A 56748-nucleotide genomic window follows, 5' to 3' on the forward strand; every position below is an offset into this window, starting at 1 on the left:
CAGGGGCAGCGGCTCGCTGCTGGTGACCAGCTCCCGCAACGGGTGCCTCGCCAGCACCGCGTCCACCTCCGGCGTCAACGCCGCCGCCAGCCGGGCCGCCGCAGGCCGTTCCGTGTCACGCAGGGCCTCCACGGCCACGCGCAGCACCTCCCGGTCGCCGGACCCGGGCACCTGTTCGGCCGCCCGCTCGTGCAGCCGGGCACCCTCCTCCAGCACCAGCTCGGTGTCCATGCCCGCCGGGACCTTGATCTGTGCGTGGTGCCGCCAGGTGGTGACCGGGTCGCCCCACGCCTCCACGGCGTACGTCCACAGGCCCGTGCCCGTCGGGGTGACGGTCGCCCCCCACCGGTCCGTGCCCGGCGCCAGCTCCCGCATCGGCGTGAACGGCCCCGGACGCCCCTCCGGATCCCTCAGCACCACGTTGGCCGCCACCGCGTCGTGCCCCTCGCGGAACACCGTCGCGGTCACCTCGAACGCCTCGCCCGGCACGGCCTTCGCGGGCCGGCGCCCCTGCCGCACCAGCGGCCGGACGTCCAGCACGGGGATACGTCCCACGGATGTCCCGGCCGCCGGGGACGCGGTGGTGCGCGTGACGGCCGGGGCGGGATCGGTGCGGGGCGGGCGGCCGCGCGCGGGCGCCGCGCCGGGGCGGCCGGACGCCTTGGCGCCGGACGGTGAGGGGGATGACGAGTGGTGCTTGGCGGGCATGACCGCTCCTGTCCGCGTCAACGAGGGTGGGCGGATGACTGTGGGGAGGTGGGTCCTGCGGGATCCCAGTGGGGTGTACCCGCAGGAGCCTTCCCACACCGTTCGGGTGGGCAATCCGGCCCTTTGTTAACTACTCACGCGTATGTCGACACACAAGACCGGCCGGGGCCCCTCGGCGCCCGGAGGGTCCGGAGCGCACCCGTGCTGGGTTCGTTCCCACCGGCCGCGGGCGCTCCGAAGCCTGCGCGGCTCGCCGGCGCACGCGGGCGCCGGGGCGGACGGGGGAACGCGCCGCGAGTGCGTCGCCCGCCCCTCCCGTCGACCAGCGGTTTTCCCGCACGCGCCGCCCGTCACCCGCCCGGGCCGGGCCGACACGCCCGCACCGTGCGCCGACGGTGGCCCGGGACCGGTGGGACGGGTGGGGCGGAAAGGGCGCGTGGGGCCCTGACACCGCAGGTGACGCGGGAGCGAACCGGCGGCGGGCGGAAACGGCCGGTTTCTTGTCCTGCCCGGCGACCGGCCCGGGGACGGGCGGTGCGACAGGGGTCGCGGAGCGGCGGCGCGGCGCGCGGGGTGAAGTACGACAAGGCCGTACATGGGGCCGGAATCGGCCATGTCCACTGTGCGGTGAATCGTTTGGACGGGGCAGGCGAGGTACCCGTGTCCCCCGGCTTCCCCCGCGGACGGTGTCCGCGCCGGTACTGTCGGCTGCGATACCCGGACGCACACCGCGTCTCTCACGAACGCGCCGAGGTGGCTTGTGAAGGCTATCCGTCGATTCACCGTCCGACCCGTGCTCCCAGAACCCCTCCGGCCGCTCAGCGACCTGGCCCGCAATCTGCGCTGGTCCTGGCACGCCGGAACGCGTGACCTGTTCCGCTCCGTCGACCCCGAACGCTGGGCCGCGGCCGGCGGCGACCCCATGCGCCTGCTGGGCAGCGTGCCGACCGAGCGGCTCACCGAACTGGCCGTCGACCGCGACTTCCTCGACCGCCTCGCCGCGGTCGCGGACGACCTGGACACCTACATGACCGGCGACCGCTGGTACCAGCGGCAGAGCGGCCGGCTGCCCGCCGCCGTCGCCTACTTCTCCCCCGAGTTCGGCATCACCGCCGCCCTGCCCCAGTACTCCGGCGGGCTCGGCATCCTGGCCGGCGACCATCTCAAGGCCGCCAGCGACCTCGGCGCCCCGCTGATCGGCGTCGGTCTGCTCTACCGGCACGGCTACTTCCGCCAGTCCCTGTCCCGTGACGGCTGGCAGCAGGAGCACTACCCCGTCCTCGACCCGCACGAGCTGGCCCTGGACCAGCTCAAGGAGGCCGACGGCGCTCCCGCACAGATCACCCTCGCCCTGCCCGGCGAGCGCTCCCTGCGCGCCCGTATCTGGGTCGCCCAGGTGGGCAGGATCCCGCTGCTCCTGCTCGACTCCGACATCGAGGAGAACGACCTCATCGAGCGCGGGGTGACCGACCGGCTCTACGGCGGCGGCAGCGAGCACCGGCTGCTCCAGGAGATGCTCCTCGGCATAGGAGGTGTCCGCGCCGTCCGCACGTACTGCCGCCTCACCGGGCACGCGGCGCCGGAGGTGTTCCACACCAACGAGGGGCACGCCGGGTTCCTCGGCCTGGAGCGGATGGCGGAGCTGCGCGCCGAAGGGCTCGACTTCGACGCGGCCCTGGAGGCGGTCCGCGCCGGGACCGTGTTCACCACGCACACGCCCGTGCCGGCCGGCATCGACCGCTTCGACCGCGAACTGGTCGCCCGGCACTTCGGCCCGCACGCGGAGCTGCCGGACCTGGAGGTCGACCGCATCCTGCGGCTCGGCATGGAGACCTACCCCGGCGGCGAGCCCAACCTGTTCAACATGGCCGTGATGGGCCTGCGCCTCGCCCAGCGGGCCAACGGGGTCTCCCTGCTGCACGGCCAGGTCAGCCGGGAGATGTTCGCCGGACTGTGGCCCGGGTTCGACCCTGAGGAGGTGCCCATCACCTCCGTCACCAACGGAGTGCACGCGCCGACCTGGGTCGCCCCCGAGGTGTACCGGCTCGGCGCCAGGCAGATCGGCACCCAGCGCGCCGAGGAGGCGCTCAGCATCGGCGACTCCGACCGCTGGGACTCCGTCGCCGACATCCCCGACCAGGAGATCTGGGACCTGCGCCGGTCGCTGCGCGAACTGCTGGTGCTGGAGGTACGGGAACGGCTGCGCGCCTCCTGGCGGCAGCGCGGCGCCGGAACCGCCGAACTGGGATGGATCGACGGCGTCCTCGACCCGGACGTCCTCACCATCGGTTTCGCCCGGCGCGTCCCGTCGTACAAGCGGCTCACACTGATGCTGCGCGACCGGGACCGGCTGATGGACCTGCTGCTGCACCCCGAGCGGCCCGTGCAGATCGTGGTCGCCGGCAAGGCGCACCCGGCGGACGACGGCGGCAAGCGGCTCATCCAGGAGCTCGTCCGCTTCGCCGACGACCCGCGGGTCCGCCACCGGATCGTCTTCCTGCCCGACTACGGCATGGCCATGGCGCAGAAGCTGTACCCCGGCTGCGACATCTGGCTCAACAACCCGCTGCGGCCGCTGGAGGCGTGCGGCACCAGCGGGATGAAGTCCGCGCTCAACGGCGGGCTCAACCTGTCGGTGCTGGACGGCTGGTGGGACGAGTGGTTCCAGCCCGACTTCGGCTGGTCCATCCCCACCGCGGACGGCGCCGGGACCGACCCGGACCGGCGCGACGACATAGAGGCCGCGGCGCTGTACGACCTGCTGGAGCAGCGGGTGACCCGCACGTTCTACGAACGCGGGCGCAGCGGGCTGCCGGACCGGTGGATCGAGATGGTCCGGCGGACGCTGAGCCTGCTCGGGCCGAAGGTGCTGGCCGGGCGCATGGTGCGGGAGTACGTGGACCGGCTGTACACGCCGGCCGCGCACGCGCACCGGGCGATGGACGCGGACGCCGCGCGGGAGCTCGCGGAGTGGAAGGCGGCGGTGCGGGGGGCGTGGCACGGGGTGAGCGTCGACCACGTCGAGACGTCCGTGGCCTCCGCCACCGCGGAGCTGGGCAGCACGCTGGCCCTCCGGGTGCGGGTGGGTCTGGGAAGCCTGCGGCCGGAGGACGTGGAGGTGCAGGCCGTCGCGGGGCGGGTGGACGAGGAGGACCGCATCACGGATGCGGCCGCCGTGCCGCTGAAGCCGGTGGGGGCGCCGGCGGCGGGGGGTGAGTGGGTCTACGAGGGCCCGCTGTCCCTCGACCGGACGGGGCCATTCGGCTACACGGTACGGGTGCTTCCCAGCCATCGGCTGTTGGCGTCGGGAGCGGAGCTGGGGTTGGTGGCGGTACCACCGGAGGACGTCGCCGAGGCGGCGGGCCTACTCATGCGGTAGCGCTGCGCCGGCTGGGGTGGCCGGCGCTGGCGGAGGCGCGAAGGGGCGCGGGGAACTGCGCGACGGGCCCGCCGCAGTCCGCGCCCGGCGATGGGCACGGCCCCGCACCCCCGTCGCGGTCAGGCGTCCTCCACGCCCCGGGTCGCCAGGCGGCGGAGCACCTTGCCGGCCCGGCGGGCGTACGCGTGCTGGAGGGAGCGGGTGGCCGCGCCACCGGCCCGTGCGTACCAGCGGGCCGGCCGGCTGAACGCCGAGACGGTCAGCCACACCGTCCCGTCACCGGTGCGGTGCACGACGAACGCCTCCTCCCCGCTCTCCGGGTGACCCGCCAGCGTCCCGTACGCCCACCCTGCCTCGCGGTACTCCTCCTCCGCCCACACCACCCGGCACGGCGCCTTCACCAGCCCCGCCAAGGTGACGGTGACGTCGACGTCGGGCGCGGCCCGGTCCGCCGAGGCGTCGATTCCGACCCCCATCTCCCGGTGCATCTCGAAACCGAACAGCGCGTCCACCGCCTGGCGGAACACCGTCTCTCCCTCGCCGAGCCGGGTGCGTTCCCTCAAGTGGTGAAATCCCGGAGGGCAGAACTCGGGATTCCGGCTCGCGCCGACGTGGTCGTAGGTGAAGTCCGCCGAAGACATGGGACCCAAGCCTAAGCGGTGGCCCCGAACGCACCGGCGGCACCCGGAGCGAGACGCTCCGGGTGCCGCGCGGTACGGGAGAGAACCGGCCTCAGCTGACGTTGACCGCCTTCCAGGCCGCGTTGACCGCCTTGTACTCCGCGCTGTTCGCGCCGTACAGCGCCGACGCCGCGCTCAGGGTGCCCGTACGGGCCGCCTTGTAGTTGGTCGTCGAGGTGAAGTACGTGGTCAGCGCCTTGTACCAGATCTGCAGCGCCTTGGCGCGGCCGATGCCGGTGACCGTGGAGCCGTCGTAGGTGGGCGAGTTGTAGCTCACGCCGTTGATGGTCCTGCTGCCGCTGCCCTCGGCGAGCAGGAAGAAGAAGTGGTTCGCCGGGCCGGAGGAGTAGTGGACGTCGACCGAGCCGAGGCTGGAGGACCAGTAGTCCTTGGACGCGCCGTCCTTGCTCGGCTTGTCCATGTACCGCAGCGGCGTGCCGTCGCCGTTGATGTCGATCTTCTCGCCGATGAGGTAGTCGCCGGCGTCGGCGGAGTTGTTCGCGTAGAACTCCGCCCCCGCGCCGAAGATGTCGCTGGTCGCCTCGTTCAGGCCGCCGGACTCGCCGCTGTAGCGCAGACCCGCGGTGACGGAGGTGACGCCGTGGCTCATCTCGTGGCCGGCGACGTCCAGCGAGGTCAGCGGGTGGGTGTTGCCCGAGCCGTCGCCGTAGGTCATGCAGAAGCAGCTGTCCTGCCAGAAGGCGTTGACGTAGTTGCTGCCGTAGTGGACGCGGGAGTAGGCGGCCTTGCCGTCGTTCCTGATGCCGCTGCGCCCGAAGGTGTTCTTGTAGAAGTCCCAGGTGATCTGGGCGCCGTAGGCGGCGTCCACGGCCGCGGTCTGGTCGCTGGAGGAGCTGGAGGCGCTGCCGGTGCCCCAGGTGTCGTCCGCGTCGGTGAACAGGGTGCCGGTGCCCGAGGTGCCGCGCGCCAGGTTGTAGGTCTTGTGACCGCCGCGCGAGGTGTCGTACAGCTGGTACGTGGAGCCGGACTTGTAGGTGCCGAGGGTGACGGTGCCGGAGTAGAGGCTCCTGCCGGTGCCGGTGTGCACGGCCTGCCACTCGTGCAGCTTCTCGCCGGTGGTGGCGTCGGTGATCACGTGCAGCTCGTTCGGGGTGCCGTCCTCCTGGAGGCCGCCGACGACGGTCTCGTAGGCGAGGACGGGCGTGCCCTCGGCGGCCCAGATCACCTTGCGTGGCGCGGAGTCGGCCTCGGTGCGCTCGGAACCGGCCTTCCCGGCGGCGGCGAGCGCCTGCGTCTCGGCCTTGCCCGCGGCGACCTTCGGCGTCACGGAGGCGACCTCGACGGCGGCCTTCACGGCCTTGGTGACGGTTCTGGCGCCGCCCGCCGGCTCGTGGACGACCAGGTCGCCGCCGAGCACGGGCAGCCCCTCGTAGGTGCGCTCGTAGCGGGTGTGGACCGTGCCGTCGACGTCCTTGACGACGTCCTTGACGATCAGTTTCTCCTTGGCGCCGAGGCCTATCGCGTCGGCGGTCTCGGAGGCCGAGGACTGCTGCTCCTGGATGAGGGAGGTGCGCGCGGCGGCGGGCAGCAGCACGGGGGCGCCGCCCAGGACGGGCTTGCCGGCGGGGGCGGAGTCGGCGGTCGCGGTACCGGTGGCCAGGCCGGTGGTGAGCAGGGCGCCGGCGACGACGGCGGTGGCGGCGGCCAGGGCGGTACGGCGACGACGCGCGTGGAAGGGAGTCACTCGAAGCTCCTCGGGGGGAGTGGGGGGTGCCGGGCGGTTGGGGGGCCGTCCGGGTGGTGCACCGAGCGAGGGAAGAGTGACACCCACGTCGCGTACATGTCATGAGGGTCGGATGATGTTGGCCGAAAGTAGTCGTCCGGCCGTGCGCTGCGCGCGTGTGGAACCGGCGTGACCTCGGCAAAGGCGCAACCCTCGGCGCGTATGGGATCAGCAAAAACAGCGCCGTCCCGGGCGGTGGGAACCACCCGGAACGGCGCCGCGACAGGGTCCGTACGGTGACGGGGTCCGCCTACGGGAAGGTCAGGCTCCAGCCGTTGACGTAGCCGGTGTCGTAGCGGGCCATGTCCTGGACCCGCAGCCGCCAGGTGCCGTTGGCCGTCTCCGACGACGCGTTGACCGTGTACGTCTCGTTGATGTTGTCCGCCGAACCGCCGGTGCGGTTGCGCAGCCGGTACGAGGTGCCGTCCGGGGCCACCAGGTCGACGACGAGGTCACCGCTCCAGGTGTGCACGATGTCCACCGCGACCTGGAGGTTGCTCGGCGCGTTGCCGGTGCGGCCGGTGACGGTGATCGCGGACGTCACCGCGGCGCCCGCGTCCGGGATGGCCACGTCGGTGGTCGACTCGAAGGTGGTGCCGCCGCCCCCGGGACCGCCGGAGCGGGTGCCGACGTTGACGGCCGCCCAGGCGTCCTGCACCGCCTTGTACTCGGCGCTGTCCGTGCCGTACAGCTCACCGGTCGCCGCCAGGGTGCCGGTGCGGGCCGCCGCGTAGTTCGTGGTGGAGGTGAACTTCGTGGTGAGCGCGCGGAACCAGATCTTCTCCGCCTTGGCGCGGCCGATGCCGGTGACCGGCAGGCCGTCGGAGGTGGGGGAGTCGTAGGTGACCCCGTTGATGGTCTTCGTTCCGCTGCCCTCGCTCAGCAGGTAGAAGAAGTGGTTCGCCACGCCCGACGAGTAGTGCACGTCGATCGAGCCGATGCCGGAGTACCAGGAGTCCTTGGACCGGCCGTCCTTGCTGGGCTTGTCCATGTAGCGCAGCGGGGTGCCGTTCCCGTTGATGTCGATCTCCTCGCCGATGAGGTAGTCACCGACGTCGGAGGAGTTGTTCGCGTAGAACTCGACCGTCGCGCCGAAGATGTCGCTGGTCGCCTCGTTCAGGCCGCCGGACTCGCCGCTGTAGATCAGGCCGGCGGTGGCCGAGGTGAGGCCGTGCGACATCTCGTGCGCGGCCACGTCGATCGACGTGAGCGGGTTGGCGTTGCCGGAGCCGTCGCCGTAGGTCATGCAGAAGCAGCTGTCCGACCAGAAGGCGTTGACGTAGTTGTTGCCGTAGTGGACCCGGGAGTACGCGCCGACGCCGTCCCCACGGATGCCGCTGCGGCCGTGCACGTTCTTGTAGTAGTCCCAGGTCAGCGCCGCCCCGTAGTGGGCGTCCGCGCCAGCAGACTCCGCGTTGGAGGGGCTGCCGTTGCCCCAGACGTCGTCGGAGCCGGAGAACAGCGTCCCGGTGCCGGAGGTGCCGCGGTTGAGGTTGTACGTCTTGTGCCCGCCGCGCGCGCCGTCGGTGAGGTTGTACGTCGAGCCCGACTGGGTGGTCGTCAGGTCGACCGTGCCGCTGTAGACGGTGTGGCCGGTGCCGGTCTGCACGGCCTGCCACTCGTACAGCTTCTCGCCCGTGGTGGCGTCGGTGACGACGTGCAGCTCCTGCGGGGTGCCGTCGTGCTGGAGACCCCCGACCACCGTCTCGTAGGCGACGACCGGCTTGCCGTCCGCCGCCCAGATCACCTTGCGCGGGGCCCGGTCGACGTCCGCGCCCTCGGCCTTCTCGGCCTTCGCGGCGGACAGGGCCTGCGCCTCGGCCTTCGCGGCCGGCACCTTCGCGGCGGTGGTGGCGGGCTTCACCGCGGCGCGGGTCGCCTTGACGACCCTGTCCGCCTCGCCGGCCGTGTCGCCCTGGACGACGAGGTCGCCGCCGAGAACGGGAAGCCCGTCGTAGGTGCGCTCGTAGCGGACGTGCACGGTGCCGTCGCGGTCCTTGAGGGCGTCGCGGACGACGAGCTTCTCCTTCGCGCCCAGACCGAGGTCCTTCGCGGTCTCGGCCTTGACGGAGTCCGCCTGGCGCATCAGCGCGGCACGCTCGGCGGGGGTGAGCTTGACCGACTCCGAGCCGGGCGCGGCGGCGCCGGCGGTCCGGGGCGCCGTGTCGGGGGCGGCGGTGGCGGCGCCGGACTGGACGGCCGTGGCGATCAACGCGGCCACGCCGGCCAGGGCGACGGCGGCGACGCGGCGCTGCGCGGTGCGGGGGGTGCGTCTGTGGGACGTCCTGCTTCTCAAGGCTGACTCCTTCTGCGGGGCCGCGGGGGTACGCGGCCTGGGGAGACCGGCCGGCGGGTCAGCCGGCCGGGCAGAACGGAAGTGCTCCGAGCAGTGACCGCCGCACAACGGGCAGCCGAAGCTGTGGGGTTGCTGTGAAGCGGCCGTGGGAAGAGTGGCAGGGGATCGCGGTTTCTGTCAGGAGCGCGTCAGGAAGTTGGCCGATTCCCGTTCGGTCTCCGGGAGAGGGTGTCCGTTAACCGGACAACGGCGGAATGGCGGCGCCACGGGGCCCCGGGGCGGCGGCCACGTGCGGGCCCGGCCCTAAGCCCTTTCGCCGGCCGCGCCGTCCCCGTGCCACGAGCGCCACAGCGCCGCGTACACCCCGTCCGCCGCCACCAGGGCGTCGTGTGTGCCCAGTTCGGAGAGGCGGCCGTCCTCCATCACGGCCACCCGGTCCGCGTCGTGCGCGGTGTGCAGCCGGTGCGCGACGGCGACGACCGTACGGCCCTCCAGCACGGCGGCCAGCGCGCGCTCCGCGTGGCGGGCCGTCGCCGGGTCGAGCAGGGCCGTCGCCTCGTCGAGGACCAGCGTGTGCGGGTCGGCCAGCACCACGCGCGCCAGGGCGAGTTGCTGCGCCTGAGGGCCGTCGGTGGGGTGACCGCCCTCGCCCAGCTCGGTGTCCAGCCCGCGCGGCAGCTCACGTACCCAGCCGTCCGCGCCCACCACGGCCAGCGCCGCCCACAGCTCCTCGTCCCCGGCGTCCGGCGCGGCGATCCGCAGATTGTCCCGGACCGACCCCAGGAAGACATGGTGCTCCTGGGTCACCAGCACCACCTGCCGCCGCAGCCGCTCGGGATCCAGCGCCGCCACCGGCACCCCGCCCACGGTCACGCTCCCGGCGGCCGGCGCGTCCACCCCCGCCAGCAGCCGGCTCAGCGTGGTCTTGCCCGCGCCCGACGGTCCGACCACCGCCAGCCGTTCGCCCGGCGTCAGCGTCAGGTCCACCCCGCGCAGCACCTCACCGCCTCCGTCGTACGCGTAGCGCACGCCGGTCACGTCGATGCGGTCGTCCGCGGGGTCCGGGGCGTCGCTGCGCCCGGCCGCGCGCGGCGCCCGGCCCAGGCCCTCCACCCTGGCGAACGAGGCCCCGCTGGACTGGAGTTGCTCCAGCCGCATCAGCACCTCGTCCAGCGGCCCGCTCAGCTGCAGCAGGTACAGTGAGGTCGCCACGACCGCGCCCAGGCTCACCGCGTCGCGCGCGAGCAGCCATCCGCCGCACAGCAGCACCCCCGCCACCGGCACGATGTACGACAGCTCGACCACCGGGAAGAACACCGAGCGCAGGAACAGCGTGCGCATACGGGCGCGGCGGGACGTCTCCAGCGCCTCCCGGCTCGCCCGGATCCGCCGCTCCTCCATCCGGAACGCCTCCACCGTGCGGGCGCCCGCCGCCGTCGACGCGACCACCTCCGCCACGTCCGAGTTGGCCGAGCCCTCGGCGAGATACGCGTCCCGGGCCCGCCGCAGGTACCAGCGCAGCACCAGCCAGATCGGGGTGAGGCACAACAGCCCCAGCGCGCCCAGCAGCGGGTCCACGAACAGGATCGCGACCATCACGAACAGCGACTGCACCAGGTTGACCAGCAGCGAGGGCCCGGCGTCGCGCAGCGTGGTGCCGACGGCGGTCACGTCCGCCGTGCCCCGCGTCGTCAGATCGCCGGTGCCGGCCCGCTCCACCACGGCGGACGGCAGCGCCAGCGCCCGGTCCACGAACCGCTCCCGCACCCGCGCCAGCGTCCGCTCCCCGAACCGGTGCCCCACGTAACGGGCCCAGCGGGACAGCAGCAGTTGTGCCACCGCGCAGGCCAGGATGACCGGGGCCAGCCGGTCCACCACGGCGGTGCCGCCGCCCGCCCGCACCTCGTCGACGATCCGCCCGAGCAGCCACGGTCCGGCCAGACCGGCGAGGGCGGCCGCGCCGTTCAGCGCGAGCACACCGGCGAAGGCCCGCCCGTCCGCCCGCACCAGTTCCCCGGCAGCCCCCCGCACATCGGCCGGTTCCGCCAGCGGGAGTCGTGTTCCGCTCATCGGGCCGTCTCCTCGGGGGCGTTCTGTCCGGTGTGGAGGGCTACCGGGTCGGTCGCGGTCAGCTTCCGGGAAGCCAGTCGCAGATCGGCCGGTTCCGCCAGCGGGAGTCGTGTTCCGCTCATCGGGCCGTCTCCTCGGGGGCGTTCTGTCCGGTGTGGAGGGCTACCGGGTCGGTTGCCGTCAGCTTCCGGGAAGCCAGTCGCAGATCGGCCGGTTCCGCCACCGGCAGTGGTGTTCCGCTCATCGGGCCATCTCCTCGGACGCGCCCTGTTCCGCGTCCCTGGCCACCAGGCGCCGGTACTCCGGCTCACCGTCGAGCAGTTCACGATGCGTGCCGCTCGCCGTCGCCTTGCCGTCGGCCAGGAACAGGACCCGGTCGGCCCGGTCCAGGACCAGTGGCGAGGTGGTGACCAGCACCGTCGTCCGGCCCTCGCGTGCCGCGCGCAGCCGGTCGGCGACCAGGGCCTCGGTGTGCGCGTCGAGCGCCGAGGTCGGTTCCACCGCCAGCATCACCTCCGGATCGGCGAGCAGCGCACGCGCCAGCCGGACCCGCTGCCGCTGGCCGCCGGACAGGCTGCGGCCCTGCGCGGACACCACCGAGTCGAGACCGTCCGGCAGCCCGCGCACCACGTCGTCGGCGGCCGCCGCGTGCAACGCGCCCAGCACCCGCGCGTCGGACGACGCGCCCCGGCCCGCGACCACCTCGCGCAGCGGGCCCGCGAACAGCGCGGCCTCCGGTTCGGCGACGAGGATCCGCTCCCGCACCCGGGCGAGCGCGACCTCGTCCAGCCGGACCCCGCCCCACGTGACGTCGGACGGCGTGTACCGGCCCAGCCGGTCCACCACGGCCACCGCGTCGGCGGGCCGGGCGCAGACCAGCGCGGTCAGCCGTCCCGGCAGCACCCGCACCCCGGACTCCGGGTCCTCCAGCGTGGACGGCTCGGCCGGCGGTTCGGCGGATGCCGCGTCCGGCGGCGGCTGGATCCGCAGCAGCGCCGCCACCCGGCCGGCCGCGACCACGCCCCGGCTGAGGTAGTAGCCGCACTCGATCAGGAACATCACCGGCCACACCAGGACGGTCACGTATCCGTAAACCGACACCAGTTCACCGATGGTGATGTCCCCCTGCGCGGCCTGCCGGGCGGCGATCCACGTCACCACGGCGAGGAACAGCGTCGGCAGACCGGCGGCCAGCGCCTGCATCCAGCTCGTCACCGCCCCCACCCGGTAGCCCTGCTCGCGCAGCCTCCCCGAGTCGCGGCGGAAGGCGTCCGCGACCAGCCCTTTGCCGCCGAGCCCGCTCAGCACCCGCAGCCCGCCCGCGAGATCCCCGATCCGCGCGGTCAGCACGCCCTGGCGCTCCCGGTACTCCGTCTCCGTGCCCTGCAGCCGCCCGGCGAGCGGTCCCACCACGAGCCCGATCACCGGCACCCCAAGCAGCACCACCGCGGCCAGCAGCGGAGACACCGTCAGCAGCAGCCCCGCCACCGCCGCGTACGCCACGACCGCGCCGATCCCGGGCCCCACGGCGGTGAGGGACTGGGCGATCACCTGCACGTCCCCCACGCCGATGGTGACGACCTCCCCGGCCGCCGCCCGCCGGTCCAGCGCCGCGCCCAGCCGCACGGTGTGCCCGACGACCACCTTCACCGTGCGGAAGTTGGCGTCCATCCGCACCTTCGTCATCGTGCGGTGGCGCATCATGCTCAGCCAGGCGTTGAAGGCGGTCACCAGGACCAGCAGACCGGCCCAGCCGGCCAGCGCCGCCATCTCGCCCGTCCCCAGCCCGTCGTCCACCGCCCGGGACATCAGGTACGGGGTGGACGCCAGCAGCACCATCCACACGCTGCCGTACACCGCACCCGCCAGACAGCGCCCCGGCTGCCGGCGGACCAGCCACCACAGATAGCGGGCCCCGCCACGCCCGTCGGGCGTGCCGGGATCACCGTAGGTGTCGATCACGGGCGTCTTCCTCCCCCTGCGGCCCGGCGGACGGCGTGCCTCTCCGGTCGTCCCACGGGCGCTCCCGGAACGGTGCGAGGGTGGCCCGTACGTGCTCGGCGGCGCCCCAGTCCGGCTCGAACTGGGCGATCACGGCCAGGTGCTGCCGCAACTGGAGGATCGGCATCCGCTCTCGCCATCCGGCGTCCAGCCCGGTGAGCTCCGCGTACCGCTCGAAGAACACCCGCGCCTCGGGCGGCGGCGCGGTCGTCCACAGATGGGCGAGGTCCACCTCGGCCCAGGTGTACGACACGGCCGGGTCGATCAGCGCGGGCCGGCCGTCGGGAGCGGCCATCACGTTCTGCGCCCACAGGTCGCCGTGCGTCAGACAGGCGGGCCGGTCCGGCAGCAGCTCGGGCAGCCGGTCGCACAGCCGCTCCAGCGCGCGGCGGTCGGCGGCGTCCAGCGCCTCACGGACCCGGGGCTCCTCCAGCCAGCGCAGCAGACGGTGCCGGGCGAAGAACTCGAACCCGTCGTCGGTCCAGGTGTTGACCTGGCGTCGGCGGCCCAGCCAGTTGTCCCGGTGCCAGCCGAACCGGTCGTGCGCCGTGACCGTGTGCAGGCGGGCGAAAGCGTGCGCGCACTGCTCCCAGAACGCCTCCGTGTCCGGCCGGGGACGCAGCACCGACAGCACGAGCAGGTCCCGCTCCGCGAGCACCACCTCCGGCGTGACCACACCGCCCGCCTCGCGCAGCACCCCCAGCCCCTCGGCCTCCGCGGCGAAGGCGTCGTCCGCCGGCGGCTCGCCGAACGCCTTCACGAACAGCGGGGTGCCGTCCGCGCGGCGGGCCAGCCCTGCGGTCGCGGCGAGCCCCCCGGACGCCGGCTCGACCTCGCCGACGTCCGTCAGACCCGCCGCGTGCAGCCGCGCGAGCAGCATCGACGTCGCCTCCGTCACAGGTGTGCTCCTCTCGGTCGGTCCCCCGGCGCGCCCCCGGAAGCGGGTCCGCGACGGCGGCGCTCGTCAGGCCAGGCTGTCCCGCCAGGCCCGGTGCAGGTCCGCGAACCGGCCCGTGGAGCCGATGAGTTCGTCCGGGCTGCCGTCCTCCACGATCCGCCCGTGCTCCATCACCAGCACCCGGTCCGCGATCTCCACGGTGGACAGCCGGTGCGCGATCACCACCGCCGTACGGCCCTTCAGCACCGTGGCCATCGCCCGCTGCACCGCCCGCTCGCCGGGAACGTCCAGCGAACTGGTCGCCTCGTCGAGGATCAGCACGGCCGGGTCCGCGAGCAGCGCCCGCGCGAACGCCACCAGCTGCCGCTGGCCCGCCGAGATACGGCCGCCGCGCTTGCGGACGTCCGTGTCGTAGCCGTCGGGCAGCGCCGCGATGAAGTCGTGCGCGCCGATCTCCTTGGCCGCCTGCTCGATCTCCTCGCGGGTGGCCTCAGGACGGCCGATGGAGATGTTCTCGGCGACCGTCCCGGAGAACAGGAACGCCTCCTGGGTCACCATCACCACCTCGCGCCGCAGATCCCGTCCCGTCAGGTCGCGCAGGTCCACCCCGTCGAGCAGCACCCGCCCGTCACTCGGGTCGTAGAACCGGGCGAGCAGCTTCGCCAGCGTGGACTTGCCCGCGCCGGTGGAGCCGACGACCGCCACGGTCTGCCCGGCCGGCAGGATGAGGCCGAAGCGGGGCAGCACCTCGCCGCCGGTCCGGTACGCGAACCGCACGTCGTCGAAGACCACCTCCCGCCCGGGGAGACCGGAGCGCCGCCCCGGCAGCTCGCGGGGCGTCGCCGGCTCGGGCACGGACGGGGTCTGCGCCAGCAGGCCGGCGATCTTCTCCAGCGAGGCCGCCGCCGACTGGTAGGAGTTGAGGAACATGCCCAGCCGGTCGATCGGGTCGTACAGCCGCCGCAGATAGAGCACGGCCGCCGCCAGCACACCGAGCGCCAGCGTCTGACCGGCCACCCGGTAGGCGCCCCACAGCACGATCAGCGCGACCGTGGTGTTGGCGGTCACCCGGGAGCCGACGACGTAGCGGGCCATCTCCAGGAGCGCGTCGCCGTTGGTCCTCTCGTGCCGCCGGTTCAGCACCGCGAAGTCCGCGTCGTTGGCCTTCTCGCGGCGGAAGGCGCGCACCGGGCGGATGCCGTTCATCGTCTCGACGAACTTCACGATCACCGCCGCGATCGCCGTCGACCTCTTCCGGTACACCCGCTGCGCCCGCCGCTGGTAGGACCGCACCAGCAGGTACAGCGGCACGAACGACGCCACCGCCACCGCGCCGAGGCCCAGGTCCAGCCAGAGCAGCAGCACCGAGATGTACACGGCGGACAGGATGGTCATCACCAGTTCCTGCAGGCCCTCCTCCAGCAGCTCCCGCAGCGCCTCGACGTCGGTGGTGGAGCGGGAGATCAGCCGGCCGGAGGTGTAGCGCTCGTGGAAGTCCACGCTCAGCGCCTGCGCGTGCCGGAAGATCCGGCCGCGCAGATCCAGCAGCACGTCCTGGCTGACCCGGGCGGAGGCGGTGATGAACGCGTACTGCAGCGCCCCGGCCGCCGACGCGCACAGCAGATAGCCCGCTCCCACCGCGATCAGCGGCCCGTGGTCGCTGTCGCGGAACGCGGGCACCGCTCGGTCGATCGCGTACGCCACCAGCAGCGGGCCCGCCTGCACGGCCGCCTGCTGGAGCAACAGCAACAGCGCGGTCAGCGCCACCCGGCCGCGCATCGGCGCGAGGAGGGAGCGCAGCAGCGCGCCGGTGGCGCCCGGGGGAGCGGGCAGCACGTCCCGGTCGAAGGGGTCGCCCGATTCCTGCGGTGTCCGGTCGTCGTCCTCGTCGCGGACCGGTGCGGTCGTGGCCGCCGTCATCGCTGCTCCTCCAGTTCCTGCACCGGGTCGCCCGACATGAGGTGGGCGTACTCGGCATTGCCGCGCAGCAGTTCGTGATGGGTGCCGACCGCCGTGATCCGCCCGCCGGACAGCAGCGCCACCCGGTCGGCCAGCAGCACCGTGGACGGGCGGTGCGCCACGATCAGCGCAGTGGTGTCGGCGAGCACCCGGCGCAGCGCGGCCTCGACCGCGGCCTCGGTGTGCACGTCCAGCGCGGACAGCGGGTCGTCCAGCACCAGGAAGCCGGGGCCTCCCACGACGGCGCGGGCGAGCGCGAGCCGCTGCCGCTGGCCGCCGGACAGGCTCAGGCCCTGCTCGCCGACCTGGGTGGCGGTGCCCTGCGGCAGCGCGTGGGCGAAGTCGGCCTGGGCGACGGCCAGGGCGCGGTCCAGGTCCTCCTCGCCGGTGCCGCCGCCCATCAGGACGTTCTCTCCGACGGTCGCGGAGAACAGCGTCGGTTCCTCGAAGGCGACGGCGACGCGGGCGCGCAGCTCCTGACGGGACATGTCCCTGATGTCCCGGCCGTCGAGGGTGATGCGTCCCTCGGTGACCTCGTGCAGCCGGGGCACCAGCGCGGTCAGCGTGGTCTTGCCGCTGCCGGTCGCCCCGACCAGCGCCAGCGACTCGCCGGGCCGGATGTGCAGGTCGACGCGGTCCAGCACGGGCGGCGAGCCCTCGGGCGCGTCCGGGTAGCGGAAGGTGACGTTCTCGAACCGCAGCCCGCCCTCCCGGGGGCCGCCGTCCTGCACCGGGGTCGTCGTGGCGCCCGACTCCGGCACCGCGTCCATCACCTCGAAGTACCGCTCGGTGGCCGTCGCCGCCTCCTGGCTCATCGCCAGCAGGAAGCCGATCGAGTCCACCGGCCAGCGCAGCGCCAGAGCCGTGGACAGGAACGCCACCAGGGTGCCCGCCGACAGCTCGCCGTCCGCCACCTGCACGGCGCCCAGCACCAGCGCCGCCCCGATGGCCAGTTCGGGCAGCGTCACGATGATGCCGAGGATCGTCGCCAGCAGCCGAGCCTTGTGCAGCTCCGTGCCCCGCAGCTTCCCCGACAGCTCGCGGAACGCCCGCGCCTGGCTGCGGTGCCGGCCGAACCCCTTGATGATCCGGATGCCGAGCACGCTCTCCTCGACCACGGTCGTCAGGTCGCCCACCTGGTCCTGCGCCTGCCGCGCCGCCCGCGAGTACTGCTTCTCGAACACCACGCAGGTGATCAGCACGGGCACCGCCGGCACCAGGATGACCAGCCCCAGGGTCCAGTCCTGGACCAGCATGATGCTGACGCCGACCAGGATCGTCACGCCGTTGACCAGCAGGAAGGTCAGCGGGAACGCGAGGAACATGCGCAGCAGCATGAGGTCCGTGGTGGCCCGGGACAGCAACTGACCCGAGGCCCAGCGGTCGTGGAAGGCGATCGGCAGCCGCTGGAGGTGCCGGTACAGGTCGGCCCGCATCTCCGCCTCGACGTGCGACAGGGGCCGCGCCACCAGCCAGCGCCGCAACCCGAACAGCAGCGCCTCCGCCAGCCCGAGCAGCAGCAGGTACAGTGCGCCGAGCCACACCCCCGCCGGGTCCCGGTCGGCGATGGGCCCGTCGACCATCCACTTGAGCACCAGCGGGATGACGAGCCCTATGCAGGACGCCAGGACTGCGATGAACGCGGCGGTGAACAGGCGCGTCCGCACAGGCCGCACGTACGGCCACAGCCGTAGCAGCGTCCGCACGGTGGAGCGGGGTTCCCGGGGAGAAGGTGTAGTGGGCATCAGCAGTGAGAGTACGGTTCGCCACTGACGCTGCCCACCGAATTCCGGCCCGGTCCGCCTCCGCCGTGAGTCCTACGACCGGCGCCGCGGAACCGCCCCACCTCGGTGCATCCCCGTCACGGGCCCGGGAGTCGTACCACCCCATCGGCCGATCGGAGGATGCGCGGCCGAGCGCGACGGCCGATGTCCGCGCGCCGTGTTCACCGCGACACTGACCGTCATGTCCGTCATCGACGTCACCGATCTGCGCAAGGCCTACGGCGGCCGGCCCGCCGTCGACGGGGTGTCCTTCTCCGTCGACGAGGGCGAGATCTTCGGGATCCTCGGCCCCAACGGCGCCGGCAAGACCACCACCGTGGAGTGCGTGGAAGGGCTGCGCGTTCCTGATTCCGGCCGGGTCCGGATCACCGGGCTCGACCCCGTCGCCGACCACGAGGAGGTCACCCGCGTCCTCGGCGCGCAGCTCCAGGAGAGCGAACTCCAGCCGAAGCTGACCGTCCGCGAGGCCCTGGAGCTCTACGCCTCCTTCCACCGCCGACCGGCCGACTGGCGCCCCCTCGCCGAACGCCTCGGCCTCACCGGGAAGCTGACCACCCGGTTCGCGAAGCTGTCCGGCGGCCAGAAGCAGCGCCTGTTCATCGCGCTCGCCCTGATCGGCAACCCGCGGATCGTGGTGCTGGACGAGCTGACCACCGGCCTCGACCCGCGCGCCCGGCGGGACACCTGGGAACTGATCGAGGACGTCCGCGCCGGCGGCGTCACCGTCCTCCTGGTCACCCACTTCATGGAGGAGGCCCAGCGCCTCTGCGACCGGATCGCGGTCATCGACCAGGGTCGCGTCGCCGCCCTCGACACCCCCGCGGGACTGGTCCGCCGCTCGGCCGGGGCCACCGTCATCAGCTTCACCCCGTCCGCCCCGCTCGACGACGCCGCCCTGAACGCGCTGCCCGGGCTCGCCTCGCTCGCCCGCAAGGACGGCCGGATCACGCTGTCCGGCACCGACGACACCGTCGACGCCGTCCTCACCCTCCTCGCCCGCTCCCGCGTCACCGCCCACCAGCTGCGCGTCACCGACGCCACCCTGGACGACGCCTTCCTGGACCTCACGGAGAGCCCCGCATGAGCACCGGACTCGTCAACACGGCAGTGCTGCGCACCGAGTTCCGTCTCTTCAGGCGCGAACCGGGCGGCATCTTCTGGATCATGCTCTTCCCGACCCTGCTGCTGGTGATCCTCGGCTCCATCCCGTCCTTCCGGGAGGCCGACCCCGCCCTCGGCGGACTGCGTCCGGTCGACGCCTACGTGCCCGTCGCCCTTCTCCTCGGCCTGATCATCGGCGGACTCCAGGGCATGCCGCCCACCCTCACCGGCTACCGCGAGACCGGCATCCTGCGCCGGATGTCCACCACACCGGTCCGCCCCTCCGCCCTGCTCTCCGCCCAGATGACGGTGCTCGGCGCCGCCTCGCTGATCTCCGTGCTGCTCACCCTCGCCGTCGGCCGCCTCGCCTTCGACGTCGCCCTGCCGAGGCAGCCGCTCGGGCACCTCCTCGCGCTGCTGCTCGCCCTGGCCGCCTCCCTCGCGTTCGGCGCGCTGCTCAGCGCCCTCGCCCGCACGGCGAAGATCGCCACGGCGATCGGCTCGACCGCCCTGTTCCCGGCGATGTTCACCGCGGGCGTGTGGCTCCCGGTCGACGCCATGCCGGACCTGATGGCCGACATCGTCGGCTGGACGCCGTTCGGCGCGGCCGCGCAGGCGCTCAACGAGGCTTCGGCGGGCCACTGGCCGGGAGCGGCGCACCTCGCGGTGACCGCGGGGTGGGCGGTGCTGCTCACCGCGGGCGCGGTGCGGTGGTTCCGCTGGGAGTGAGGACGGGCGTGGCGGACACTGGTGCGATGACGGAGACGGCCCGCCTCGAGGACCGCTGGGCGGTGTTCCACCGCTGGGGACCCTACGGCCTGCTGCTGATGAGCAGCCTGATGGCATGGGTGATCGCCGACGCCCTCGGCATGGGCGCCGGCGAGCTGCTGGCCTGCGGCGCGCTCGTCGTCACGGCCGTCGCGGCCGAGCTGTGGTGGGGCCGCGGGGCCCGCACCCCGCCCGCGGGACCGTCCCCGGCCGGTGTCCGCCAGTACGCCGTCCGCTGGGCCCTCGGCTTCGCCCTCACCTGGCTCAACCCGCTCTTCGCCTTCTACGCCGTCCTCGGCTACTTCAGCACCGACCTGCTGCCGCGCCGGCTGCGCAGGGCGGGCCTGTTCGCCACCGCCGTGACCGTGGCCGGCTCCCAGGCGGGCGGACTGCCCCCGGACGGCCGGACGGGCTGGGCGGTCTTCGGAGGGCTCCTCGCCGCCAACAGCCTCCTGGTGTTCCTCTTCGGCCACTTCGCCAACCTCGAGGAGGACCGTGCCCGCACCCAGGCGGCGGCCATCGCCGAACTGGAGCGCACCAACACCGCGCTGCAGCAGGCCCTCGACGAGAACGCGGCGCTGCACTCCCAACTGCTCGTGCAGGCGCGGGAGGCTGGGGTCGCCGACGAGCGCCGCAGGCTCGCCGCCGAGATCCACGACACCCTGGCCCAGGGGCTGACCGGCATCATCGCCCAGCTCCAGGTAGCCGCGAACACCCCCGATCCGGACGCCGGCCGCGACCGTCTGGACCGGGCCCTCGCCCTGGCCCGCGAGAGCCTCGGCGAGGCCCGCCGCTCCGTGCACAACCTCTCCCCGGTGGCGCTCGCCGACGGCGGACTGACCGGCGCGCTGGGACGGGCCGTCACCGAGTGGGGCGAACGCACCGAGGTGAAGGCCGAGTTCACGGTCACGGGGACCGCCGAGCCGCTGCACGACGAGATGGCGGCCACCCTGCTGCGCATCGCCCAGGAGGCCCTCGCCAACACCGCGCGCCACGCGGGCGCCTCGCGCGTCGGCGTCACCCTCTCCTACATGGGCGACGAGGTCACCCTCGACATCCGCGACGACGGCCGGGGGTTCGACCCGCTCGCCGTCCCCGCGCACACCTCCTCGGGCGGCTTCGGCCTCGACGGCATGCGGGCCCGCGCCGAACGCGTCGCCGGGTCACTCACGGTCGAGTCCGAACCCGGCGGCGGCACGGCGGTCTCGGCTCGCGTACCGTTGGTCCGCCATGACCCCTGACGCTGCCCCCGACGAGGCCGCCGAGGCCGTGCCCGTGATCACCCTGCTCGTCGTCGACGACCACCCCGTCGTCCGCGACGGCCTGCGCGGCATGTTCGAGTCCGCGCCCGGTTTCCGCGTGCTCGGCGAGGCGGCCGACGGCGCGGCGGCGATCCGGCGGGCGGCGGAACTGGACCCCGACGTGGTCCTCATGGACCTGCGCATGCCCGGCACGGGCGGCGTGGAGGCCATCCGGGAACTGACCCGCCGCGGCGCCCGCGCCCGGGTGCTGGTGCTCACCACGTACGACACCGACTCCGACACGCTGCCCGCGATCGAGGCGGGCGCGACCGGCTATCTGCTCAAGGACGCCCCGCGCGAGGAGCTGTTCACGGCCGTCCGCGCCGCGGCCGAGGGGCGTTCCGTGCTGTCCCCGGCCGTCGCCTCCCGGCTGGTGTCCGCCGTCCGCGCGCCCCGCACCCCGGGCGCGGAACCGCTGTCCGCGCGGGAGCGGGAGGTGCTGGCGCTGGTCGCCAAGGGCACGTCCAACCGGGAGATCGCCCGTGAGCTGTTCATCAGCGAGGCCACGGTGAAGACGCATCTGACCCACATCTTCGCCAAGCTGGGAGCCAAGGACCGGGCGGCGGCCGTGGCGACGGCGTACGACCGGGGCATCCTCGGCTGACGGCCGCCCGTCAGGCCGCCACCCGCAGCAGCAGCACGGTCCGCCCCGGCACCGTGACCGAGGTCCCCGCCGGGTACGTCACGTCCGGCGCTCCGCTCTGCTCCTCCCGCCCGGTGTCGACCACCACCTCGTACCGCTCCGCCCACGGGGACCCCGGCAGCGTGAAGTCCACCGGGTCCCCGCCCGCGTGCAGCACGGCCAGGAAACTGTCGTCGAGCACCGGCGCCCCCTGCTCGTCGCGCCCCGGGATGTCCCGCCCGGAGAGGTACATGCCGAGGGTGGCGGCCGGCGCGTACCAGTCGTCCTCGGTCATCTCCCGGCCGTGCGGGGTGAACCAGGCCAGGTCCCGCAGCCCGTCCGCCGAGTGCGCCCGGCCGGAGAAGAACGAGCGGCGGCGCAGCACCGGGTGCCGGTGGCGCAGCGCGATCAGCCGCGAGGTCAGCTCCAGCAGCGGCCGCCACTCCGGGTCGTCGCGCAGGCTCCAGTCCACCCAGCCGATCTCGTTGTCCTGGCAGTAGGCGTTGTTGTTGCCGCGCTGGGTGCGGCCCATCTCGTCGCCCGCCACCAGCATCGGCACGCCCGTCGACAGCAGGAGCGTGGTCAGCAGGTTCCGCAGCTGCCGCCGCCGCAGGGCGCGCACGTCGGGGTCGTCCGTCCCGCCCTCCGCGCCGCAGTTCCAGGACCGGTTGTCGTTCGTGCCGTCGCGGTTCCCCTCCCCGTTGGCCTCGTTGTGCTTGCGGTCGTACGACACCAGGTCGCGCAGGGTGAAACCGTCGTGCGCGGTGACGAAGTTGACCGAGGCGTACGGCCGCCGCCCGCCCCAGGCGTACAGGTCGCTGGACCCGGACAGCCGGTAGCCCATCTCCCGCACGTCGGGCAGCGCGTGGCGCCAGAAGTCCCGCACGGCGTCCCGGTAGCGGTCGTTCCACTCCGTCCACAGCGGCGGGAAGGCGCCCACCTGGTAGCCGCCGGAGCCGATGTCCCAGGGCTCCGCGATCAGCTTCACCCGGCGCAGCACCGGGTCCTGCGCGATCACCGCGAGGAACGGGGAGAGCATGTCGACGTCGTGCATGGAGCGGGCCAGCGCCGCCGCCAGGTCGAAGCGGAAGCCGTCGACGCCCATCTCCGTCACCCAGTAGCGCAGCGAGTCCGTGATCAGCCGCAGCACGTGCGGCTGCACCACGTGCAGGGTGTTGCCGCAGCCGGTGTAGTCGGCGTACCGGCGGGCGTCGGGCTGGAGGCGGTAGTAGCCACGGTTGTCGATGCCCTTCAGCGACAGCGTGGGGCCCAGCTCGCCCGCCTCGGCGGTGTGGTTGTAGACGACGTCGAGGATCACCTCGATGCCGGCCGCGTGCAGCGCGCGCACCATCCGCTTGAACTCGCCGACCTGCTGCCCCGCCGTCCCGGAGGCCGCGTAGGCGGCGTGCGGCGCGAAGTAGCCGACGGAGTTGTAGCCCCAGTAGTTGCGCAGGCCCCGGCGCAGCAGATGGTCCTCGTGCGCGAACTGGTGCACCGGCAGCAGCTCGACGGCCGTGACGCCCAGCTGCACCAGGTGCTCGATCGCCGCAGGGTGCGCGAGACCCGCGTAGGTGCCGCGCAGCTCCTCCGGGATGTCAGGGTGCCGCTTGGTGAAGCCGCGTACGTGCAGCTCGTAGATGACCGAGTCCGCCCACGGGGTCTTCGGCCGCCGGTCGTCCGCCCAGTCGTCGTCGTCATGGACGACCACGCCCTTCGGCACGTACGGCGCCGAGTCCCGGTCGTCGCGCACGGTGTCCGCGACATGCTGCTCCGGCCAGTCCCGGACGTGCCCGTACACCTCGGGCGGCAGCACGAAGTCCCCGTCCACGGCGCGCGCGTACGGGTCCAGCAGCAGCTTCGCCGGGTTCCAGCGCCCGCCCGTCCACGGGTCCCAGCGGCCGTGCACCCGGTAGCCGTACCGCTGCCCCGGCAGCACCCCCGGCACGAAGCCGTGCCAGATGCCGTGCGTCAACTCGGTCAGCCGGGCCCGGCTCTCCCGCCCGTGCCCGTCGAACAGGCACAGCTCCACGCCCTCCGCCCCGCCCGCCCAGAGCGCGAAGTTCGTCCCCGCCACCCCGTCCGGGCCGGTGCGGAACCGGGCGCCCAGCGGCGTCGGCCGGCCCGGCCGGACGGGCACCGTGGGCACGGGCGGCGCCGGCCGCGCGCCGTTCACGACGACGGCCGGGCGCCCGTCCCCGGTGGCCCGCTCTCCGGCCACCGCCTCCTGCTCGGCTGCGCTGGACACCTGTCAGCCTCCCGCGGCTCGTGGGGGACGACGGCGGACAGGGTGAGCCACGGCCCGTGCGGCCCGGCCGCGGCTCCCCGGTGCGTCGTCCTCCCACAGTTCTGCCCAGAGCGCGCCTCGCACTCACGTTTCCGCGAGGGGCGGCACGGTCGTTTCCGGAGGCGAGGCCCGTCGTTGGGTACCGCGTGAGGCACGTACAAGGGCGCGCACGGCGCGCGAGGGCCGCGCTGGCCGTCGTAGTGACATGGGCAGGACTGCTGACCGCGACCGCCGGGTGCAGCTCGGAGGGTCCCGTTCCGGGGGCGTTCGGGCCGCCGGGCAGCGGAGAGACCATCCAGGTGTCCCCGCACGACGGCAGCAAGGGCGTACGTCCCGGCGACCCGCTGCGGGTGCGGGTGGCCGAGGGCCGGCTGGAGTCGGTGAAGGCCGTCGTGTCGCAGGACGCGCGCGAGTCACCGGTCCAGGGCCGGATCTCCGACGACGGGCGCACCTGGAAGCCCGACGACGAACGGCTGGCGCTCGCCGCGAAGTACACCGTCGACGCGGTCGCCGTGGACGGCTCGGGACGCCGCTCCGCCCGGCACACCACGTTCACCACACACGTCCCGGAGGAACGCTTCATCGGCTACGTCGCCCCCGAGGACCGCTCCACCGTGGGCACCGGGATGATCGTCTCCCTGGAGTTCAACCGGAAGATCACCCGCCGCGCCGCCGTGGAACGCGCGGTCAGGGTCACGGCACGGCCCGCCGTCGAGATCCGCCCCCACTGGTTCGGCTCCACCCGCCTCGACTTCCGCCCCGAGGAGTACTGGAAGCCCGGTACCGAGGTCACCGTCGACCTGAACCTGCGCGACGTCGAGGGCGCGCCCGGCGTCTACGGCCTCCAGCGCCGCACCTTCACCTTCACCGTCGGCCGCAGCCAGGTGTCCGTGGTCGACGCCGCCGCCCACACCATGCGGGTGCGGCGGGACGGGGAACTGCTCGCCACCGTGCCGGTCACGGCGGGCGCGGCGAAGACGCCCACGTACAACGGCAAGATGGTGATCACCGAGATGCTCGAGGTCACCCGCATGAACAGCCGCACGGTCGGCTTCGGCGGCGAGTACGACATCCCCGACGTCCCGCACGCCATCCGGCTGACCAGCTCCGGCACCTTCCTGCACGGCAACTACTGGGCCGCGCCCGAGGTGTTCGGGAGCGGCAACGTCAGCCACGGCTGCGTCGGCCTGCGCGACGTGAAGGGCGGCAGCGCGGACACCCCGGCGGGCTGGTTCTTCGACCGCAGTCTGATCGGCGACGTCGTCGAGGTGGTCAACAGCAAGGACCGCACGGTCGCGCCGGACAACGGACTCGGCGGCTGGAACATGAACTGGAAGGAATGGAAGGCGGGCGGCGCGGTGAACCGCCGCTGACCGTACCCCCTCGGCCGGCCGTTGAACTTGGAACGGAACGGTGACAGAACCGCCGCCTTCCAGGCCCCTGGCCAGTGGTTACCATTCGCCGTGTGCGCGACAGGCGCGCTGGGGGGCCGGGTCCGGCCAGACCCGCCGAGGGGAGAAACAAGTGAACGTGGGGCCGATATCGGGGGCGTCGGTGGGCGCGCGGCGCGGCGGCGGGAAGCTGGCGGCGCTGGCACTCGGGTTGATGCTGGCGGTCACCGCCTGCGGCGGGGGATCGGAGCCGGGGTCCGCCTCGGACGACGGCAAGGGCAAGGGCAAGGACTCCGCCGCGGTACGCAGCACACAGTCCGAGGCGCGGGTGACCATCGCGCCGCGCGACGGCGCCGAGTCGGTGGAGACCAGCGGTGAGCTGAAGGTGACGGCCGCCCGGGGCAAGCTCACCGAGGTGGTCGTCAAGAACGCGAAGGGCAAGGCCGTCGAGGGCGCGATATCCAAGGACGGCGCCACCTGGACGCCGTCCACCCACCTCGCCGCCTCCACCGGTTACACCGTGCGCGCGGTCTCCGAGGACGCCGAGGGCCGCACCACCACGCAGAACTCCCGCTTCACCACCCTGACGCCGAAGGAGACGTTCGTCGGGCACTTCACCCCCGAGGACGGCTCCACCGTCGGCGTCGGCATGCCCTTCTCCCTCAACTTCACCCGGGGCATCACCAACCCCGACGACGTCGAGAAGGCCGTCCGTATCACCACCGAGCCGGCCGTCGAGGTCGAGGGCCACTGGTTCGGCAACGACCGCCTGGACTTCCGGCCGCAGACGTACTGGAAGGCCGGCACCAAGGTCACCGTCGACCTGAACCTCGACGGCGTCGAGGGCCGCGACGGCGTCTACGGCGAGCAGTCCAAGAAGGTCTCCTTCACCATCGGTCGCAGCCAGATCTCCGTGGTCGACGCCAAGAAGCACACCATGAAGGTGATCCGCGACGGCAAGGTGATCAAGAAGATCAAGGTCACCACCGGAGCCCCGGGCTACGAGACCTGGAACGGCAAGATGGTGATCAGTGAGAAGCACAAGGTCACCCGCATGAACGGCGACACCGTCGGCTACACCGGCGAGTACGACATCGAGGACGTCCCGCACGCCATGCGCCTGTCCACCTCCGGCACCTTCATCCACGGCAACTACTGGGGCGGCGACGCCTTCGGCAACAGCAACGAGAGCCACGGCTGTGTCGGTCTCCGGGACGTGAGGGGCGGCTGGGACAAGAAGGCCCCGGCAGCCTGGTTCTTCGACAACTCGATCATCGGGGACGTGGTCGAGGTCAAGAACAGCAACGACGGCGTCATCGCCCCGGACAACGGCCTCAACGGCTGGAACATGTCCTGGGAGAAGTGGAAGGCGTAGGGCCTCCGTTCGTCCTGCCCACGGCCCCGGTGCCCGCACCGGGGCCGTGGGCGTGTCCGGCACCGGAAGGGGGAGTGAGTGACGGCGCCGGACCACGACGGGTCAGTCACCGTGCTGTGCTTGCCCGGGGGGGAAGGGGACAACCCCCGGACCCCCGGCCGGGTGTGAGCCACCGCAGCGGAGCGAGTGCCGTTAGTCACCGTGCTGTGCTTGCCCGGGGACAACCCCCGGACCCCCGGCCGGGTGTGAGCCACCACACCGGAGCGAGTGCCGTTAGTCACCGTTAACCTGCTGGCATGACCGTACATCTCGAAGTCGCCGAGGGCGTCGGCACGCTGCGCCTGGACCGCCCGCCCATGAACGCGCTGGACGTCGCCACGCAGGACCGTCTGAAGGAGCTCGCCGAGGAGGCCACGCGCCGCGAGGACGTGCGCGCCGTGGTGATCTACGGCGGCGAGAAGGTGTTCGCGGCGGGCGCGGACATCAAGGAGATGCAGGCCATGGACCACACCGCGATGGTCCTGCGCGCCCGCGGGCTCCAGGACTCCTTCACCGCCGTGGCCCGTATCCCCAAGCCCGTCGTCGCCGCCGTCACCGGCTACGCGCTCGGCGGGGGCTGCGAGCTCGCCCTGTGCGCCGACTACCGGATCGCCGGGGAGAAGGCCAAGCTCGGCCAGCCGGAGATCCTGCTCGGCCTGATCCCGGGCGCGGGCGGCACCCAGCGGCTGGCCCGGCTCATCGGCCCGTCCAAGGCCAAGGACCTCATCTTCACCGGCCGCCAGGTGAAGGCCGACGAGGCGCTCGCCCTCGGCCTGGTGGACCGCGTGGTCCCCGCCGACGAGGTCTACACCCAGGCGCACGCCTGGGCGGCGAAGCTGGCGCAGGGGCCGGCGCTCGCGCTGCGGGCGGCCAAGGAGTCGGTCGACACCGGCCTGGAGACGGACATCGACACCGGGCTCGCGGTGGAGCGCAACTGGTTCGCCGGACTGTTCGCCACGGAGGACCGCGAGCGGGGCATGCGCAGCTTCGTGGAGGAGGGCCCCGGCAAGGCGAAGTTCCTGTGACGAGCAGTTGAAATCCCCGCAAGGGGCTTGCAGTTGACGCCATGTCTGATCCGGCCCTCTCGGCGGTACGCATTATGGGAGCCTTAACGCACCCTTAAGCCGTTTCCGTCGAGGGGGCCCGTCGATTGCCCGAGCACGAGTCGTTTCCGCAGGTCAAGCAGGTTTTCGGAGGCATCGACATGCCTGTGGCACATGCCGGAGGACCGGCGCTGGACGGGGGCGCACGGGGGGCGTATTCCCTCGGAACGGCCCCGGCCGTCCCGGCGTGCGGCCATGATGGGGCCATGGCGGGGCTGGAGGGCATGGAACAGCCGCGGGGAGACGGACGCGCCATCGCGTCACGCTGGTCGCCGACGGTCGAGGACGAACGTGCCGTGCACGCGCTGGAGGTGCACGGCGACCCCACGGAGGGCGAAGTTTCGCTCCCGTCCCTGCCCGAGTCCGCCGCCGTCGCCCGCAGGCTGGTCCAGATCGTCATCCTGCGCCGCTGGGGCCTGACCCCCAAGCTCACCGAGGACGCCGTGCTGCTCGTCTCGGAACTCGTCGGCAACGCCGTACGCCACACCGGGGCCCGCGCCTTCGGTCTGCGCATGCGGCACCGCAGGGGCTGGATCCGTGTCGAGGTCCGCGACCCGTCGCGCGCCCTGCCCTGTCTGATGCCGGTGCAGGAGATGGACATCAGCGGCCGCGGCCTGTTCCTGGTCGACAAACTCGCCGACCGCTGGGGCGTCGACCTCTTCTCCCACGGCAAGACCACCTGGTTCGAGATGCGCGTCGCGGACCGCTGACGCCCCCCGCCCCGAGGCATCCCGGAGGCACGCACCACCGTGCGGCTTGAGTCTCCACCCGCTGGAAGGCCCAGACTCCCCGACATGACCCACGACGGCACCGGGCTCCTCACCATCGGGGCGCTCGCCCGCGCCACCGGCCTCTCCGTGCGCACCATCCGCTACTGGTCCGACGAGGGCGCCCTGCCGCCCGTCGCGCGGTCCACGGGCGGCTACCGGCTCTACGACACCGGCTCGGTCGCCCGGCTGGAGCTCATCCGCACCTTGCGGGAACTGGGCCTCGGCCTCGACGACGTGCGCCGGGTGCTCACCGGCGAGACCACGGTCGCCCAGGTCGCGGCCGCGCACGTGGCCGCGCTGGACGCTCGGATCCGGTCGCTGAAGGTGACCCGCGCGGTGCTGTCGACCGTGGCCCGCAAGGGCTCGACCGCCGAGGAGACGACCCTGATGAACCGACTGGCCCGACTGTCCGCCGCCGAGCGCGCCCGCATCCTCGACGACTTCATGACCGAGATCTTCCAGGGTCTCCACACCGCGGACCCCGACATCCGGCAACGCCTGCGGTTCGCCGCGGCCGACCTGCCCGACGACCCCACGCCCGAGCAGGTGGACGCCTGGGTGGAACTGGCCGAGCTGATGCAGGACCCGGGGTTCCGGGCCGTCATGCGCAGGATGATCGAGTTCAACGCCGCCGACCGCGGTCCCGACGTGCCGGGCGGCAGTTCCCTGTGGTTCATGAGCCGCCTGATCCGCAGCGCAGGCGACGCCCTGCGCGACGGCGTCGAGCCGGCGACACCCCGCGCCGCGGCCGTGCTGCGCGACCTGATCGGCGACGCCGACCCGGCCGCCGTGCTGAAGCGTCTCGCCGCGGTGGCCGACCCGCGCCTCAACCGCTACCGCGAACTGTCCGCCGTGGTGAACGGATGGGACCGGCCCTCCGCTCACTCGGAGGAGTTCGGGTGGGTGGTCGCCGCACTGGAGGCGCGGACCGCCGGATAATCTTGCCCGCGTCAGTACCAGTACGAAAACGAGGGGCGGATCGGTGGCGGACATCGAGGAAGCACGCAAGCAGTTCGAGCGGATCGACACGAACGGGGACGGGTTCATCACCGCTGCCGAGTTCAAGACCGCGCTGGCCCAGGGCGGCGACTGGAACGTCACCGAGGCGGTCGCCGAGGCCGTCATCAAGTCGCGGGACCTCGACGGTGACAAGCTCCTGTCCTTCGACGAGTTCTGGGTCCACCTGAACAAGTAGGACCGGACGTTCCCCGGCGCCGGAGTTCCGGCGCCGGGGAACCGCGGACGCCGCGCGGGGCCCGTACGGGGCCGTACGGGCGAAAGCGCGAGGAATGGTCCGCCCGCCCGCGGGGTTGATGCCGATCATTGAGGTCTCCCCGGAAACCTCGGCGACATCGACCCCCGGAAAGGGCGAGGCGAGCAGACATGAAGATCGGCATCATCGGCGCGGGCAACATCGGCGGAAACCTCACGCGACGGCTCACGGCCCTCGGCCACGACGTGTCCGTCGCCAACTCCCGTGGCCCGCACACCCTGAAGGAACTCGCCGACGAGACCGGCGCGACGCCGGTGCGGGCCGAGGAGGCCGCGCGCGGCGCCGAGATCGCCGTCGTCACCGTACCGCTCAAGGCCGTGCCGGACCTGCCCTCCGGGCTGTTCGACGGCGCTGCCGACGGCCTGGTCGTCATCGACACCGGCAACTACTACCCGCAGCGCGACGGCAGGATCGCCGGCATCGAGGACGAGGGCCTCACCGAGAGCCGCTGGACGGCGCGCCAGATCGGCCACCCCGTCGTCAAGGCGTTCAACGGCACCTACGCCCAGGACCTGCTGGACCGCCACCGCCCCGCGGGCGACCCCGAGCGTATGGCCCTTCCCGTCGCCGGCGACGACGAGGCCGCCAAGCGCAAGGTCCGCGACCTGATCGAGGAACTGGGCTTCGACACCGTCGACGCGGGCGGCATCGACGACTCCTGGCGCCAGCAGCCCGGCACCCCCGTCTACGGCCTGCGCGGCAGCGTCGACGCCGTGACCCGCGCCCTCGCCGAGGCGTCCCCGGAGCGCCCGGAGGAGTTCCGCGGCTAGAGCCGCGCTTTCAGCCCCCCGCCCATTCCCGCAGCGCCGGCCCGCTGGAGAAGTCTGCCACGTTCTTGTCCAGCGGGTCGTCGGTGTACTGGTGGAAACGCCAGTCCGCCTGGATACGCGGTTTCCCGGCGGCGGCTGCGTAGTCGGCGATCCAGAGGCCGTCGCCCGCGTAGGAAGTGGTGTCGTAGGTCAGCCAGAAATGCCGGTTGCAGTAGAGCACGACCTTGTGATGGGGGCGGAGTTCCTTCACCTTGCGGATGAAGCGGTCCTTCTCGGAATTGCTCGCGTGCGAGCCGCCCCCCGTCGTCTCCCAGTCCACCGCGAGAATGTCCCCCCGTTCCTCGGGCGCCTTGCTGACGAAGTACTCGGCCTGTTCGGTGAGGTTCCCCGGCCAGAGGAAATGGTAGAAGCCGACGACCAGGCCGGCGTCCCGTCCCCTCTTGGTCTGGGCGGCCAGTTTCGGATTCACATACGAACGGCCTTCCGTCGCCTTGATGAAGACGAAGGAAAGGCCGTCCGTGTCGTACGAGGAGGACTGGTAGGAACTGACGTCGATGCCACGCAGCATGCAGGTTCTCCCGTGTGGTGCTGTGGGGGACGGGACTTGATGGTTCCCCGTTTCAACCTGCTTGACGCAAAGCCCTGTTCAGCGAGGCGTTTCCCGGCACCCGGCTCAGCACTCGATGATGTTCACCGCGAGCCCGCCGCGCGCGGTCTCCTTGTACTTCACCGACATGTCCGCCCCGGTCTCCTTCATGGTCTTGATGACCTTGTCCAGGGACACCTTGTGCGAGCCGTCGCCGCGCATCGCCATCCGCGCTGCGGTGACCGCCTTGACCGCGGCCATGCCGTTGCGCTCGATGCAGGGGATCTGGACGAGCCCGCCGACCGGGTCGCAGGTCAGCCCCAGGTTGTGCTCCATGCCGATCTCGGCCGCGTTCTCCACCTGCTCCGGGGAGCCGCCCAGCACCTCCGCGAGCGCGCCCGCCGCCATCGAGCAGGCGGAGCCCACCTCGCCCTGGCAGCCGACCTCGGCTCCGGAGATGGACGCGTTCTCCTTGAAGAGCATGCCGATGGCGCCCGCCGCGAGCAGGAAGCGGACCACGCCCTCCTCGTCGGCGCCCGGCACGAAGTTCATGTAGTAGTGCAGGACCGCCGGGATGATGCCGGCCGCGCCGTTCGTCGGGGCCGTGACGACCCGGCCGCCGGCCGCGTTCTCCTCGTTCACCGCCATCGCGTAGAGGGTGATCCACTCCATCGCGAGCGCCTGCGGGTCACCCTCGGAGCGCAGCTTGCGGGCGGTGGTGGCGGCCCGGCGGCGGACCTTCAGGCCGCCCGGCAGGATGCCCTCGCGGGTCATGCCGCGCTCCACGCAGGCCCGCATCACGCGCCAGATCTCCAGCAGCCCCTCGCGGATCTCCTCCTCGGTCCGCCAGGCGCGCTCGTTCTCCAGCATCAGCGCGGAGATCGACAGCCCGGTCTCCTTCGTGAGGCGGAGCAGCTCGTCACCGGTGCGGAAGGGGTACTTCAGCACGGTGTCGTCCAGCACGATGCGGTCCGCGCCCACGGCGTCCTCGTCGACGACGAAACCGCCGCCCACCGAGTAGTACGTCTTGGCCAGCAGCTCGGCGCCCGAGGAGTCGTACGCCCACAGCGTCATGCCGTTGGCGTGGTAGGGGAGCGCCTTGCGGCGGTGCAGCACCAGGTCGTCGTCGTAGGAGAAGCCGATCTCGTGCTCGCCGAGCAGCCGGATCCGGCCGCCGTCCTTGATCTTCTCCACGCGCTCGTCGGCCGACTCCACGTCCACCGTGCGGGGCGAGTCGCCCTCCAGGCCGAGCAGCACCGCCTTGGGCGTGCCGTGTCCGTGCCCGGTGGCGCCCAGGGAGCCGTACAGCTCCGCCCGCACGGAGGCGACGGAGTCCAGGACGTCCTCGTTGCGCAGCCGCCGGGCGAACATGCGGGCCGCCCGCATCGGGCCGACCGTGTGCGAGCTGGACGGGCCGATGCCGATCGAGAACAGGTCGAAGACCGAGATGGCCACGGGAGGACTCCTCAGGGTTCGGCGGACGGCGCTGTCCACCGGGGGAAGGGCGGTTCACTGGGTCGGGCGGGGTGCTGAATCGTTCATGCGGTGCATGGGGCGGGGCACCGCGCCCACCGACCCAGTGTGCGCGATGCCCCGTACGTCTGTACAAAAAGCGGAACGAATTACCGCAGGCCGGGGTACAGCGGATGCTTCGCGGCCAGCGCCGTGACCCGGCCCCGGAGCGCCTCGGCGTCGTACGACGGCTTCAGCGCCTCGGCGATCACGTCCGCGACCTCGGCGAAGTCCTCGGCCGTGAAGCCGCGGGTGGCGAGGGCGGGCGTGCCGATCCGCAGACCCGAGGTGACCATCGGCGGGCGCGGGTCGTTCGGGATCGCGTTCCGGTTGACGGTGATGCCGACCTCGTGCAGCCGGTCCTCGGCCTGCTGGCCGTCCAGTTCCGAGTTCCGCAGGTCCACCAGGACGAGGTGCACGTCCGTGCCGCCGGACAGCACGTCCACGCCCACGGCCTTCACGTCGCCCTGCACCAGACGCTCGGCCAGGATGCGGGCGCCCTCCAGGGTGCGGCGCTGGCGCTCCTTGAACTCCTCCGAGGCGCAGACCTTGAAGGCGACCGCCTTGGCGGCGACCACGTGCTCCAGCGGACCGCCCTGCTGGCCCGGGAAGACGGCGGAGTTGATCTTCTTGGCCAGCTCGGCCGTGGAGAGGATCACACCGCCGCGCGGACCGCCGAGGGTCTTGTGCGTGGTGGTCGTCACGACGTGGGCGTGCGGGACCGGGTTCGGGTGCAGGCCCGCGGCGACCAGACCGGCGAAGTGCGCCATGTCGACCATCAGGTACGCGCCGACCTCGTCCGCGATCCTGCGGAACGCGGCGAAGTCGAGCTGGCGCGGGTACGCCGACCAGCCGGCGACGATCAGCTTCGGCTTGTTCTCCTTGGCCAGGCGCTCGACCTCGGCCATGTCGACCTGGCCGTCGTCGCCCACGTGGTACGCGACCACGTTGTAGAGCTTGCCGGAGAAGTTGATCTTCATGCCATGGGTCAGGTGCCCGCCGTGCGCGAGGTTCAGACCCATGATCGTGTCGCCCGGCTTGAGCAGCGCGAACATCGCGGCCGCGTTGGCCTGGGCGCCCGAGTGCGGCTGGACGTTGGCGTGCTCGGCGCCGAACAGCTCCTTCACCCGGTCGATGGCGATCTGCTCGATCACGTCGACGTGCTCGCAGCCGCCGTAGTAGCGGCGGCCGGGGTAGCCCTCGGCGTACTTGTTGGTCAGGACAGAGCCCTGGGCCTCCATGACCGCGACCGGGGCGAAGTTCTCCGAGGCGATCATCTCGAGGGTGGACTGCTGCCGGTGCAGCTCGGCGTCGACCGCGGCGGCCACCGCCGGGTCGAGCTCGTGCAGCGGCGTGTTCAGAAGCGACATACGGATCCGGCTCCTCAGCCCGCGACGAACGCGTCGTACTCGGCGGCGGACAGCAGGTCGGCCGGCTCGTCGGTCACCCGCACCTTGAACAGCCAGCCGCCCTCGAAGGGGGCCGAGTTCACGAGCGCCGGGTCGTTCACCACGTCCTCGTTGACCTCGGTGATCTCGCCGGAGACGGGGGAGTACAGGTCACTCACGGACTTGGTGGACTCCAGCTCGCCGCAGGTCTCGCCCGCGGTCACCGTGTCACCGACCTCGGGGAGCTGGACGAAGACCACGTCGCCGAGCGCGTTGGCCGCGTGCTCCGTGATGCCGACCGTCGACACGCCGTCCTCGGCGGCCGACAGCCACTCGTGCTCCTTGCTGTAGCGCAGCTGCTGGGGGTTGCTCATGGCCTGAATTCTCCTGTACGCGGGAAACTGCTGATGACGGGGAGGGCGCGGGACGCGGCCGGACGGGTGGGACACCCGGGCCACGGACGCGCGGGGACGGCCCGGGGGCTGCCTACGACGGTGTCACTTCTGCCGCTTGTAGAACGGCAGCGCCACGACGTCGTACGGCTCGTGGCTGCCGCGGATGTCCACACCGACGCCCTCGGCGCCCGGCTCCGCGTGGCCCGCGTCGACGTAGGCCATGGCGATCGGCCTGCCCAGGATGGGGGAGGGAGCGCCGGAGGTGACCTCGCCGATCTTCTCGCCCCCGGCGACCACCGCGTACCCGGCGCGGGGCACCCGGCGGCCGTGGGCGACCAGGCCGACCAGGACGCGCGGCGGGTTCTTCCCGGCGCGTTCGGCGGCCTCGGCGAGGGCGGCGCGGCCCACGAAGTCGCCCTCCTTCTCGAACTTCACGACCCGGCCGAGACCGGCGTCGAAGGGCGTGAGGGAGGTGCTCAGCTCGTTGCCGTACAGCGGCATGCCCGCCTCCAGGCGGAGCGTGTCCCGGCAGGACAGACCGCACGGGACCAGGCCGTGGCTCTCGCCCGCCTTGGTGAGCGCCTGCCACAGCTCCACGGCGTGCTCCGGCTTCACGAACAGCTCGAAGCCGTCCTCGCCGGTGTAGCCGGTGCGGGCGATCAGCGCGGGGACCCCGGCCACGGTGCCCGGCAGACCGGCGTAGTACTTCAGGCCGTCCAGGTCGGCGTCGGTGAGGGACCGCAGGATCGCCGGGGACTCGGGGCCCTGCACCGCCAGCAGCGCGTAGGCGTCGCGGTCGTCGCGCACCTCGGCGTCGAAGCCCGCGGCCCGCTCGGTCAGCGCGTCCAGGACCACCTGGGCGTTGGAGGCGTTGGCCACGACCATGTACTCGGCGTCGCCCAGCCGGTAGACGATCAGGTCGTCCAGGATGCCGCCGTCCTCACGGCAGATCATGGTGTAGCGGGCGCGGCCAGGCTTCACGCCCGAGATGTTGCCGACCAGCGCGAAGTCCAGCAGCGCGGCGGCCTGCGGGCCGGTGACCGCGATCTCGCCCATGTGCGAGAGGTCGAACAGGCCGGCCCTCGTGCGCACGGCGTTGTGCTCGTCCCGCTCGGAGCCGTAGCGCAGGGGCATGTCCCAGCCGGCGAAGTCGGTCATCGTCGCGCCGAGCGACCGATGCAGGGCATCGAGCGCGGTGCGGCGGGGTTCGTTACTGCTCATCGGTCGGTCTCCCAAAGGGGCATGACAGCGAGGTCGTTCCTCCCCATCTGTCATCGGAACCTGAGAGGTTCGTCATGACCACCGGTGACACGGCGGTCAGGACTTGCACCTTGGGTGGGGCCCCGGAGCACTGCCACGGCGGCCCGCTTTTCAGATGTGCCTCGCCCGCGCGGTAACGGTGCCTGAGAGATTCAAGGGAGGGACTTGCTCCTTCGGCGCCCCGGCGGCACACGGTGCCGGGGACTCTCCCGCGCGGATTCAAACGGCCGGTATGCAGTTGGCGGGCACATCATTGCACGCATCGCGGGACACCGGCAGGGGGACCCTTGCCGGGCGTGCACCGCTCGTGCAGGCTCGGTCACAGGGAGCTGTGACAGGCCTGTATCGGTATGTGCACGCAACCGAGAGCGACCTGGCATTACCTTCTCTTTACACGCTGCGGGGATCGGACCCCATATCCGGTTCCAGGGGGAGGACGACCACGGTGAACAGGCCCACGGCGTACGCCGGCACCACAGACGTGGCGCTGCCGCCGCAGCACGCGCACCGGGCCGGCGGGGCCCGTCACGCGGCGCCCGCCCCCCTCGTCCAGGACCTGCGCGCCAGATCCGGACGCAGCCCGCGCGCGCTGCTCTTCGGCCCCCGTGACCTCGTCGTCGTCACCGGACTGCCCGGCAGCGGCAAATCCACGCTGATGCGGCGCACGGTGCACGAGGACCGCGTCGACTCCCAGGACGCCCGCGACCGCTGGGACCGCCGCGTGCCCCGCCTGCTGCCGTACGCGGTGTACCGCCCGCTGGTCCGGCTCGCCCACTACGCCGGGCTGCGCCGCGTGCTGCGCTCCGGCCGGCCCGTCGTCGTGCACGACTGCGGCACCCAGGCCTGGGTGCGGCGCTGGCTGGCCCGCGAAGCCCGCCGCCGCGGGGCCGCACTGCACCTGCTGCTCCTCGACGTCCGGCCCGAAGAGGCCCTGGCCGGGCAGTTGGAGCGCGGCCGTGGCGTCTCGCGCTACGCCTTCCGCCGGCACCGCACGGCGTGCGGACGGCTGCTGGACGCGGTGGAGTCCGGCCGGGTGCCGGAGGGCTGCGCCTCGGCGGTGCTCGTGGACCGGGACGCCGCGAACGCACTGCGCCGGATCGGCTTCACCGGATGACCGGCTAGCCTTTCCGCCAAGCAGTGGCATCAGGCAGACGGTGGGCGACAGATGGACTTCCCGGCGGACAACCCGGAGCGGACGCACTTCCACCCGCACGGCGGGTGGCCAGGCAACGAACTGGAGGAGGCGCTCTCCGCATCCCTCGGCGTCCCCTCCGCGGGAGCCCGGATCGTCGAGGTCCTCGGCCGCAGCTTCGTCTGGGTGCCCCTGCCCAACGGCGGCGGCCCGCACAGCGGCCCCCTCGACCTGCCCACCGTGGACCTGGACGGCCAGGCCTACGTGCCGGTCTTCAGCTCCGAGGAGCAGTTCCGCCAGGTCGTCGGCGCCCACATGGGCTGCACCATCGCGCCCGCCGTGGAATTCGCCCGCGGACTGCCCCCGCAGGCCGGCGTCGTGGTCAACCCGGGCGGCACGGTCGCCGTCCCGCTGCCGCCGGCCGCGGTGGCCGAGCTGTGCCGGGCCGGGCGCACCCCGCTCGACGGCGCGGCGAGCGGCGGCCGGGTCCGGCTGTTCGAACCGGACTGGCAGGACGACCCGGTGGACTTCCTCGCCGCCGCCTCGCAGGAGTTCGACGCCCTCGGCGTGGTGGCGACCGCCCGCCGCTGCCTGGCCGCCGTCGAGACGGCCGACCCCGTGCTGTTCGTCGGCGTGGAGCTGCTGCACTGGGAGGGCGACCCGCGTGCGCTGCCGCTGGACGCCCTCGGCCGGGCGCTGGGCCGCAGCCCCGCCCGCTGGCCGGTCAACCTCGTCGTCCTCGACGTGGCCCAGGACCCGGTCGCCGACTGGCTGCGCGCCAAGGTCCGCCCCTTCTACCAGCGCGCCTGACGCGCCCCTGATCCGCCGCGGGCCCTCGCCTTCCGCGCACTGGCCGCAGACCGCCGGAGGCCGTCGGCTTAAGCTAGGGAGCATTGGCCGGGAGGGTGTTGTACGGAGGGGCGATACAAGTGAGCGCTGGCACCGCGGCGGCCGGACAGGTCGAGCACATGCTGCGCCAGGTGACGCCCGGGCGTTACGACGCCTACGAGGCCTTGCTGCGCGCCCTCGCCACCCCCTCGTCCGGCAGGGTCTGGATGCTGCTCTGGCACGGCCAGGCCGGCTCGCCCGACGCCCAGTACGGGACCATGGAGGTCGAAGGGCACGGCTACGCGCCCTGCGTGACCTCCGCCCAGGAGCTGTCCGCGAGCGGCTGGAACCGCTCGTACGAGGTGGTCGACGGGCTCGAGGTGGCCCGTGCGCTCTACCCGGACCGCCACGGCCTCTGGCTCAACCCGCACGCGCCCGGCGGCGGCGTCGGCATCCCCTGGCTCGACCTGCGCCGCATCGCCGGCGGACTCGACCAGCGGCCCGCGGGACCGCTGCGGCTGTCCGAACCTGCCATCGAGATCCCGCAGTTCTACGCGCTCCTCGCGCAGAACGCCCACCGCACCCCGGCCGTGCGCGCACTGCGCCGCGCCTGGGTGCAGCCGGCGCTGGGCGCCCCGTACCTCGCCATCGGCCTGGACGTGTACGACACCTCGCCGCCCGCCGTGGAGTCGGTGCGGCAGATGATGCGGCAGTCGCTGCCCGCGGTGCCCGACGGTCTGCCGGTCTCCACGGTCGCCCTGTCCGACGAGCACGACCCGGTGGCGATGTGGCTGCGCGTCAACGGGCGTCCGTTCTACGACCGTGAGGCGCACGCCCCGGCCCCCGCCGCGGGCTACGGCTATCCGCCCGCGCACCACCTCTGACCGGTACGTCTTCCCGAGGCCCCCGGTGCGGCGTCCCCGCCGCCGGGGGCCTCGCGCGTGGTGACGCAGCGTCACGGTGTCCAGCATGTGGACGACGGGCGCGGGTGCGGCCCCCGTCCAGGGGTGCCCACAGCTGATTTTGCGTCAGATTCGAACGAATGCGATCAGCTACCTGACGCTGACCCCCTGTCACCTGCGGTTTCACTGCGCCTTCACGTCATCCGAGGCCGCATGGGCGGTACTTGAGGCGCCGTCGTTTGTGTCCCCGGTGTTAAATCACCGCGCGAAGATGCCGGAACAGTCCCTTATGTCGACTGTTCAGATCTCAGGTAGGTATCACCGCTATCCGGACTGTTCCTGACTCACTGCGAACGTCTGTAGTGTTCGGCCGGTCAAGATGCATCCACATAGCGGACCCGGAGTGGCCCCAGTATGCGCATATTCAAGACCCGAGCCGCTCGGGCGATCACGGCCGCGGTCGCGGTCGGTCTGATCGCCACGGGCTGCGCCAGCGAGCGGGACGGCGACAACGAGAGCGGCGGCAAGAAGGACACCTTCGTGTTCGCCGGTGCAGGCGACCCGGGATCCCTGGACCCTGCCCTGGCGAGTGACGGTGAAACCTTCCGCGTGACCCGCCAGGCGTTCGAGGCCCTCCTCGAGCACGAGTCGGGCGGCACCGAGCTGGTCGGCGGCCTCGCCGAGACCTGGTCGAGCAACGACGCGGGTACCGTCTGGACCTTCAACCTCCGCAAGGGCGTGAAGTTCCACGACGGCGAGGCGTTCAACGCCGCCGCGGTCTGCGCCAACTACGACCACTGGTTCAACTGGAAGGGCACCTACCAGTCGAGCGCGGTCTCCTACTACTGGCAGACCATCATGGGCGGGTTCGCGAAGAACGAGGACCCGGAGACGCCCGAGGCGAACTACAAGAGCTGCACCGCGAAGGACGAGAACACCGCCGTCATCGAGGTCAAGCAGCCTTCCGCCAACCTCCCCGGCGGCTTCTCGCTGAACGCCCTCGCCATCCACTCGCCGAAGGCGATCAAGGAGTACGAGAAGCAGGAGGCGACCGCCAAGGGCGACGCCATCACGTACCCCAAGTACAGCCAGGAGGCCGGCACGGTCGCCGGCACCGGCCCGTACAAGATCGTCAAGTGGAACAAGGGCAACAAGGAAGTCACCCTCGAGCGCTTCGACGACTACTGGGGCGACAAGGCCAAGATCAAGAACCTGGTCTTCCGCACGATCGACACCGAGGAGGGCCGCCGCCAGGCGCTCCAGGCCGGTGACATCGACGGCTACGACCTCGTCGCCCCGGCCGACGTCAAGACCCTCGAGAACGAGGGCTACGTCGTCCCGACCCGTGGCGTCTTCAACCTCTTCTACGTGGGCATGAGCCAGTCGGCGAACCCCGCCCTGAAGAAGAAGGAGGTCCGCCAGGCGATCGCGCAGGCGATCGACAAGGAGAACCTGGTCAAGACCCAGCTGCCCGAGGGCGGCAAGGTGGCCGACCAGTTCATGCCGGACACCATCGCGGGCTACTCCAAGAACGTCACGAAGTACCCGTACGACCCCGCCGCGTCCAAGGCGCTGCTGAAGAAGGCCGGCGCGCAGAACCTGACCATCGAGTTCTGCTACCCGACCGAGGTCACCCGCCCGTACATGCCTGCCCCGCAGGACCTGTTCGAGCTGATGAAGGCCGACCTGGAGAAGGCCGGCATCAAGGTCAAGCCGAAGGCCATGAAGTGGGCCCCGGACTACCTGGACGCCACCGAGGCCGGCTCCTGCGCGCTGCACATGCTCGGCTGGACCGGTGACTTCAACGACGGCTACAACTTCATCGGCACCTGGTTCGCCGGGTTCGACAAGCAGTGGGGCTTCAAGGACAAGAAGGTCTTCGACGCGGTGAACGCCGGCTCGAAGATGGGCAAGGCCGACGAGCGCACCGCGGCCTACGAGAAGGCCAACGAGGCCATCATGGACTACCTGCCCGGCGTCCCGATCTCGTCGTCCCCGCCGGCCATCGCCTTCGGCAAGAACGTCAACCCGCCGAACGTGTCGCCGCTGACGCAGGAAGTCTTCGCCGAGGCCTCCTTCAAGTAGGCGTACCGGCAGGAAATCGATAACGGGGGGGTCCGCCCGGCCGTCGCAACTCGGCGGCCGGGCGGGTCCGTTCATGTAAGACAACACGCAAGAAAGGGGCAAGCGGGGTGCTGCGTCTCGTCGTACGAAGACTGCTCCAGCTCATACCCACGCTGCTCGGCCTGTCGGTTCTGCTCTTCCTGTGGCTCGACCGGCTGCCCGGTGGACCCGCCTCAGCGATCCTGGGGGAGAGGGCCACCGAGGCCGAAGTGGCGCGCATCAACCGTGCGCTCGGGCTGGACCAGCCCATTTACGTCCAGTACTGGCGCTTCCTCAAGCGCATCTTCCAGGGCGACCTGGGAACCTCCGTCCAGACCGGGCAGCCCGTCACGGACGAGTTCTTCCTCCGGTTCCCGGCGACGGTGGAGCTGTCCCTGCTGGCCATGATCATCGCTGTGGCGATCGGCATCCCCCTCGGCTATCTCGCCGCCCGCAAGCGCGGCGGCTGGCTCGACGTCGGCGCGGTCTCCGGCTCGCTCGTGGGCATCTGCATCCCCGTCTTCTTCCTCGGTCTCATCCTCAAGGAAGTCCTCGCCGTGAAGCTGGGCTTCTTCCCCAGCTACGGACGCATGGACACCGGCATCAACGCCACCGACGTGACCGGCTTCGCCGTCCTGGACGGTGTGCTCACCGGCGAGTTCGACGCCTCGTGGAACGCGTTCCACCATCTGATCCTGCCGGCCGTCACCCTCGCCTCCATCCCGCTCGCGGTCATCGTCCGCATGACCCGCGCCAGCGTGCTCGAGGTGCAGGACGAGGACTACGTGCGCACCGCCCGGGCCAAGGGCCTCAAGCAGAGCGTCGTCCGTGGCCGGCACGTGCTGCGCAACGCCCTGCTGCCCGTGATCACGTCGGTCGGTCTGCTCACCGGGTCCCTGCTGTCGGGGGCGGTCCTGACCGAGTCCGTGTTCTCGTTCAACGGCATCGGCAACTTCATCAAGACGTCGATCGACGGCCGTGACTACCCGGTGCTGGTCGGGTTCATCATGTTCATCGCGATGGTGTACGTCCTGATCAACCTGCTGGTGGACCTGGCGTACAGCATCATCGACCCGAGAGTGCGGGTGCACTGACATGGCTGTCGCCACCAAGTCCGAGAAGATCCAGCGTCTCGCGGAACTGACGGCCGTCAGCGAGACCAGCACCGGTGCCAGCCTCTGGCGCGAGGCCTTCCGCCGGCTGAAGTCCAGCAAGATGGCGATCGTCGGCGCCGTCGTCATCGTCCTGTTCGTGCTCATCGCCGTCGTCGGACCGTTCCTCGCGCCCTACTCGCCGAGCGCGCAGACCTGGCGCAACGAGGTCTTCCCCAACCAGGGCAAGTTCGTCGGAGCCCGGGACGGCAACTGGTTCGGCCTCGACCACCTCGGCCGCGACCTGTTCTCCCGCATGCTGGTCGGCGCCCGCCAGACGCTCCTCGTCGGCATCGTCGCCACGCTGATCGGCCTGGTCGCCGGCTTCCTGATCGGCATCGTCTCCGGCGCCGCGGCCACCCTCGGCGGCGACACCGGACGGCGCGTCGACTCCGGCATCATGCGCTTCATCGACATGATGCTGGCCCTGCCCTCGCTGCTGCTGGCCGTGTCCATCGCCGCCGTCATGGGGCAGTCGCTCACCACCGTGATGATCGCGGTGGGTGTGGTCCAGGTACCGGTCTTCGCCCGCCTGCTGCGCGGCTCGATGCTGGCCCAGGGCAACGCGGACTACGTGCTCGCGGCCCAGTCCCTGGGTGTGCGCAAGCGGCGCATCGTGCTCTCGCAGATCCTGCCCAACTCGCTCAGCCCGGTGATCGTGCAGGCCACGCTCTCCCTGGCCACGGCGATCATCGAGGCGGCCGCCCTGTCCTACCTGGGTCTCGGCAACCCCGACCCGGCGATTCCCGAGTGGGGCGTCATGCTCGCGCAGGCGCAGCGCTTCTTCAGCTACGCCCCCGCGATGGCGATCTACCCCGCCATCGGCATCATCATCACCGCCCTCGGCTTCACCCTCCTCGGCGAGGCCATGCGGGAAGCCCTCGACCCGAAGCTGAGGGGCTGAACCACCATGTCTCTGCTCACTGTCGACGAACTGACCGTCACCTTCGGCGGCCGCGGCCGCAAGGAGTCCCGGGCGGTCGACGGCATCTCCTTCGAGGTCGACCAGGGCCAGGTCGTGGGCCTGGTCGGCGAGTCCGGCTGCGGCAAGTCCGTCACCTCCCTGGCCCTGATGGGCCTGCTGCCCTCCAAGGGCCTCACCATCGGCGGCCGTGCCGAGTTCGACGGCACGGACCTGTTCACGATGAGCCCGTCCGCCCGCCGCGATCTGCGCGGCAGCGAAATGGCGATGATCTTCCAGGACCCGCTGTCCTCGCTGAACCCGGTCGTGCCGATCGGCGTGCAGGTCACCGAGATCCTGGAGCGCCACCGCGGGATGAAGGGGGAGGCCGCCCGCAAGGAGGCCGCCCACCTGCTGGACCGGGTCGGCATCCCCGACCCCACCCGGCGGCTCCAGGAGTACCCGCACCAGCTGTCCGGCGGTATGCGCCAGCGTGCCCTGATCGCCATGGCGGTGGCCTGCGCCCCGCGTCTGCTCATCGCCGACGAGCCCACCACGGCGCTCGACGTGACGATCCAGGCGCAGATCCTTGAACTGCTCAAGGAGCTCGTGGACCAGGAGGGCACCGCCCTGCTGATGATCACCCACGACCTCGGCGTGGTCGCCGGCCTCTGCGACCAGGTCAACGTGCTCTACGCGGGCAAGGTCGTGGAGTCCGCCGGGCGCCGCGAGCTGTTCGCCCACCCCACCCACCCCTACGCGCACGGACTGCTGGGCTCCATCCCGCGGCTCGACGCGCCCCGGGGCGAGCCGCTCAACCCCATCCGCGGCTCGATCAACGACCGCATCGCCTGGGCCGACGGCTGCGCCTTCGCACCCCGCTGCGACCGGTACGAGATGGGCTGCCTGACCGGCACCCCGCAGCTCGGCGAGCCCCGCGCGGCCGGTCACCAGGTGCGGTGCGTCAACCCCGTACTCGACGACGCGAAGGCCGAGGAGGTCCCCGCATGAGCCTGCTCGAACTGGACGGCGTCAAGGTCCACTTCCCCATCAAGAAGGGCGTGCTGTTCGACCGCACGGTCGGCCACGTGTACGCCGTGGACGGGGTGTCGCTGAAGGTCGAGGCCGGCGAGACCTACGGCCTGGTGGGCGAGTCCGGCTGCGGCAAGACCACCCTCGGGCGGTCGGTGCTGCGGCTGGTGGACATCACCGAGGGCTCGGTCGTCCTCGACGGCACCGACCTGGCGAAGCTGCCCGGCGAGGAGATGCGCCGCTTCCGGCGCCGGCTCCAGATGGTCTTCCAGGACCCGCTGGGCTCGCTCAACCCGCGGCAGAACATCGAGTCGATCCTGTCCGAGGGCATGATCGCCCACGGCATCGGCAAGGACCAGGAGGAGCGCCGCGAGAAGATCAAGGCCATCCTCGACAAGGTCGGCCTGCCCTCCAACGCGCTCGCCCGCTACCCGCACGAGTTCTCCGGCGGCCAGCGGCAGCGCATCGGCATCGCCCGCGCCCTCGTCCTCGAACCGGACGTGATCATCTGCGACGAGCCGGTCTCCGCGCTCGACGTGTCGGTGCAGGCCCAGGTCATCAACCTGCTGGAGCAGCTCCAGCAGGAACTCGGCCTGACCTACCTGGTGATCGCCCACGACCTCGCGGTGGTCCGGCACATCTCCGACACGATCGGCGTGATGTACCTGGGCTCGCTGGTCGAGGAGGCGCCGAGCGACGCGCTCTACGCCGAGCCGAAGCACCCGTACACCAAGGCCCTGATGTCGGCCGTGCCGGTGCCGGACCCGGAGGTGGAGGACAAGCGCGAGCGGATCCTGCTCACCGGTGACCTGCCCTCGCCGGCGAACCCGCCGAGCGGCTGCCGCTTCCACACCCGCTGTCCGTGGGCCCAGGCCGAGCGCTGCTCGACCGAGCGCCCCCAGCTGCGGGACGTCGGCGGCGGCCACCGGGTGGCGTGCCACTACGCGGAGGACATCGCGTCCGGGAAGCTCTCGCTGAACCAGGGCGAGGTCGTCCCGGCGACCCGCGAGGGCGTCGAGGACAACCCGGAGACGGACACCGAGGCCGAGGTCGCCCCGGCGAAGGTCCCCGCCCAGGCGAAGAAGGCCTCGAAGGACGAGAAGCCCGCGGCGGCGGAGAAGGTCGCCGAGGCCGACGAACCCGCGACGGCGGAGAAGGTCGCCGAGGCTGACGAACCCGCGGTGGCGGAGAAGCTCTCGAAGGACGAGAAGCCCGCGACGGCGGAGAAGGTCGCCAAGGCTGACGAACCCGCGGCGGCGGAGAAGCCTTCGAAGGACGAGAAGCCGGCGGCGGCGGAGAAGGTCGCCGAGGCCGACGAGGAGTCGGAGAAGGCTGTCTGATCGACCCCCGGAAGAAGCCCTCGCCTTGCTTTGCAAGGCGAGGGCTTCTTTCTACGCCACAATATGCAAGTGCTTCAGCAACTCTTCAGTCCGTCCGTCCTGCACACACTCGATCTGATCGGCATCTTCGTCTTCGCCATCTCCGGCGCCCTGCTGGCCGTCCGGAAGAACTTCGACGTGTTCGGGATCGCCGTGCTGGCCGAGATCACCGCCCTCGGCGGCGGTCTCTTCCGCGACCTGATCATCGGCGCCGTCCCGCCCGCGGCCTTCACGGATCTGGGGTACTTCGTCACCCCGCTGCTGGCCACCGTCCTCGTCTTCTTCCTGCACCCGCACGTCGAGCGCATCCAGGTCGCCGTCAACGTCTTCGACGCGGCGGGTCTCGGCCTCTTCTGCGTCGTCGGCACCACCAAGGCGTACGACTACGGGCTCGGTCTCACCTCCTCCGCGTGCCTGGGGCTGGCCACGGCGGTCGGCGGCGGTGTGCTGCGCGACGTGCTCGCCAACGAGGTGCCCTCGCTGCTGCGCTGGGACCGCGACCTGTACGCGGTGCCGGCGATCGTCGGCGCGGCCATGGTCGCGCTCTGTCTGCGCTTCGACGTGCTGAACCCGGTGACCAGCACCACCGCGGCCGTCACCGCGTTCGTACTGCGGCTGCTGGCGATGCGCTACCACTGGCGTGCGCCCCGCGCCTGGCACCGGCGTTCGACGGTCAGCGAGGAGTGAGCAAAGCTACCGCTTAGTATTGTCTTCTTGTACTGTTCACCCATGCCAGAAGCAGCCTCCGCCCAGGCCACCCGGGCCGTCATCGGTGACAGCGAGTTCGACCGCGACACCGCGCTCACCGCGCGGGAACCCGGCGTCTACGACATCGACCTCTCCGCCGGCTGGACGATCATCAACGCCGTCAACGGCGGGTATCTGCTGGCCGTCCTGGGCCGCGCGCTCGCGGACGCGCTGCCGCACCCCGACCCCTTCACGGTCTCGGCGCACTACCTGACGGCCTCCCAGTCGGGCCCGGCGGTCGTCCGCACCGAGACCGTCCGCACCGGACGCACGCTCTCCACCGGCCAGGCGTCCCTCTTCCAGCGCGACGAGCAGGGCAACGAGGTCGAGCGCATCCGCGTCCTCGCCTCCTACGGCGACCTGGACTCCCTCCCCGACGACGTCCGCACGACGGCGGTGCCGCCCGCGCTGCCGCCGACGGACCAGTGCTTCGGCCCCGAGGACGGCCCCGCCCCGGTCGACGGAAGCTCCGAGATCGCCGGCCGGCTGATGCTGAAGCTCGACCCGTCGACCCTCGGCTGGGCCCTCGGAAGGCCGTCCGGCAAGGGTGAGATGCGCGCCTGGTTCGGTCTCGCCGACGGCCGTGACCCCGACCCGCTGGCGCTGCTGCTCGCGGTGGACGCGCTGCCGCCGACCGCCTTCGAGATGGGTCTGACCGGCTGGGTGCCCACGGTCGAGCTGACCGTCCATGTGCGATGCCGCCCGGCGCCGGGTCCGCTGCGTGTGTCCATCACCACCCGCAACCTCGCGGGCGGCTTCCTGGAGGAGGACGCCGAGGTCTGGGACAGTGCCGACCGTCTCGTCGCGCAGTCCCGCCAGCTGGCCCGGGTGCGGCTGAGCTGAACCGACGGCTGTCCACGGCGTAGGGGTGGTGCGGGGTCACCCGTGACCTCGCACCGCCCCTTGCCGTGTCACCGGTCCCCGGCGGTCTCGGTCCCGTCGAGCCAGTGCCGCCGTCCCACGTGGATCAGCCGCAGCTGACGCGCCGCCACCTTCGACACCCGCTCCCGCGCCTCGGGCGAACTCGCCGGCGCCTCCAGGAAGAGCGAGGCGATGATGAGCATCTGGTCCACGTAGAGCTGGGCCAGCATCAGCAGGTCCTCCTCGCTCCAGCCCGCCGATTCCGCGTCCCCGGCCAGCGCCTCCCCGACCTCCGCCGTGAACCGGGCCAGCTGCTCCTGTATCGCCTCGCGGACCGGACGCACCCCGCCGTGCCGCTCCCGGGCGACGAACCTCACATGGGCCGGGTGCGCGTCCACATGGGCGGCGATCAGCTCGATGGCGCGCGCGATGCGTTCCTCGCCCTCCCCGGCCGGGGACACCGTGGTCCGGATCATCGGGTGCAGGCTGCCCAGTGCCTCCTCGACCAGTGCCACGCCCAGGTCCTCGACCGACCGGAAGTGCCGGTAGAACGCGGTCGGGGCGATCCCGACGGCGCGGGTTACCTCACGCAGGCCCAGGCTGCTCAGGCTCTGGCCCTCCAGCAGTCCCAGCGCCGCGTCGAGGAGCGCCTGCCGGGTCTTCTGCTTCTGGGCCTGCCGGATGCCGGGCGTGTGACTCATGCCATGCAGTTAACAACTGTTCTCCCGAATTGAGAAGTGAGAAGGGCGCTAGACTGGGAAGTCAGTGAACAAGTGTTACTACAATCGTTCACCCAATTTCCGGGGGGTCCGACCCATGCTGTTCCTCGTCGCCGCGCTGCTGCTGCTGGGCGTCGTCCTCGGTGCCGTCGCGCACGCGCCGCTCACTTTCTCCGTCGCCGTCGGCGCCGTCATCGCCGTCTGGCTCGGTGTCTTCGCCCTGCGCGAGCACCAGGGCCGAGACCGCGGCACCTCCGCGCACTGACCCGCCACCTGCCCGGCCGCCTTCCGACCGCCTTCCGACCGCAGGAGTCCGATCAGCATGCAGCTCACCGCACCGGCCGGCCGCCGCACCGGGATCCGCGACACCGACGGCATGGCCGTGGCGTCGTTCGTCCTGGGCCTGCTCGGCCTGCTCGTCCTCAACGTCTTCCTCGGTCCGAGCGCCATCGCGCTGGCGTCCGTCGCCCTGTGGCGGGGCACCGCCCGCCGTGGACGCGCCCTGCTCGGCCTCGGCCTCGGCATCGCCGATCTCGTCGTCCTCGCCGCGTTCATGCAGGCGGACGGCACGATCTCCTGGAGCTTCTGACGCCCGGACCCGCCGCACCGGCCGTACGGGCGTCACATCCCGGCCACCGGGATCCGTGGCTCATGCACCGGGCCCCGTAGAATCGGCCCCACCATGGCTTACCTCGACCACGCCGCGACCACCCCGATGCTGCCCGAGGCGGTCGAGGCGCTCACCGCGCACCTGGGCGTCACCGGCAACGCCTCCTCCCTGCACGCGGCCGGCCGCCGCGCCCGGCGCACCGTCGAGGAGGCCCGCGAGACCCTCGCCGAGGCCCTCGGCGCCCGGCCCAGCGAGATCGTCTTCACCTCCGGCGGCACGGAGGCCGACAACCTCGCCGTGAAGGGCCTGTACTGGGCGCGCCGCGACGCCGACCCGGCCCGCACCCGGGTCCTCGCCAGTCCCGTCGAACACCACGCCGTCCTCGACGCCGTCGACTGGCTCGCCACCCACGAGGGCGCCACCGTCGAGTACCTCCCCGTCGACGCCCACGGACGCGTCCACCCCGACACCCTGCGCGAAGCCGTCGCCCGCAACCCCGACGATGTCGCCCTCGCCACCGTGATGTGGGCCAACAACGAGATCGGGACGATCCTGCCGGTCGCCGAACTCGCCGCCGTCGCAGCCGAGTTCGGCATCCCCTTGCACTCCGACGCGGTCCAGGCCTTCGGCCAGGTCCCCGTGGACTTCACCGCGTCCGGGCTCGCCGCCATGACCGTCTCCGGCCACAAGATCGGCGGCCCGTACGGCATCGGCGCCCTGGTCCTGGGCCGCGAGCACACCCCCGTGCCCGTGCTGCACGGCGGCGGCCAGGAACGTCACGTCCGCTCCGGCACCCTCGACGTGCCGGCGATCGCTTCGTTCGCCGTCGCCGGACGGGTCGCCGCCGAGGAACGGGAGCGATTCGCCCTGGAGGTCGGACGCCTCCGCGACGACCTGGTCGCCGCGGTCCTCGAAGCCGTCCCCGACGCCGTCCTCGGCGGCGACCCCGCCCCCGGCGGACGCCTTCCGGCCAACGCCCACTTCACCTTCCCCGGCTGCGAGGGCGACTCCCTGCTGCTCCTCCTGGACGCCCAGGGCATCGAGTGCTCCACCGGCTCCGCCTGCACCGCCGGCGTCGCCCAGCCGAGCCACGTCCTCCTCGCCACCGGGACCGACCCCGACCTCGCCCGAGGCACCCTCCGCTTCTCCCTGGGCCACACCTCCACGGACGCCGACGTGAAGGCCGTCGCCAGGGCCATCGGCCCGGCGGTGGAACGCGCGAGGGCGGCAGGGCTGAGCTAGGGGGTTCGGGGCCCCCGGACGGTTACGGACCCGGTGCCGGGTTCCCCGTGCCGCCCGCCGGGGCCGCCGAGCGTTTGTCCTGCGTGAGGGCCGTGCCCGCGCGGCGGACCAGGTTGAGGTAGCGGTCCCAGTCCCAGTGGGGGCCCGGGTCCGTGTGGTCCGTGCCCGGGACCTCGACGTGGCCGACGATGTGCTCGCGGTCCACCGGTATCTCGTAGCGCGCGCATATGCGGGCCGTCAGGCGGGCCGAGGCCGTGTACATCTCGTCCGTGAAGTCCTCGGGGCGGTCCACGAAGCCCTCGTGCTCGATGCCGATGCTGCGCTCGTTGTAGTCGCGGTTGCCCGCGTGGTACGCCACGTCCAGCTCGCGGATCATCTGCGTGATCCGGCCGTCCTTGCCGACGATGTAGTGCGCCGCCGCCTTGTGGCCCGGGTTCTGGAACGCCTTCACCGCGCTGTCCAGGCTGCCCTGCGTGACATGCACGACCACCATGTCGATGTGGAAGTCGTCCGGCCGGTCGGCACCGCGCCAGTTGGCGTCCGAGGCCGCCACCCAGCGGGCGCCCGCGAAGTCGACCTCGCCCGGCTTCCGCGGTTTGTCCACCCCGGGCAGCCGCCACCACAGCCGCCCCAGCTCGTCACGCGCCAGCGCCGCCGTCCCCGCCGCTGCCGCCAGCCCGCCCACGATCAGGGCGCGCCGCCCGATGCGCCGGTCGCCGTCCTCGGATGCTCCCTTGGCCCCCATGTGATCGTGAACGCATATCCGGCGGCCGTGGTTCCCGCGCCCCCCGTACCCTGGAGGGGCTATGACTGACACCCCGCAGCGCACCCGCCCCCTCCGCGTCCTGGCCGCCATGTCCGGAGGCGTCGACTCCGCCGTCGCCGCCGCCCGTGCCGCCGAAGCGGGTCACGACGTGACCGGCGTCCACCTCGCGCTCTCCGCGAACCCCCAGTCGTTCCGCACGGGCGCGCGGGGCTGCTGCACCATCGAGGACTCCCGCGACGCCCGCCGCGCCGCCGACGTCATCGGCATCCCGTTCTACGTGTGGGACCTCGCCGACCGCTTCCGTGAGGACGTCGTCGAGGACTTCGTCGCCGAGTACGAGGCCGGCCGCACGCCCAACCCGTGCCTGCGCTGCAACGAGAAGATCAAATTCGCCGCGCTGCTCGACAAGGCGCTCGCGCTCGGCTTCGACGCCGTCTGCACCGGCCACTACGCCAAGGTGATCCTCCGCGAGGACGGCACCCGCGAACTGCACCGCGCCTCCGACCTGGCCAAGGACCAGAGCTACGTCCTCGGCGTGCTCGACGACCGCCAGCTCGCCCACGCCATGTTCCCCCTCGGCGACACGGTCACCACCAAGGAGGAGATCCGCGCGGAGGCCGAGCGCCGTGGACTCGCCGTGGCCAAGAAGCCCGACTCGCACGACATCTGCTTCATCGCCGACGGCGACACCCAGGGCTTCCTCGCCAAGCGGCTCGGCAAGGCGGAGGGCGACATCGTCGACGAGTCCGGCGCCAGGATCGGCACCCACGAGGGCGCGTACGGCTTCACCATCGGCCAGCGCAAGGGCCTGCGCATCGGCACCCCCGCCCCCGACGGCAAGCCCCGCTACGTCCTCGACATCTCGCCGGTGGACAACACCGTCACCGTCGGCCCCGCCGCCTCGCTGGACGTCGGCGCCCTCACCGCGATCAAGCCCCGCTGGTGCGGCGCCGCCCCCGCGGGACCCGGCGCCTACACCGCCCAGCTGCGCGCCCACGGCGACGAGACCCCGGTGACCGCCGAACTCGTCGGCGAGGAACTGCGCGTGCGCTTCGCCGAGCCGGTCCGCGGCGTCGCCCCCGGCCAGGCGGTCGTCCTCTACGACGGCACGCGCGTGGTGGGCTCGGCGACCATCGCCTCCACGGAGCGGGCCACGGCGGACGTGGCCTGAGCGGCCCGGCCCCGGCCGGTCACCCGGATCCCCGGGATCACCGGGCGAAGAACTCCGCCAGCACCGGTGCCAGCACGTCCGGTTCGGCCATGTGCGTCTGGCCCTCCAGGGTGCGGTACGCGCCCCGGGGGACCGACTCCGCAATCGCCTTCGCCGCCTGACGCATCCACGCCGGGCTGGCGTCGCCCGCGATCGACAGCACCGGCACCTCGATCGACGCCAGCATCTCCCGCGGCACACCCCCGCCGCCCATCACGGCGTCGTCGTACGCCAGGCTCGGCGCCAGCGCCTCCATCCCCGCCCACATCGGCGACTGCCGCGCGCTCCCGATCACCGCGTCGTCCAGCCCGGTGAGCTGGAGGAAGAGCTCCACCGCGTCGCCCCGCCGCCCCTCCTCCAGGGCCGCCGTCAGCCGCTCGGTGTACCTGGCGCGCTCCGCCAGGTGTTCCTCCGACATGGCGTACGGCGTCTCGTACACCGCGACCTGCCGCACCGGCAGCCCGCTCGCCGCCGCGCGCAGCGCCAGCGCGCCGCCCGAGGAGACGCCGTACAGCGCCGCCTCGCCGCCCGTCGCCTCGATCAGCGCCGCCAGGTCCTCCACCTCGCGCTCCACCGTGTACGGCGGCGTGTCCCCGCTCGCGCCCCGGCCGCGGCGGTCGTAGACCACCACCCGGAACCGCTCGGAGAGCGGGGCGGCCAGCGGCGCCACCGTGGCGCCCGTCGACATCGCGCCGCTGACGAGGACGATCGTGGCGCCGCGTCCGGCGCTCTCGTGGGCGAGGGTGGTCCCGTCGCGCGAAGAGATGTTCTGGTCCATGTCTCCCGAGACTGCCGCACGGCGCGGAGATCGTCGGTGAGGCGGGCCGCGCGTCCGCCGATCACGTCCCGCGAGGAGCGGTCAGTCCACGTCCACGTCGTAGAAGCACAGGTGGTCCTTGATCGACGCCACCGCCGGCTTCGGGTCCGGGTACGACCACACCAGGTCCGGGGCGTCCGGCAGCGACCAGTACGACGCGGTTCCCTTGAACGGGCAGTACGTGTGCGTCGCGGACGGCGTCAGCAGGTCGAGCCGCACGTCCTCCGGCGGGATGTACCAGCGCGCGGGGCAGCCCGTCTCGTGCAGCACCAGCGCCCGGTCGCTCTCCGCCAGCACGTGTCCGTCGCGCACCACGCGCACGTGCCGGTCGCCCGGCTCGACGGTGATGCGATGGCCTGTGGTCACGGCGTCCTCCTCGTAGGTCGGTCCACCCGTACAGCGTCCCTCGGGGCGGCCTTCTTCCCGGGCGTAGGCTGACGCCCGTGAACATCTGCGTCTTCCTCTCCGCCGCCGACCTCGACGACCGCTACACGGGCCCCGCGCGCGAGTTCGCGCGCCTGCTCGGCAAGGGCGGGCACACCCTGGTCTGGGGCGGCTCGGACGTCGGACTGATGAAGGTCGTCGCCGACGGGGTGGAGGAGGCCGGCGGCCGGCTCCTCGGCGTCTCGGTGGAGTTCCTCGCGGCGAAGGCGCGCCCCGGCGTCGACGAGATGGTGGTCGCCAAGGACCTCGCCGAGCGCAAGCGGCTGCTGCTGGAGAAGGCCGACGCGGTGGTGATCATGGTGGGCGGCACCGGCACCCTCGACGAGGCGACCGAGATCCTGGAGCTGAAGAAGCACGGCCACACCGAGAAGCCGGTGGTGCTGCTCAACACCGCGGGCTTCTACGACGGCCTCAAGGAGCAGTTCCGCCGCATGGAGGACGAGGGCTTCCTGCCCCGCCCGCTCACCGAGCTGGTCTTCTTCGCCGAGGAGCCGGTCGGCGCGCTCGCCTACCTGGAGGAGAGCCTGGGCGTCGCCTGACCGCGCGGTGATGCGAGCATGGCGGTCATGGCTACACATGTGATCACCGGAGCCGGCTCCGGCATCGGCGCGGCCGTCGCGCGCCGCCTCCACGCGCGCGGGGACGACCTCGTGCTCCACGCGCGCGACGCCGGCCGCGCGAAGGAACTGGCCGCCGAGTTCCCCGGTGCCCGCACCCTCGTCGGCGACCTGGCCGACCCGGACCGGCTCAGCTGGGCGTTCTCCCACCAGTCGCTGCCCGACCGGGTGGACTCGCTGCTGCACGTCGCGGGCGTCGTCGACCTGGGCCACGTCGGCGACCTCACCCCGAAGAGCTGGCGTCACCAGCTCAACGTCAACCTCGTCGCCCCCGCCGAACTGACCCGCCACTTCCTGCCCCAGCTCCGCGCGAGCCGCGGCCACGTGGTGTTCGTCAACTCCGGCGCCGGCCTCGCCGCCCATGCCGACTGGTCCGCCTACGCGGCCTCCAAGCACGGTCTGAAGGCCCTCGCCGACTCCCTCCGCCACGAGGAGCACGCGAACGGCGTCCGCGTCACGTCGGTCTACCCGGGCCGCACCGCCAGCCCCATGCAGGCCAAGGTCCACCAGCTGGAGGGCAAGGACTACGACCCGTCGAAGTGGATCGACCCCGAGTCGGTCGCCACGACGATCCTCATGGCCCTGGACCTCCCCAAGGACGCGGAAGTGAACGACCTGACGGTCCGCCCGGGCAACTGAGCCCGTCCGGCGCTCGAGAACGAGGCCCGAAGGCCCGAAGGCCCGAAGGGGGGTCTGGGGCGCAGCCCCCAGGAACGGGAAGGGAAGGGGCGGCGGGGGCGAGAACCCCCCGCCCCGCACTGCGTACGCTTCCCGTGTGAACGACACCCCTCATTTCCCGCCCGCCACCGGCATCGGCTCCCTTCCCGGCACGGACGCGCGAGAGGCCGCCAAGGCGGCCACCGGCAGCTTCGAGGACTTCCCTCACCTCCCCGAACTCCCCGCCCGTGGGCCCGGCGCCGACATGATCGGCCGCACCGCCGGTCTGCTCGTCGAGCTCTACGCGCGCGTGGAGCCCAGCGGCTGGCGGATCGGCGACCGTCCGGGCCGGGACACCCGCCGCGCCCGCTCCTGGCTCGGCGAGGACCTGGACGCGCTGGAGGAGTTCACGCAGGGCTACGAAGGATTCCTCAAGATCCAGGCGGTGGGGCCCTGGACCCTCGCCGCGGCACTGGAGCTGAAGAACGGCGAGGCCGCCCTCTCCGACCCCGGCGCCTGCCGCGACCTCGCCGCCTCCCTCGCCGAGGGCCTGCGCCAGCACATCGATGAGGTGCGCCGCCGCGTCCCCGGCGCACGACTCGTCCTCCAGCTCGACGAACCCTCCCTGACCGCCGTCCTGCGCGGTCAGGTCAAGACGGCCAGCGGCTACCGCACCCACCGCGCGGTCGACCGGCAGGTCGTCGAGGCCACCCTGCGCGACGTGGTCGGCGTGCACGACGGCGGGCCGGTCCTGGTCCACTCCTGCGCGCCGGACGTTCCGTTCGCCCTGTTGCGCCGGGCGGGCGTGGCGGGCATCTCGTTCGATTTCTCCCTGCTCACCGAGCGTGACGACGAGGTGATCGGCGAGGCGGTCGAGGGGGGCACCCGCCTGTTCGCCGGTGTCGTCCCCACGACGGACGCTCCATTGTCGGACCCTGCCGGTAGCGTCATGGGTGTCAGGACGCTCTGGCGCAGGCTGGGGCTGCGGCCGGGACTCCTCCCGGAAGCGGTCACGGTCACCCCGGCGTGCGGACTCGCGGGGGCGACCCCCGGGTACGCGCGCTCGGCCTACGCCCACTGCGTCCGGGCGGCGAGATCCCTCGCGGACAACCCTGAGTAACGGGAGGACACACGGTGGCCGGCGACAAGCAAGCGGAGACGACGAGCGTGCCCGCACAAGCGCGGGAGCAGCACGCCACGCTCGCCGAGCAGATCGAGGAGCACCGCTTCCGGTACTACGTGAACGACGCGCCCGTCGTCAGCGACGCGGAGTTCGACCGCCTGCTGCGGGAGCTCGAGGAGCTGGAGGAGCGCCACCCGGAGCTGCGCACGCCGGAGTCACCGACCCAGAAGGTCGCCGGGGCCTACGAGACGGAGTTCACCTCCGTCCAGCACCGCTCCCGGATGCTGTCCCTGGACAACACCTTCAACGACGAGGACCTCGCCGCCTGGGCCGACCGCATCCACCGGGAACTGGGCGACCAGACCTTCCACTTCCTGTGCGAGCTGAAGGTCGACGGCCTGGCGGTCAACCTCACCTACGAGCACGGCCGGCTGGTCCGCGCGGCGACCCGCGGCGACGGCCGCACGGGCGAGGACATCACGCCCAACGTCCGCACGATCGCCGAGATCCCGGACCGCCTCAAGGGCGACGAGGTGCCCGACGTCGTGGAGATCCGCGGCGAGGTCTACTTCCCGATGGAGAAGTTCCAGGAGCTCAACGCCCGGCTGGTGGAGGCCGGCGACAAGCCGTTCGCCAACCCGCGCAACGCGGCGGCCGGTTCGCTGCGCCAGAAGGACCCGCGGGTCACCGCCACCCGCCCGCTGCACATGGTCGTGCACGGCATCGGCGTGCTCGAGGGCTACAAGGGCCTGACCCGGCTCTCCCAGGGCTACGGCCTGCTGAAGGAGTGGGGCCTGCCGACCTCCCCGCACAACAAGGTGGTCGACGGCCTGGGGGGCGTGCGGGAGTTCATCGCCTACTACGGCGAGAACCGCCACTCCGTGGCCCACGAGATCGACGGCGTCGTCGTCAAGCTCGACGAGATCCCCCTCCAGGGACGCCTCGGCACCACCTCCCGCGCCCCGCGCTGGGCCATCGCGTACAAGTACGCGCCCGAGGAGGTCAACACCAAGCTGGTGAACATCAGGGTGGGCGTCGGCCGCACCGGCCGCGTCACGCCGTACGCGCAGGTCGAGCCGGTGACGGTGGCCGGCTCGGAGGTCGAGTTCGCCACGCTGCACAACCAGGACGTGGTGAAGGCCAAGGGCGTCCTCATCGGCGACACGGTGGTGCTGCGCAAGGCCGGCGACGTCATCCCGGAGATCCTCGGTCCGGTGGCCGACCTGCGGGACGGCAGCGAGCGGGAGTTCGTGATGCCGTCCGAGTGTCCCGAGTGCGGCACCCCGCTCAGGCCGATGAAGGAGGGCGACGTCGACCTGCGCTGCCCCAACGCCCGCGCGTGCCCCGCCCAGTTGCGTGAGCGGCTGTTCTACCTGGCCGGCCGCAAGGCGCTGGACATCGAGCACTTCGGGTACGTCGCCGCCGCGGCCCTCACCGGCCCGCTGGAGCCGGAGGAGCCGCCGCTGAAGGACGAGGGCGACCTGTTCGACCTCACCGTCGAGCAGCTGCTGCCCATCAAGGCGTACGTACTCGACCAGGACAGCGGACTGCCCAAGCGGGACCCGAAGACCGGCGAGGAGAAGGTCGTCACCGTCTTCGCCAACCAGCAGGGCGAGGCGAAGAAGAACGCCCTGGCGATGCTGGAGAACATCGCCGCGGCCAAGGAGCGCCCGCTGGCGCGGGTGCTCACCGCCCTGTCGATCCGTCATGTAGGCCCCGTCGCGGCGGAGGCGCTGGCCCGCGAGTTCCGCTCCATCGAGCGCATCGAGCAGGCAACCGAGGAGGAGCTGTCGGCCACCGAGGGCGTCGGCCCGACCATCGCTGCCTCCCTCAAGGAGTGGTTCGCCGCGGACTGGCACCGGGAGATCATCCGCAAGTGGAAGGCGGCCGGGGTCCGCATGGAGGACGAGCGCTCCGGCGAGGACGAAGGCCCCCGACCGCTCGAAGGACTCACGGTCGTGGTGACCGGGACCCTGGAGAACTTCACCCGGGATGGCGCGAAAGAGGCCCTGCAGAACCGGGGCGCCAAGGTGACCGGATCGGTGTCCAA

The 56748-nt window shown here is 72.2% G+C and carries 51 protein-coding genes and 1 riboswitch (1 of these 52 only partly in view); of the genes, 30 read left to right on the forward strand and 21 right to left on the reverse strand.

Features of this window, described 5'->3' with window-relative positions; all coding sequences use genetic code 11:
* Positions 1–708, reverse strand: a 708-nt coding sequence (locus ACF1AG_RS30165; RefSeq protein WP_387798744.1) for a maltotransferase domain-containing protein, incomplete at its 3' end; no start/stop codon positions are given.
* A gap of 760 nt (positions 709–1468) precedes the next feature.
* Between ACF1AG_RS30165 and ACF1AG_RS30170 the strand changes: the two genes are divergently transcribed.
* Positions 1469–4087 carry a glycosyltransferase family 1 protein gene (locus ACF1AG_RS30170; protein ID WP_359603529.1) on the forward strand — a complete coding sequence of 873 codons (2619 nt, stop codon included), beginning with the start codon at positions 1469–1471 and terminating at the stop codon, positions 4085–4087.
* 119 nt (positions 4088–4206) lie between these two features.
* On the opposite strand, the gene ACF1AG_RS30175 is transcribed toward ACF1AG_RS30170, so the two are convergent.
* From ACF1AG_RS30175 to ACF1AG_RS30220, 10 genes are all read right to left on the reverse strand, one after another.
* Complete coding sequence (locus ACF1AG_RS30175) at positions 4207–4728, reverse strand: DUF1990 domain-containing protein (RefSeq protein ID WP_391810703.1); 522 nt, start codon at positions 4726–4728, stop codon at positions 4207–4209.
* A 91-nt stretch (positions 4729–4819) separates the two neighbouring features.
* A complete protein-coding gene (locus ACF1AG_RS30180; protein WP_359603532.1) occupies positions 4820–6472 on the reverse strand; it encodes a M4 family metallopeptidase in 1653 nt (550 codons plus the stop codon).
* Between the two features lie 289 nt (positions 6473–6761).
* Positions 6762–8807 carry a M4 family metallopeptidase gene (locus ACF1AG_RS30185; protein ID WP_387798737.1) on the reverse strand — a complete coding sequence of 682 codons (2046 nt, stop codon included), beginning with the start codon at positions 8805–8807 and terminating at the stop codon, positions 6762–6764.
* 303 nt (positions 8808–9110) lie between these two features.
* The gene (locus ACF1AG_RS30190; protein WP_391810704.1) at positions 9111–10877 is read right to left on the reverse strand and encodes an ABC transporter ATP-binding protein; all 1767 of its coding nucleotides are present in this window, start codon (positions 10875–10877) and stop codon (positions 9111–9113) included.
* Positions 10874–10999, reverse strand: a complete 126-nt coding sequence (locus tag ACF1AG_RS30195) for a hypothetical protein (protein ID WP_391810705.1) — start codon at positions 10997–10999, stop codon at positions 10874–10876. Before ACF1AG_RS30195 ends, ACF1AG_RS30190 begins: the two co-directional genes overlap by 4 nt.
* Positions 10996–11121, reverse strand: coding sequence for a hypothetical protein (locus ACF1AG_RS30200; RefSeq protein ID WP_359603540.1), 126 nt, complete (start codon positions 11119–11121; stop codon positions 10996–10998). The genes ACF1AG_RS30195 and ACF1AG_RS30200 overlap by 4 nt, the downstream gene beginning before the upstream one ends.
* Entirely contained in the window at positions 11118–12839 is a 1722-nt protein-coding gene (locus tag ACF1AG_RS30205; protein WP_359603542.1) for an ABC transporter ATP-binding protein, read from the reverse strand. Before ACF1AG_RS30205 ends, ACF1AG_RS30200 begins: the two co-directional genes overlap by 4 nt.
* Positions 12820–13776, reverse strand: a complete 957-nt coding sequence (locus tag ACF1AG_RS30210; RefSeq protein ID WP_359603543.1) for a fructosamine kinase family protein — start codon at positions 13774–13776, stop codon at positions 12820–12822. The genes ACF1AG_RS30205 and ACF1AG_RS30210 overlap by 20 nt, the downstream gene beginning before the upstream one ends.
* A 66-nt stretch (positions 13777–13842) precedes the next feature.
* Positions 13843–15696 (reverse strand): ABC transporter ATP-binding protein, encoded by a 1854-nt coding sequence (locus ACF1AG_RS30215; protein ID WP_359603545.1) that lies wholly within the window; start codon positions 15694–15696, stop codon positions 13843–13845.
* On the reverse strand, positions 15693–17480 hold the full coding sequence (locus tag ACF1AG_RS30220) for an ABC transporter ATP-binding protein (protein WP_391810706.1): 1788 nt from the start codon (positions 17478–17480) through the stop codon (positions 15693–15695). Before ACF1AG_RS30220 ends, ACF1AG_RS30215 begins: the two co-directional genes overlap by 4 nt.
* Before the next feature lie 220 nt (positions 17481–17700).
* Here ACF1AG_RS30220 and ACF1AG_RS30225 point away from each other — a divergent pair, with 220 nt between their 5' ends.
* Genes ACF1AG_RS30225 through ACF1AG_RS30240 form a run of 4 tightly spaced genes read left to right on the forward strand, consistent with a single transcriptional unit; the run spans position 17701 to position 21293 of the window.
* Complete coding sequence (locus ACF1AG_RS30225) at positions 17701–18603, forward strand: ABC transporter ATP-binding protein (RefSeq protein ID WP_359751432.1); 903 nt, start codon at positions 17701–17703, stop codon at positions 18601–18603.
* Complete coding sequence (locus tag ACF1AG_RS30230; RefSeq protein ID WP_359603551.1) at positions 18600–19349, forward strand: ABC transporter permease; 750 nt, start codon at positions 18600–18602, stop codon at positions 19347–19349. Before ACF1AG_RS30225 ends, ACF1AG_RS30230 begins: the two co-directional genes overlap by 4 nt.
* A 26-nt stretch (positions 19350–19375) precedes the next feature.
* Positions 19376–20629, forward strand: a complete 1254-nt coding sequence (locus tag ACF1AG_RS30235) for a sensor histidine kinase (RefSeq protein WP_359603553.1) — start codon at positions 19376–19378, stop codon at positions 20627–20629.
* On the forward strand, positions 20619–21293 hold the full coding sequence (locus ACF1AG_RS30240) for a response regulator transcription factor (RefSeq protein WP_359603555.1): 675 nt from the start codon (positions 20619–20621) through the stop codon (positions 21291–21293). The genes ACF1AG_RS30235 and ACF1AG_RS30240 overlap by 11 nt, the downstream gene beginning before the upstream one ends.
* Positions 21294–21303: 10 nt before the next feature.
* Here the strand turns inward: ACF1AG_RS30240 and glgX are convergent, their stop codons facing one another.
* A complete protein-coding gene (glgX, locus tag ACF1AG_RS30245; protein WP_359603557.1) occupies positions 21304–23556 on the reverse strand; it encodes a glycogen debranching protein GlgX in 2253 nt (750 codons plus the stop codon).
* A 185-nt stretch (positions 23557–23741) separates the two neighbouring features.
* Between glgX and ACF1AG_RS30250 the strand changes: the two genes are divergently transcribed.
* The 7 genes from ACF1AG_RS30250 to ACF1AG_RS30280 all read left to right on the forward strand — a co-directional run bounded on the left by ACF1AG_RS30250 (position 23742) and on the right by ACF1AG_RS30280 (position 30316).
* Complete coding sequence (locus ACF1AG_RS30250) at positions 23742–24968, forward strand: Ig-like domain-containing protein (protein WP_359603559.1); 1227 nt, start codon at positions 23742–23744, stop codon at positions 24966–24968.
* A 151-nt stretch (positions 24969–25119) separates the two neighbouring features.
* Positions 25120–26361 (forward strand): Ig-like domain-containing protein, encoded by a 1242-nt coding sequence (locus ACF1AG_RS30255; RefSeq protein WP_391810707.1) that lies wholly within the window; start codon positions 25120–25122, stop codon positions 26359–26361.
* A gap of 296 nt (positions 26362–26657) precedes the next feature.
* Positions 26658–27425 carry an enoyl-CoA hydratase/isomerase family protein gene (locus tag ACF1AG_RS30260; RefSeq protein WP_391810708.1) on the forward strand — a complete coding sequence of 256 codons (768 nt, stop codon included), beginning with the start codon at positions 26658–26660 and terminating at the stop codon, positions 27423–27425.
* A gap of 179 nt (positions 27426–27604) precedes the next feature.
* Positions 27605–28213 (forward strand): ATP-binding protein, encoded by a 609-nt coding sequence (locus tag ACF1AG_RS30265; RefSeq protein WP_359603565.1) that lies wholly within the window; start codon positions 27605–27607, stop codon positions 28211–28213.
* A gap of 84 nt (positions 28214–28297) precedes the next feature.
* Positions 28298–29212 carry a MerR family transcriptional regulator gene (locus ACF1AG_RS30270; protein ID WP_359603567.1) on the forward strand — a complete coding sequence of 305 codons (915 nt, stop codon included), beginning with the start codon at positions 28298–28300 and terminating at the stop codon, positions 29210–29212.
* Between the two features lie 43 nt (positions 29213–29255).
* On the forward strand, positions 29256–29468 hold the full coding sequence (locus ACF1AG_RS30275) for an EF-hand domain-containing protein (protein WP_048459848.1): 213 nt from the start codon (positions 29256–29258) through the stop codon (positions 29466–29468).
* Between the two features lie 128 nt (positions 29469–29596).
* On the forward strand, positions 29597–30316 hold the full coding sequence (locus ACF1AG_RS30280) for an NAD(P)-binding domain-containing protein (RefSeq protein ID WP_359601835.1): 720 nt from the start codon (positions 29597–29599) through the stop codon (positions 30314–30316).
* 10 nt (positions 30317–30326) lie between these two features.
* Here ACF1AG_RS30280 and ACF1AG_RS30285 read toward each other — a convergent pair whose 3' ends face one another.
* From ACF1AG_RS30285 to gcvT, 5 genes are all read right to left on the reverse strand, one after another.
* On the reverse strand, positions 30327–30884 hold the full coding sequence (locus ACF1AG_RS30285) for a glycoside hydrolase family 25 protein (protein WP_359601834.1): 558 nt from the start codon (positions 30882–30884) through the stop codon (positions 30327–30329).
* 105 nt (positions 30885–30989) lie between these two features.
* Positions 30990–32357 (reverse strand): L-serine ammonia-lyase, encoded by a 1368-nt coding sequence (locus tag ACF1AG_RS30290; RefSeq protein WP_359601833.1) that lies wholly within the window; start codon positions 32355–32357, stop codon positions 30990–30992.
* A gap of 167 nt (positions 32358–32524) precedes the next feature.
* Complete coding sequence (glyA, locus tag ACF1AG_RS30295) at positions 32525–33784, reverse strand: serine hydroxymethyltransferase (RefSeq protein WP_359751418.1); 1260 nt, start codon at positions 33782–33784, stop codon at positions 32525–32527.
* Between the two features lie 14 nt (positions 33785–33798).
* Positions 33799–34176 (reverse strand): glycine cleavage system protein GcvH, encoded by a 378-nt coding sequence (gene gcvH / locus ACF1AG_RS30300; RefSeq protein WP_359601831.1) that lies wholly within the window; start codon positions 34174–34176, stop codon positions 33799–33801.
* Between the two features lie 123 nt (positions 34177–34299).
* Complete coding sequence (gene gcvT, locus ACF1AG_RS30305; RefSeq protein WP_391810709.1) at positions 34300–35418, reverse strand: glycine cleavage system aminomethyltransferase GcvT; 1119 nt, start codon at positions 35416–35418, stop codon at positions 34300–34302.
* Positions 35419–35578: 160 nt separating this feature from the next.
* A riboswitch (glycine riboswitch) is annotated at positions 35579–35679 on the reverse strand.
* Between the two features lie 223 nt (positions 35680–35902).
* Here gcvT and ACF1AG_RS30310 point away from each other — a divergent pair.
* The 10 genes from ACF1AG_RS30310 to ACF1AG_RS30355 all read left to right on the forward strand — a co-directional run bounded on the left by ACF1AG_RS30310 (position 35903) and on the right by ACF1AG_RS30355 (position 46475).
* A complete protein-coding gene (locus tag ACF1AG_RS30310) occupies positions 35903–36571 on the forward strand; it encodes an AAA family ATPase (protein WP_359601829.1) in 669 nt (222 codons plus the stop codon).
* A gap of 51 nt (positions 36572–36622) precedes the next feature.
* The gene (locus ACF1AG_RS30315) at positions 36623–37399 is read left to right on the forward strand and encodes an enhanced serine sensitivity protein SseB (RefSeq protein WP_359601828.1); all 777 of its coding nucleotides are present in this window, start codon (positions 36623–36625) and stop codon (positions 37397–37399) included.
* A 119-nt stretch (positions 37400–37518) separates the two neighbouring features.
* On the forward strand, positions 37519–38301 hold the full coding sequence (locus ACF1AG_RS30320) for an enhanced serine sensitivity protein SseB C-terminal domain-containing protein (RefSeq protein WP_359601827.1): 783 nt from the start codon (positions 37519–37521) through the stop codon (positions 38299–38301).
* A gap of 432 nt (positions 38302–38733) precedes the next feature.
* Entirely contained in the window at positions 38734–40404 is a 1671-nt protein-coding gene (locus ACF1AG_RS30325) for an ABC transporter substrate-binding protein (RefSeq protein WP_359601826.1), read from the forward strand.
* A gap of 107 nt (positions 40405–40511) precedes the next feature.
* On the forward strand, positions 40512–41516 hold the full coding sequence (locus ACF1AG_RS30330) for an ABC transporter permease (protein ID WP_359601825.1): 1005 nt from the start codon (positions 40512–40514) through the stop codon (positions 41514–41516).
* 1 nt (position 41517) lies between these two features.
* Positions 41518–42477 carry an ABC transporter permease gene (locus tag ACF1AG_RS30335; protein WP_359751414.1) on the forward strand — a complete coding sequence of 320 codons (960 nt, stop codon included), beginning with the start codon at positions 41518–41520 and terminating at the stop codon, positions 42475–42477.
* Between the two features lie 6 nt (positions 42478–42483).
* A complete protein-coding gene (locus ACF1AG_RS30340) occupies positions 42484–43485 on the forward strand; it encodes an ABC transporter ATP-binding protein (RefSeq protein ID WP_359601823.1) in 1002 nt (333 codons plus the stop codon).
* Positions 43482–44846 (forward strand): oligopeptide/dipeptide ABC transporter ATP-binding protein, encoded by a 1365-nt coding sequence (locus ACF1AG_RS30345; RefSeq protein ID WP_359601822.1) that lies wholly within the window; start codon positions 43482–43484, stop codon positions 44844–44846. Before ACF1AG_RS30340 ends, ACF1AG_RS30345 begins: the two co-directional genes overlap by 4 nt.
* A gap of 69 nt (positions 44847–44915) precedes the next feature.
* The gene (locus ACF1AG_RS30350) at positions 44916–45572 is read left to right on the forward strand and encodes a trimeric intracellular cation channel family protein (RefSeq protein WP_359601821.1); all 657 of its coding nucleotides are present in this window, start codon (positions 44916–44918) and stop codon (positions 45570–45572) included.
* 42 nt (positions 45573–45614) lie between these two features.
* On the forward strand, positions 45615–46475 hold the full coding sequence (locus tag ACF1AG_RS30355; RefSeq protein WP_391810710.1) for a thioesterase family protein: 861 nt from the start codon (positions 45615–45617) through the stop codon (positions 46473–46475).
* A gap of 68 nt (positions 46476–46543) precedes the next feature.
* Here ACF1AG_RS30355 and ACF1AG_RS30360 read toward each other — a convergent pair whose 3' ends face one another.
* Positions 46544–47194, reverse strand: a complete 651-nt coding sequence (locus tag ACF1AG_RS30360) for a TetR family transcriptional regulator (RefSeq protein WP_359601819.1) — start codon at positions 47192–47194, stop codon at positions 46544–46546.
* A gap of 115 nt (positions 47195–47309) precedes the next feature.
* Here ACF1AG_RS30360 and ACF1AG_RS30365 point away from each other — a divergent pair, with 115 nt between their 5' ends.
* The 3 genes from ACF1AG_RS30365 to ACF1AG_RS30375 all read left to right on the forward strand — a co-directional run bounded on the left by ACF1AG_RS30365 (position 47310) and on the right by ACF1AG_RS30375 (position 49064).
* On the forward strand, positions 47310–47477 hold the full coding sequence (locus ACF1AG_RS30365; protein WP_102640823.1) for a hypothetical protein: 168 nt from the start codon (positions 47310–47312) through the stop codon (positions 47475–47477).
* Between the two features lie 57 nt (positions 47478–47534).
* Positions 47535–47801, forward strand: coding sequence for a DUF4190 domain-containing protein (locus ACF1AG_RS30370; protein ID WP_191882727.1), 267 nt, complete (start codon positions 47535–47537; stop codon positions 47799–47801).
* A 93-nt stretch (positions 47802–47894) separates the two neighbouring features.
* The gene (locus tag ACF1AG_RS30375) at positions 47895–49064 is read left to right on the forward strand and encodes a cysteine desulfurase family protein (protein ID WP_359601818.1); all 1170 of its coding nucleotides are present in this window, start codon (positions 47895–47897) and stop codon (positions 49062–49064) included.
* Positions 49065–49086: 22 nt separating this feature from the next.
* On the opposite strand, the gene ACF1AG_RS30380 is transcribed toward ACF1AG_RS30375, so the two are convergent.
* Positions 49087–49809 carry a peptidoglycan recognition family protein gene (locus ACF1AG_RS30380; RefSeq protein ID WP_359601817.1) on the reverse strand — a complete coding sequence of 241 codons (723 nt, stop codon included), beginning with the start codon at positions 49807–49809 and terminating at the stop codon, positions 49087–49089.
* 61 nt (positions 49810–49870) lie between these two features.
* Between ACF1AG_RS30380 and mnmA the strand changes: the two genes are divergently transcribed.
* Positions 49871–51001 (forward strand): tRNA 2-thiouridine(34) synthase MnmA, encoded by a 1131-nt coding sequence (mnmA, locus tag ACF1AG_RS30385; protein ID WP_359601816.1) that lies wholly within the window; start codon positions 49871–49873, stop codon positions 50999–51001.
* Between the two features lie 37 nt (positions 51002–51038).
* Here the strand turns inward: mnmA and ACF1AG_RS30390 are convergent, their stop codons facing one another.
* A complete protein-coding gene (locus ACF1AG_RS30390; protein ID WP_359601815.1) occupies positions 51039–51818 on the reverse strand; it encodes an alpha/beta hydrolase in 780 nt (259 codons plus the stop codon).
* Positions 51819–51899: 81 nt separating this feature from the next.
* Complete coding sequence (locus ACF1AG_RS30395; protein ID WP_359601814.1) at positions 51900–52223, reverse strand: DUF427 domain-containing protein; 324 nt, start codon at positions 52221–52223, stop codon at positions 51900–51902.
* Positions 52224–52300: 77 nt separating this feature from the next.
* Between ACF1AG_RS30395 and ACF1AG_RS30400 the strand changes: the two genes are divergently transcribed.
* The 4 genes from ACF1AG_RS30400 to ligA form a co-directional block, all read left to right on the forward strand.
* A complete protein-coding gene (locus ACF1AG_RS30400; RefSeq protein WP_359601813.1) occupies positions 52301–52840 on the forward strand; it encodes a TIGR00730 family Rossman fold protein in 540 nt (179 codons plus the stop codon).
* A gap of 18 nt (positions 52841–52858) precedes the next feature.
* Positions 52859–53557 carry an SDR family oxidoreductase gene (locus ACF1AG_RS30405; protein ID WP_359601812.1) on the forward strand — a complete coding sequence of 233 codons (699 nt, stop codon included), beginning with the start codon at positions 52859–52861 and terminating at the stop codon, positions 53555–53557.
* A 136-nt stretch (positions 53558–53693) separates the two neighbouring features.
* Positions 53694–54695, forward strand: coding sequence for a methionine synthase (locus ACF1AG_RS30410; protein ID WP_391810711.1), 1002 nt, complete (start codon positions 53694–53696; stop codon positions 54693–54695).
* A gap of 14 nt (positions 54696–54709) precedes the next feature.
* Positions 54710–56748 carry the 5' portion of an NAD-dependent DNA ligase LigA gene (gene ligA / locus ACF1AG_RS30415; RefSeq protein ID WP_391810712.1) on the forward strand. 157 nt of this gene lie beyond the right edge of the window, so 2039 of the gene's 2196 nt are visible here — the first part of the coding sequence; its start codon is at positions 54710–54712; the stop codon falls past the right edge of the window.

This window comes from Streptomyces sp. NPDC014764 (assembly GCF_043082785.1).
Lineage (GTDB): Bacteria > Actinomycetota > Actinomycetes > Streptomycetales > Streptomycetaceae > Streptomyces > Streptomyces althioticus.

What these genes read in the sequence shown, in the direction of transcription:
- ACF1AG_RS30175 (WP_391810703.1), bottom strand. Translation starts at nt 4,728, where the DNA reads ATGTCTTCGGCGGACTTCACCTACGACCACGTCGGCGCGAGCCGGAAT.
- ACF1AG_RS30190 (WP_391810704.1), bottom strand. Translation starts at nt 10,877, where the DNA reads ATGAGCGGAACACGACTCCCGCTGGCGGAACCGGCCGATGTGCGGGGG.
- ACF1AG_RS30195 (WP_391810705.1), bottom strand. Translation starts at nt 10,999, where the DNA reads ATGAGCGGAACACGACTCCCGCTGGCGGAACCGGCCGATCTGCGACTG.
- ACF1AG_RS30200 (WP_359603540.1), bottom strand. Translation starts at nt 11,121, where the DNA reads ATGAGCGGAACACCACTGCCGGTGGCGGAACCGGCCGATCTGCGACTG.
- ACF1AG_RS30215 (WP_359603545.1), bottom strand. Translation starts at nt 15,696, where the DNA reads ATGACGGCGGCCACGACCGCACCGGTCCGCGACGAGGACGACGACCGG.
- ACF1AG_RS30220 (WP_391810706.1), bottom strand. Translation starts at nt 17,480, where the DNA reads ATGCCCACTACACCTTCTCCCCGGGAACCCCGCTCCACCGTGCGGACG.
- ACF1AG_RS30225 (WP_359751432.1), top strand. Translation starts at nt 17,701, where the DNA reads ATGTCCGTCATCGACGTCACCGATCTGCGCAAGGCCTACGGCGGCCGG.
- ACF1AG_RS30230 (WP_359603551.1), top strand. Translation starts at nt 18,600, where the DNA reads ATGAGCACCGGACTCGTCAACACGGCAGTGCTGCGCACCGAGTTCCGT.
- ACF1AG_RS30235 (WP_359603553.1), top strand. Translation starts at nt 19,376, where the DNA reads ATGACGGAGACGGCCCGCCTCGAGGACCGCTGGGCGGTGTTCCACCGC.
- ACF1AG_RS30240 (WP_359603555.1), top strand. Translation starts at nt 20,619, where the DNA reads ATGACCCCTGACGCTGCCCCCGACGAGGCCGCCGAGGCCGTGCCCGTG.
- ACF1AG_RS30260 (WP_391810708.1), top strand. Translation starts at nt 26,658, where the DNA reads ATGACCGTACATCTCGAAGTCGCCGAGGGCGTCGGCACGCTGCGCCTG.
- ACF1AG_RS30265 (WP_359603565.1), top strand. Translation starts at nt 27,605, where the DNA reads ATGCCTGTGGCACATGCCGGAGGACCGGCGCTGGACGGGGGCGCACGG.
- ACF1AG_RS30270 (WP_359603567.1), top strand. Translation starts at nt 28,298, where the DNA reads ATGACCCACGACGGCACCGGGCTCCTCACCATCGGGGCGCTCGCCCGC.
- ACF1AG_RS30285 (WP_359601834.1), bottom strand. Translation starts at nt 30,884, where the DNA reads ATGCTGCGTGGCATCGACGTCAGTTCCTACCAGTCCTCCTCGTACGAC.
- glyA (WP_359751418.1), bottom strand. Translation starts at nt 33,784, where the DNA reads ATGTCGCTTCTGAACACGCCGCTGCACGAGCTCGACCCGGCGGTGGCC.
- gcvH (WP_359601831.1), bottom strand. Translation starts at nt 34,176, where the DNA reads ATGAGCAACCCCCAGCAGCTGCGCTACAGCAAGGAGCACGAGTGGCTG.
- gcvT (WP_391810709.1), bottom strand. Translation starts at nt 35,418, where the DNA reads ATGAGCAGTAACGAACCCCGCCGCACCGCGCTCGATGCCCTGCATCGG.
- ACF1AG_RS30315 (WP_359601828.1), top strand. Translation starts at nt 36,623, where the DNA reads ATGGACTTCCCGGCGGACAACCCGGAGCGGACGCACTTCCACCCGCAC.
- ACF1AG_RS30325 (WP_359601826.1), top strand. Translation starts at nt 38,734, where the DNA reads ATGCGCATATTCAAGACCCGAGCCGCTCGGGCGATCACGGCCGCGGTC.
- ACF1AG_RS30335 (WP_359751414.1), top strand. Translation starts at nt 41,518, where the DNA reads ATGGCTGTCGCCACCAAGTCCGAGAAGATCCAGCGTCTCGCGGAACTG.
- ACF1AG_RS30340 (WP_359601823.1), top strand. Translation starts at nt 42,484, where the DNA reads ATGTCTCTGCTCACTGTCGACGAACTGACCGTCACCTTCGGCGGCCGC.
- ACF1AG_RS30345 (WP_359601822.1), top strand. Translation starts at nt 43,482, where the DNA reads ATGAGCCTGCTCGAACTGGACGGCGTCAAGGTCCACTTCCCCATCAAG.
- ACF1AG_RS30355 (WP_391810710.1), top strand. Translation starts at nt 45,615, where the DNA reads ATGCCAGAAGCAGCCTCCGCCCAGGCCACCCGGGCCGTCATCGGTGAC.
- ACF1AG_RS30360 (WP_359601819.1), bottom strand. Translation starts at nt 47,194, where the DNA reads ATGAGTCACACGCCCGGCATCCGGCAGGCCCAGAAGCAGAAGACCCGG.
- ACF1AG_RS30365 (WP_102640823.1), top strand. Translation starts at nt 47,310, where the DNA reads ATGCTGTTCCTCGTCGCCGCGCTGCTGCTGCTGGGCGTCGTCCTCGGT.
- ACF1AG_RS30370 (WP_191882727.1), top strand. Translation starts at nt 47,535, where the DNA reads ATGCAGCTCACCGCACCGGCCGGCCGCCGCACCGGGATCCGCGACACC.
- ACF1AG_RS30375 (WP_359601818.1), top strand. Translation starts at nt 47,895, where the DNA reads ATGGCTTACCTCGACCACGCCGCGACCACCCCGATGCTGCCCGAGGCG.
- ACF1AG_RS30380 (WP_359601817.1), bottom strand. Translation starts at nt 49,809, where the DNA reads ATGGGGGCCAAGGGAGCATCCGAGGACGGCGACCGGCGCATCGGGCGG.
- mnmA (WP_359601816.1), top strand. Translation starts at nt 49,871, where the DNA reads ATGACTGACACCCCGCAGCGCACCCGCCCCCTCCGCGTCCTGGCCGCC.
- ACF1AG_RS30390 (WP_359601815.1), bottom strand. Translation starts at nt 51,818, where the DNA reads ATGGACCAGAACATCTCTTCGCGCGACGGGACCACCCTCGCCCACGAG.
- ACF1AG_RS30405 (WP_359601812.1), top strand. Translation starts at nt 52,859, where the DNA reads ATGGCGGTCATGGCTACACATGTGATCACCGGAGCCGGCTCCGGCATC.